A 57,200-nucleotide genomic window follows, 5' to 3' on the forward strand; every position below is an offset into this window, starting at 1 on the left:
AAGGAAGCGCGGAGCTTACACCGGCTTGATGTTAGCCGCTTGCTTACCCTTCGGGCCCGTCTTCACTTCAAACGTGACCTTTTGGTTTTCTTGCAGCGTCTTGAAGCCTTCAGTGCGAATTTCCGAGAAATGCGCGAACAGATCTTCACCGCCGCCGTCCGGAGTGATGAAGCCAAAGCCCTTAGCGTCGTTGAACCACTTGACGGTACCGGTTTCCATATTACTTTTTCCTAAAAATGGTGAATAAGGCCGAAGCCCGGGGTGCATGAAAATCAAGGAAGGGGGTAATGGGACCAACCGGAGTACCGTTGATGGGCGAACTACGAAAGAACCACTTCACTCGCCACTTGAAATCCTGCCCGAACGTTATACGGCGAATTCGGACGAAGGTCAACAGTCTAGACGAAACTTTGCCGGACTGATCCGAAACTTTCTTACAAAGCTTGCGCAGGGGGACAACTTTTTGCTAGGGGGAACCCTTAGTTCGGCTGCGGTTTCGCTGCAGTAACACGGTGCAACCGTTAAACTACGCGCCGCGCGTCGGTTGCACCTATTCCGCATCTGGACGCGCTTACATGCGCGTCACCCCGTCCCCACCGCCACAAGCGATGTCACGCGGTGCCGACATGGTTCTGATTTAGGAGAAGACTTGAAAAGTTCTATACAACGGAACATCGGGCCATTCGCGCTGATGCTGACCGGTCTGGGCTCGATCATCGGTTCGGGTTGGCTGTTCGGCGCGTGGAAGGCTGCAAAAATTGCCGGTCCGGCTGCGATTTGCGCATGGATCATCGGTGCGGTCGTGATTCTCGCGATTGCGCTGACCTACGCGGAACTTGGCGCGATGTTTCCGGAATCTGGCGGGATGGTGCGCTATGCGCGCTACTCGCACGGCGCGCTGGTCGGTTTCATCAGCGCGTGGGCCAACTGGATCGCGATCGTGTCGGTGATCCCGATCGAGGCCGAAGCATCGATCCAATATATGAGTACCTGGCCCTATCCCTGGGCGCATGCGCTGTTCGTCGACGGGTCGTTGACGACCAACGGCCTGCTGTTGTCCGCCGGGCTCGTCATCATCTATTTCCTGCTCAACTACTGGGGCGTCAAGCTGTTCGCGCGCGCCAACTCGGCGATCACGATCTTCAAGTTCCTGATCCCGGGCGCAACGATCGTCGGCCTGATGATGACAGGCGTCCACACCGAGAACTTTGGCCAGACGACCACGTTCGCGCCGTACGGCTGGTCGGCGGTGCTGACCGCAGTCGCGACGAGCGGCATCGTGTTCGCATTCAACGGTTTCCAGAGCCCGATCAACCTGGCCGGTGAAGCGCGAAATCCGGCCAGGAGCGTGCCGTTCGCGGTGATCGGCTCGATCCTGCTCGCGCTCGTGATCTACGTGTTGCTGCAGATCGCATACATCGGTGCCGTGAATCCGGCCGACGTGATGAAGGGCTGGAGCCACTTCAGCTTTGCTTCGCCGTTCGCGGAACTGGCGATTGCGCTGAACCTGAACTGGCTGGCGATCCTGCTGTACGTCGACGCGTTCGTGAGCCCGAGCGGCACCGGTACGACCTACATGGCAACCACCTCGCGCATGATCTACGCGATGGAGCGCAACAACACGATGCCGAAGATGTTCGGTAACGTGCACCCGTTCTATGGCGTTCCGCGCAACGCGATGTGGTTCAACCTGCTCGTCTCGTTCATCTTCCTGTTCTTCTTCCGCGGCTGGAGTTCGCTCGCGGCGGTGATTTCGGTCGCGACCGTGATCTCGTACCTGACCGGCCCGATCAGCCTGATGGCACTGCGCCGCGCGGCAACCGATCTCGAGCGCCCGCTGCACATCGCCGGCATGAAGGTGATCGCGCCGTTCGCGTTCGTCTGCGCGTCGCTGATCCTGTACTGGGCGAGGTGGCCGCTGACCGGCGAAATCATTCTGCTGATGGTCGTCGCGCTGCCGGTGTATTTCTACTTTCAGGCGAAGTCGGGCTTCGAGGGCTGGGGCCGTGACCTGAAGGCTGCCTGGTGGCTGGTCGCGTATCTGCCGATCATGGCGATCCTGTCGCTGATCGGCAGCAAGGAGTTTGGCGGCTTCGGCATTCTGCCGTACGGCTGGGACATGCTCGTCGTGATCGCCTTCTCGTTGGTGTTCTACTTCTGGGGCGTGAACAGCGGCTATCGTTCGGAGTATCTGGACGAGCAGCTCGTGCACGACGAAGTGCTCGAAGTTATCGGCGCGCATTGAGCGCCGGTCGAAACCGAAGATCCGCTCGACGCGGGTCTTTCGGGGCCGATAAAAAGCCCGCCCGATCGATGATCAGGCGGGCTTTTTGTTGACCTTTGTGCGCGACCCCGAGCCGGATCAGGCGGTCACGAACACGTAGTTCGTCATCGCGAGCGAGCGTTGGTAGGTGCCGAGCGACTGGATCGCGAGCGAATACTCGTCGTCGGCGGCACCGAGCGCGGCGAATACCGGCAACAGATGCTCGTCGGTCGGATGCATCAACACCGCGTGCGGCGCCTGGCGGCGATAGTCGAGCAGCGCGTCGGTATCGCGCGCGACGAGCTTGTCCTCGAACCAGTCGGTGAATTCGGCCACGCGCGGATCGGCGTCTTCCGGGCGCGCGGAGAAATCGGCGGCGCGCAGGTTATGGGTGATCTGGCCGGAGCCGATCACCATCACGCCTTCGTCTTTTAGCGCGCGCAGCGCGCGGCCGACGCGGAAATGATGCGCGGCGTCCTTGTGCGGTTGGATCGACAGTTGCGCGATCGGCACGTCCGCTCGCGGAAACATCAGCAGCATCGGCACCCATGCGCCGTGGTCGAGTCCGTGCGGCTGCACGTCCGCGACGATGCCGCTCGCGCCGAGCAGCGCGGCGGCGCTACGCGCGATGTCGGGCGCGCCCGGCGCCGGATATTGGATTTCGTAGAGCTGGCGCGGAAAACCATAAAAATCGTGGATGGTTTCAGGCGCCGTCGCGATGCTCGCGAGTGGCTGCGCGGTGCCCCAGTGCGCCGACAAGATCAGGATTGCCTCAGGACGCGGCAATTGCGTGCCGAGCGCGCTGAACTCGGCGGACGGCATCGACGGATCGATCGGCAACGTGGGTGCGCCGTGAGACAGGAAAAGCGAAGGTAAGCGGTTCATGACAGCAACGCGGCCGTGTAAGCACGGCACGGAGAAATTGGGTTGCTACCAATATAGGTCCGCACGCCAGCTTGATAAATGGGTTCGGCGGGAATTGATTGCGTCGCAGCCGTTGTTAATCCGCGTTGTCGCGGTTAATCCTGCGCGCCCCGCAATCCTTCCCACGCCGGCGACAACGCCGGCCCAAGCGCAAACAGATCGAGCACGCGTGCGACAGTGTGGTCGACCATCTCGTCGATCGAAGCAGGCCGGTTATAGAACGCGGGCAGCGGCGGGAAGATCACTCCGCCCATTTCGGTGACGGCCGTCATATTGCGCAGATGCGCGAGATTGAACGGCGTTTCGCGCACCAGCAGCACGAGACGGCGACGCTCCTTCAGTGTGACGTCGGCGGCGCGGGTGATCAGGTTGTCGGCGAAACCGTGCGCGATGCTCGCGAGTGTTTTCATCGAGCAGGGCGCGACGATCATGCCGTCGGTCGCGAACGAGCCCGACGCGATGCTCGCGCCGACATCGCGCACCGAATGGACGACATCCGCGAGCGGATGCACGTCTTCCTTGCCCAACTCGAGTTCATGCTGGATGTTGAGCCAACCCGCGCTCGAAATCAGCAGGTGGCTCTCGACGCCGCCGAGCCGCCGCAGCGTCTCGAGCAGCCGGATGCCGTAGATCGCGCCGGAGGCGCCGGTGATCGCGACGATCAGCCGGCGAGGCACCGCGGTGCGTGCTTGCTGCATGGCTTGCGGCGCCTGATGAAGCGAACGAAGCGTAGAACGCTCAGGCCGCGGCGAACAGCTGCTGCAGTTCGCCCGATTCGTACATCTCCATCATGATGTCCGAGCCGCCGATGAATTCCCCCTTCACGTAAAGCTGCGGAATGGTCGGCCAGTTCGAGAACACCTTGATGCCCTGACGGATTTCGTCGTCTTCGAGCACGTTGACGGTCTTGATTTCACCGGCACCGCACGCCTTCAGGATCTGGATGGCGCGGCCGGAAAAACCGCACATCGGGAACTGGGCCGTGCCTTTCATGAAGAGAACGACGTTGTTGCCGTCGACGATTTGCTTGATGCGTTGTTGCGTATCCATGACTGACCTTGCGGTTCCGATAAAGGATGGGAATAGGCTGAAATGATAGCGGATTTCGCTACCGGCGGCCGCAGCCACGTCACGCCTGGGGTTTTAGCCTCGGCGACCGCGCTCAGGCCGCAGCGGCGCGCAGCACGCCGCCGCTGATCCGCTCGATGCCGGCGAGATCGCGCGCCGAGCGGACCTCGGCAAAACCGCGTTCGCTCAACAATGCGCGCACGGCTTCGGCCTGGTCGTAGCCATGTTCGATCCAAAGCGTGCCGTCGGCGGCGAGACGCTCGGGGGCGCCGGCGACGATCGCTCGGATCGCGCTGAGGCCGTCGGCCTCGTCGGTGAGCGCGCCGCGCGGCTCGAAGCGCAGATCGCCCTCACGCAGATGCGGGTCGCCGCTCGCGATATACGGTGGATTGCTGACGATCGCATCGAAGCGCAACGCGGCGTCGAGCGAGCCGTACCAGTCGCTGGGCAGGAAAACGACGGCGCCCCCCGGGCGTTTCACGTCGAGCAGGCGCGCGCCGTTGCGCGCGGCGACGGCGAGCGCGTCGGCCGAGCGGTCGAGCGCCCAGACCTGCGCGTCGGGCCGCATCGACGCGATCGCCACCGCGATTGCGCCGGTCCCGGTGCCGAGATCGAGCACACGTGGGCGCGGCCGAGGTTCGATCGCCGCGAGCGCGGTCTCCACCAGCAGCTCGGTCTCAGGACGCGGAATCAGAACATGCGGCGTCACTTCGAATTCGAGCCCGAAGAACTCGCGCGCACCGACGAGCTGCGCGACCGGCTCGCCGGCCATGCGCCGCGCCTCGAGCGTGCGATAACGCTCGACGCTTGCGCGTTCGAGCGGCTCCTCGCCGCGCGTGATCAGCTGCGTGCGCCGCCAACCGAGCACATGCGTGAGCAGAATCCGCGCTTCGAGCGGCGGCAGCGGCGATGCGCGCAATAGCGCCTCGGCCGTGGGGGGCAGAGCGGTGGGGTCGAGCGGAGCCGGGGAGGCGTCGGTCATTGTCGGGGCGTTAGTCCGCGTCGCCGAGCGAAGCCAGCAGTTCGGCCTGATGCTCGCTGACGAGCGCCGCGATCAGTTCTTCGAGATCGCCGTCCATGATCGCGTCGAGGCGATACAGCGTCAGGTTGATGCGGTGATCGGTGAGGCGCCCCTGCGGGAAGTTGTACGTGCGGATGCGCTCCGAACGGTCGCCCGAGCCGATCAGGTTCTTGCGCGTCGCCGCTTCCTTCGCCTGCTGCTCGTGCGCCTGCTTGTCCTTGATGCGCGCGGCGAGCACCTTCAGCGCGCGATCCTTGTTCTTGTGCTGCGAGCGGTCGTCCTGACATTCGACGACGATGCCCGTCGGCAAGTGCGTGACGCGCACCGCCGAGTCGGTCTTGTTGATGTGCTGGCCGCCCGCGCCCGACGCGCGGAACGTGTCGATACGCAGATCGGCCGAATTGATCTCGACTTCGCCGATCTCGTCCGCTTCCGGCATCACCGCGACCGTGCACGCCGAGGTATGTATGCGGCCCTGCGTTTCGGTGGCCGGCACGCGCTGCACGCGATGCCCGCCCGACTCGAACTTCAGCTTCGAATACGCGGCATCGCCGGCAATTCGCACGATCACTTCGCGATAGCCCCCGAGGTCCGATTCGCTCGCCGACATCATCTCGACCTGCCAGCGGTTGCGCTCGGCATAGCGCAGATACATGCGCAGCAGATCGCCCGCGAACAGTGCGGATTCGTCGCCGCCGGTGCCCGCGCGGATTTCGAGGAAAATGTTGCGCTCGTCGTTCGGGTCTTTCGGCAGCAGCATTTTCTGCAGTTCGACGCCGAGCGTCTCCATACGATCGCGTGCTGCGCGGATTTCCTCTTCGGCGAAATCGCGCATCGACGCGTCGGCGAGCAGGTCCTGCGCGGTGGCGGCGTCGTTTTGCGCCTGGCGCCACAGCCCGTAATGCTCGACGACCGGGTCGAGCTCCGCGTGTTCGCGCGTCAGCTTGCGGTACTGGTCGAGGTTGGCGGTGATGTCCTCGCGGCTCAACAGGTCGTTCAGTTCGGCCAGCCGGGTGGTCAGCTGGTCGAGCTTGCGTTGCATGCTCGTTTTCATCGGGCGGGTAGCGGAGCGGACTCCGGAATGGATGCGGCCAGGGGAACGGGCGAATGCCCGGGGCGGAAGCACTTTGCGAGCCACGGCGGTGGCGCGCGGAGGTGCGGCGAGCACTGCGCCGCTAACGCTCGGTAGAGCCGGGGTGTTTGTAGAAGCCGCTCATCAGCTCGATCAGCTTGTCGCGGTTGTCGGTGCTCGCGCGATTCAGCGCGTGCGTAGGACCATGGATCAGCTTGTTGGTGAGCGATTGCGACAGTGCCTCGAGGACTGCGGCCGGATCGTCGCCGCGCGCGAGCATTTTCTGCGCGCGTTCGACCTCTGCGCGGCGCAGCGTGTCGGCCTGCGTGTGCATGTGGCGGATGACCGGCACGATGCTGCGCGCATCAAGCCACTGCATGAAGTTCTGCACGCGCGTTTCGATGATCGCTTCGGCCTGCGCGACCGCGGCCTGGCGCGACGCATTGCCTTCGCGGACGATCGCACCGAGGTCGTCGACGGTGTACAGGAACACGTCTTCGAGCTGGCCGGCTTCGGGTTCGATGTCACGCGGCACCGCGAGGTCGACCATGAAAATCGGCCGGTGACGGCGCGCCTTGACCGCGCGCTCGACTGCGCCAAGACCGATGATCGGCAACGTGGACGCCGTGCACGACACGATGATGTCGAATTCGTGCATCCGCGCGGGGAGCTCGGAGAGCGGAATGGCGCGGCCGTTGAAGCGCTCGGCGAGCCGCATGCCGCGCTCGGCGGTTCGGTTCGCGACGACGAGTTCCCGCGGATGCTGCGCCGCGAAGTGCGTCGCGCAAAGCTCGATCATTTCGCCAGCACCGATGAACAGCACGCGCTGGTTCGCGATCTTATCGAAAATGCGTTGGGCGAGGCGTACCGCGGCGGCGGCCATCGACACCGACTGCGCGCCGATCTCGGTGGTGCTGCGCACTTCCTTCGCGACGGCGAAGGTGCGCTGGAATAGCTGATTCAGGTAGGTGCCGAGGGCGCCGGCTTCGGAGGCGGTGCGCACCGCCTCCTTCATTTGTCCGACGATCTGCGTTTCGCCGAGCACCATCGAATCGAGCCCTGACGCGACGCGGAACGCATGGCGCACGGCTTCGGACTGCGGCAGCGCATAGACGTGCGGCGCGAGTTCATCGATCGGGAGGTTGTGGTACTTCGACAGCCACTGCACCGAGGCTTCGCGCGCGGCGAGGTCGTCGGTCGCGCAGTAGAGTTCAGTGCGGTTGCAGGTGGACAGAATTGCCGCCTCGGGCGCGTTGGGGGCCATGTGGCCCAGCCAGATGCCCTTGAACGTATCCAGAGCGGGCTTTATCTGTTCGAGCGGAAACGCCACGCGTTCGCGCAAGGCGACAGGCGCAGTGTGATGGTTGATTCCGATCGTTAGAAGCTGCATTTGGGGGAGCTATCGTTCAGCCGTATATTATAGCGTTTCCACGATACTCACATTCTGCCCGCCATATATCCCGCATGCGTCAGTTCGCGCCTGTCAGGCTCTCCGGCGGGATCGCGTCGAGCTGGTAACCGTAACCATAGATCGGCGTCAGCGTGTAGCCAAGCTCCGGGCGCAGTTGCAACTTGCTGCGCACGCGCGACGCGTGGGTGTCGATGGTGCGCGAATTTACGTCACGGCGGCGGGCCCACACGGTTTCGAGAATATGCGCGCGCGACACCGGCCGCGCGAGATTGTTGAACAGCACCAGCGCGAGGCGGAATTCCTTCGGCGTCAGGATCACGGTCAGGTCGCGGAATGTCACGGCCAAATTCGCCGCGTCGAACGTATAGCCGCCGATCACGTCGCGTCGACGGTTGGGCGGCCGCCGCAGGCCCGCACGGCGCTGCAGCGCCTCGACACGCGCGAGCATTTCGGGGCCGCGCACTGGCTTGCTGAGACAGTCGTCGGCGCCGGCATGCAGCGCGGCGACGATCTGGCATTCGCGCGGTGCGCTCAGCAGCATCATGACGGGCAGGCCCGGCAGAATGGAGCGCGCGCGCGGGATCACGTCTTCGGCGCAATGATCGCCGGCCCAACTTTCGGTGATCAACAGGTCGAAAAATTCGTCGGTAGCGCGCTGCAGGAAGGTGGCGCTAGTGGTGAAGTGCTGGCACGCGTGGCCGCCGGCGAAAATGAGCCGGTCAACCAGTTTGGCGTGTTGCAGGTCGGGTTCGATAAGGGCGATGCGCATGGCGCTGCGTCAGCCTGGCAACGGGCGAAGCATGAGGCGTTTTCGTCAGACTTACAACTTGCCTAAGCACACCCCGATCCCTAAACTCAACCGCTATGCGGAAAGCGCCGTGCTGAACTTGTATAGTTGAGGAGGCAAAAATGCTAGCGTTGGCGGCTCCTTTCGCCTATGAGACGAATCCGAAATTGATCTTGCCGTGTTTGAGCGCCCAGTCTGGAGTCGACGCCTGATGGGTTGGCCAGGCATTCTCGTACTCGGCGCGGTGATCGGCCTCGCGGGCTGGTGGTTGCATCCGCAGCGCCGCGCGAGCCGCGCCCGCTGGTGGGCCGCGCTGTTGGCCGGTGTGCTCGGCACGAGCGTCGCGCGGATGGCCGGCAACGTGACAAGTCTCTTCCATGACGGCGACATGCTCGAATGGCCGGTATGCACCGCCGTCGCGCTCGTCGCCGTCGCCGTGACGGTCGGCCTCTTGTCGCGTCAATCAACGCGCCGGTCCATCCGTCGATGAATCCTTGCAGGTAACTCCATGAACGCCCGACTTCCCGAAACCTCCTTCATTCCCGAGCGCCTCGCGAACCTGCGCGCCGCGATGGCGCGCGAGGGCATTGCCGCTTACCTCGTGCCGTCGGCGGATCCGCATCTGTCCGAGTATCTGCCAGGGCGCTGGCAAGGCCGCCAGTGGCTGTCGGGCTTCACCGGCTCGGCCGGCACGCTGATCGTCACCGCCGATTTCGCCGGCGTCTGGACCGACAGCCGCTACTGGGAGCAGGCGAGTGCGCAACTCGCCGGCAGCGGTGTCGAGTTGATGAAGATGACCGGCGGCCAGCTCACGACGCCGCATTTCGAATGGCTCGCGCAGAACGTCGCGAGCGGCGGCACGGTCGGTGTGGACGGCGCGGTGCTGGGCGTCGCGGCCGCGCGCGCGTTGAGCGCCGCACTGAACGCGCGCGGCGTGCAATTGCGCACCGACCTCGACCTGTTCGACGCGATCTGGGCGCAGCGCCCGGCGCTGCCCGCCGACGCCGTCTTCGAGCACGCCGCGCCGCAAGCGGGCGTCACACGTGCGGACAAGCTTGCGCAGGTGCGTCGCGCGATGGTCGAGAAAAGCGCGCAGTGGCACTTCATCTCGACGCTCGACGACCTCGCCTGGCTGCTGAATCTGCGCGGCGCCGACGTCAGCTACAACCCGGTGTTCGTCGCGCACGCGCTGATCGGCGTGGATCGGGTGTCGCTATTTATCGCCGACGGCAAGGTGTCGCCGGCGCTCGCCGAAGTGCTCGCGCGCGACGGCATCAGCGTCGAGCCGTACGCGAAAACCGCCGCCGCGCTTGCTGCGCTGCCAGCCGGCAGCACACTGCTGATCGATCCGCGCCGCATCACGCACGGCTCGCTGCAGGCGGTGCCGTCGTCGGTCAAGGTGGTCGAGGCGGTCAATCCGTCCACTTTCCTGAAGTCGTGCAAGACCGCCGCCGATGCCGCGCACGTGCGTGAGACGATGGAGCAGGACGGCGCCGCGCTCGCCGAATTCTTCGCGTGGTTCGAAAGCGCGCTGGGCCGCGAGCGCATCACCGAGCTGACGATCGACGAGCGTCTGACGGCAGCTCGCGCCCGCCGTCCCGGCTTCGTGTCGCTGAGCTTCGCGACGATCGCGGGCTTCAATGCGAACGGCGCGATGCCGCACTATCGCGCGACCGAGGAGTCGCATGCGGTGATCGAAGGCAACGGCCTGCTGCTGATCGATTCGGGCGGCCAGTATCTGAGCGGCACGACCGACATCACACGCGTCGTCCCGGTCGGCACGCCGAGCAGCGAACAGCGCCGCGATTTCACCGTCGTGCTGAAGGGCATGATCGCGCTGTCACGCGCGCAATTCCCGCGCGGCATCCGCTCGCCGATGCTCGACGCGATCGCGCGCGCGCCGATCTGGCAGGCCGGCGCCGACTATGGCCACGGCACCGGTCACGGGGTCGGCTACTTCCTGAACGTGCACGAAGGCCCGCAGGTGATCTCGCACTACGCACCGGCCGAACCGTGGACCGCGATGGAGGAGGGCATGATCACGTCGAACGAGCCGGGTCTGTATCGGTCGGGCAAGTGGGGCGTGCGAATCGAAAACCTCGTGCTGAACGTGGCCGCGGAAAAAACCGAATTCGGCGACTTCCTGAAGTTCGAAACGCTGACGCTGTGCCCGATCGACGCGCGCTGCATCGAGCTGTCGCTGCTGCGCGACGACGAGCGCGCGTGGCTCAACGCGTATCACGAGACGGTGCGCGCGCGCCTCGCGCCGCATGTATCGGGCGACGCGAAAGCGTGGCTGGAACTGCGCACGCAACCCATCTGAGCGTAGCGACGACCTTCCAAAGGAGCGTGGTGCATGGCGATCAAGGCAGTGGTGTTCGATTTCGGCGGTGTGCTGATCGACTGGAGTCCCGAGTACCTGTACCGCGAGCTGATTCCCGACGAAGTCGAGCGCCGCTGGTTCCTCACGCACGTCTGCTCGATGGACTGGGTGATCCGCCAGGATGGCGGTCAGCCGATCGTCGAAGCCACCGACGAGCTGATCGCGCGGTTTCCCGATCACGAACCGCTGATCCGCGCGTTCTATGAGCGCTGGCACCAGATGGTGGCGGGTGTGCTCGACGACGGCATCGCGCTGATGGAAAAGCTCGAAGCGGCCGAGGTGCCGCTCTTCGGGCTGACCAACTGGTCGGCCGAGACGTTTCCGTACGCGTGGGAGCACTATCCGGTGCTGCGGCGGTTTCGCGACGTCGCCGTGTCGGGGCGCGTGAAGCTCGTGAAGCCCGACCCGGCGATCTTCGCGGAGATGCGCCGGCGCATCGAACTGCAAATGCCCGGTGTCGAGCCGGCCGAACTCGCCTTCATCGACGACAACGCGAAGAACGCCGAAGCCGCGAAGGCGCTCGGCTGGCACGGCGTGCATCACACGAGCGCCGCGCAAACGGAAGCCAAGCTGCGCGAGTTGGGCTTGCCGGTTTGAGCTGACCGCCGCCGCTACTGCCCCAGCAGATTCTTCAGCGCATTACCGAGACCCTTGACGGTCTCGCCCGCACCCTTCGCGACGCCTTCGACGCTGACCCCGAGCGCCTGCGCAAACCCCGCGCCGATGCGCGCGAGGATCCCTTCGCGCACCGAGAACTTCGGATCGCGCAGATCGCCGTCGAGCACGAAATGCAGCGTGATATTGCCGTTATGCGTCTTCAGCGCCGCGACGGCGGCGCGGGTCGGAATCGACATGAACGTCTCGAGCGGATTGTCGGATTCGGCGAGCTGCAGATTGTGGACTGTCACCGTGCCGGGCGCATGGAGATGATAATTCCGCACCGTCGATTCGATCGTCAGATCGACGGTGCCGCCCGTCACCTGTGCGCGCGTGCCGGCCTTCTTCAGCAGATACGGATCGAGCATCGCAATATCGACGCCGTGCAGCGTGCTCGTCGTCTGCGAATCGCGGCTGGCGATTTTGATCCAGCCGTCGAACGTCACGGTGCCCGTATGCGCCGGCCCCTTCATCGCGCCGCGAACGCTGACATGGGTCGGTTCGGTAAGCGCCGGCAGATGCAGATGGTCGACGCTCGCGTTGGCGTTGCTGAGCGTGACCTTGAACGGCGGCGGCCCGACAGTCATGTCGTAGAAATGGAAGTTGCCGTGTTCGAAGCGGATATGGTCGACCAGCTTTTCGCGCGGGATCGGCGGCGCCGTGCCGGCGTTGCCCGGCTGATCGCCGCGGTTCAGCGATTCGCGCAGGTTCGGCAGCAGATTCAGCGAGCCGTCCTTCGTGCGTAACACGGCCATGTCGAAGCCGCGCACGACGACCTCGCGGATATGCATGCGCCGCGCGATCAGATCGCGCACGTCGGGGGTGATCGTGATTTCGTCGGCGCGTAGCGGTTCACCCGCTGGCCAGTCAGGCGGCGCTTTTAGCACGACGTGGGTGAGGTGTACCGAGGTGAGGCCGACGTCGATACTGTCGGCGCTGCCGAGCGGCCCGAGCGCCGCGCTGACGCGATTCTTGACTTCCTGTTGCGCGAATTGCATCGCGCCGATCGCGATCAGAACCAACGCCAAAAGCGTTCCGCCCACGATGACGATCCAGCGCCTGCCCTTCGACATCGCCATGCCTGTCTCCTCGTCGCCGCGTCGCGCGGCGCTGTGTTGACCGTCTGTCGCGTGCGCGAGACTTTCACGCGCGCCTCCGTCTAGCGACGATTAGCAACGCGCATGCCCCGCGGCCCGTCCGGCATCGCGCCAGACGGACCGTCGCCCGCCCGCTTCTTAACGCGAGATCGGCTTGTAGCGCAGGCGCTTCGGCCGCGCGCCTTCCTCGCCGAGACGCGCGCGCTTGTCCGCTTCGTATTCCTGGTAGTTGCCGTCGAAGAACGTGACTTGCGAGTCGCCTTCGAACGCGAGGATATGCGTCGCGATGCGATCGAGGAACCAGCGATCGTGCGAAATCACGAGCACCGAGCCCGCGAATTCGAGCAGCGCGTCTTCGAGCGCGCGCAGCGTTTCGACGTCGAGGTCGTTCGACGGTTCGTCGAGCAGCAGTACGTTGCCGCCCGCGATCAGCGTCTTCGCCAGATGCAGACGACCGCGCTCGCCGCCGGACAGATTGCCGACGATCTTCTGCTGGTCGCCGCCCTTGAAATTGAAGCGGCCGATATACGCGCGCGATGGTGTTTCGTACTTCCCGACCGTCAGCACGTCCGCGCCGCCCGAGATTTCCTCGAACACGGTCTTGGTGCCTGCGAGCGCTTCGCGGCTCTGGTCCACGTACGCGAGCTTGACGGTCGGACCCTGCACGATTTCGCCCGAATCCGGTTGCTCGCGGCCGGTCAGCATACGGAACAGCGTCGATTTGCCGGCGCCGTTCGGACCGATGATGCCGACGATCGCGCCGGCCGGGATCTTGAAGCTGACGTTATCGAGCAGCAGCCGGTCGCCGTACGACTTGGTGACGTTCTTGAACTCGATCACTTCATTGCCGAGGCGGTCGCCGACCGGAATGAAGATTTCCTGCGTTTCGTTGCGCTTCTGGTAGTCCTGGCTGTTCAGCTCCTCGAAGCGCGCGATACGCGCCTTCGACTTCGCCTGGCGGCCCTTCGGGTTCTGGCGCACCCACTCGAGTTCCTTCTTGATCGCCTTCTGGCGCGCGGACTCCGACGCTTCTTCCTGCTTCAGACGCTCTTCCTTCTGATCGAGCCAGCTGCTGTAGTTGCCCTTCCACGGAATGCCGTGACCGCGGTCGAGTTCGAGAATCCACTCGGCGGCGTTGTCGAGGAAATAGCGATCATGCGTGACGGCGACCACGGTGCCCGGGAAGCGCGTCAGGAACTGCTCGAGCCATTCGACCGATTCCGCGTCGAGGTGGTTGGTCGGCTCGTCGAGCAGCAGCATGTCGGGCTTTTGCAGCAGCAGCTTGCACAGCGCGACGCGGCGCTTTTCGCCGCCCGACAGATGCTCGATCTTCGCGTCCCATGCCGGCAGGCGCAGTGCGTCGGCGGCGATTTCGATCTGCTGCTCGGCGCTGCCGTCGGTCGTTGCGAGGATCGCTTCGTACTTCGCCTGCTCGGCGGCCAGCGCGTCGAAGTCGGCGTCCGGCTCCGCGTAGGCCGCGTAGACTTCGTCGAGCTTCTTCTGCGCGTTGAACACGTCGCCGAGGCCTTCCTCGACCGCTTCACGCACGGTTTTCTGCGGATCGAGTTGCGGCTCCTGCGGCAGATAGCCGATGTTCAGGTTCGGCATCGGTGTCGCTTCGCCTTCGATCTCCGTGTCCACACCGGCCATGATGCGGATCAGGGTCGACTTGCCCGAGCCGTTCAGGCCGAGCAGGCCGATCTTCGCGCCGGGGAAGAACGATAGCGAAATGTCTTTCAGGATCTGGCGCTTGGGCGGCACGATTTTGCCGACCCGGTTCATGGTGAAAACGTATTGGGCCATTAGCTTGCAGTAGACGTTGACGACGCCGGCCGCGTGCGGGCGGGCAGTCGGGGGTGAATGGGTAATCGGTGTGAGGGCCGGGCGGAACACCCGGCGCCGGCCGGCGCGGCGTCGGATTCGACGACGCTGCCGCGCGCGGCATGTGGTTCAGGTGGCATTGTACTTCGCGGCGAGGGCCGGGCGGCAGGGGGTTCCGGCGGCGGGCCGCCGTCGCGGCGCGCCGCGGGCGTCTCAGTTCGCGCGCCGTCCAGTCGCCGGATCGAAGAAGTGCAGATGCTGCGCGGGCAGCACGACCTGCAGCGCCTCGCCGGCCGCGGGACGATGCGCGTGCGGCAGCCGCGCGGTCACATCGTGCTTGCCCCAGCGGCCGTGCGCGAGATTGTCCGCGCCGAGAATTTCGCAAGAATCGACGCTCAGTGTCGCGAACGGTGCGTTGGCCGTGCCCGGGCTCAGATGCTCGGGGCGAATGCCGAGCGTCCACTCGCGGCCTGTCGCGACTTCGCGGCCGATCGACGGCACGCCCGCGAGCGGCAGCTTCGGGCCGTTGCCCGCAACGTCGAAGGTCGAGCCGTCGTCCGCGACACGGCCTTCGAGCAGGTTCATCCCCGGCGAGCCGATGAAGCTCGCGACGAACACCGTGGCCGGCCGCTCGTAGACTTCGGTCGGCGCGCCGATCTGCTCGGCGTGGCCCTGGTTCATCACGATCACGCGCTGCGCCAGCGTCATCGCTTCGATCTGATCGTGCGTGACGTACAAACTCGTGGTCTTGAGGCGCGCATGCAGGCGCTGGATTTCGAGGCGCATCTGCACGCGCAGACGCGCGTCGAGATTCGACAGCGGCTCGTCGAACAGAAACACCGCCGGCTCGCGTACGATCGCGCGGCCCATCGCGACGCGCTGCCGCTGCCCGCCCGACATCTCGCGCGGCTTGCGCTGCAGCAGCGCGCCGAGCTCGAGAATCTGCGCGGCGGCTTCGACGCGTTTCGCGATCTGCGCACGATCGACGCCCGCGATCTTCAGCGCGTAACCCATGTTCTCGGCCACGCTCATATGCGGATACAGCGCGTAGTTCTGGAACACCATCGCGATGTTGCGATCCTTCGGCTCCAGTTCGTTGACGACCTTGCCGGCGATCGAAATGCTGCCGTCGGAGATGCGCTCGAGCCCGGCGACCATTCGCAGCAAGGTCGATTTGCCGCAGCCGGACGGCCCGACCATGACGACGAATTCGCCGTCGGCGACGTCGACGTCGATGCCGTGCAACACGAACTGTTTGCCGTCGTAGGTTTTCTTAACGCTTTGCAGAGTCAGTGCAGCCATGCCGTTCTAGCCTTTGATTTTGAGTGCTTGTCGCAGTCCGCCATACCGGATCATTTTTCCGAATCCACGAGGCCGCGCACGAACCAGCGCTGCATCGTCAGCACGACGGCGAGCGGCGGCAGCATCGCGAGCAGCGTGGCCGTCATCACCAGATGCCATTCGGTCGCAGTATCGCCCGAGGCGATCATTCCCTTGATGCCGATCACCGCGGTGATCAGCGACTGCTGGCTGGTGATCAGGATCGGCCACAGATACTGGTTCCAGCCGTAGATGAACGTGATCACGAAGAGCGCCGCCATCGTGGTCCGCGACAGCGGCAGCACGACGTCCCAGAAGAAGCGCAGCGCGCCCGCGCCGTCGATGCGCGCGGCTTCCATCAGCTCGTCCGGCAGCGTCTTGAAGAACTGGCGGAACAGGAACGTCGCGGTCGCCGACGCGATCAGCGGCAGCGTCAAACCGGTGTACGTATTGCTCAGATGCATCGACGACACCACCTGCACGGTCGGGAAAATCCGCACTTCGACCGGCAGCATCAGCGTGATGAAGATCAGCCAGAACGCGAGCGTGCGAAACGGAAAGCGGAAGTAGACGATCGCGTACGCGGAGATCATCGACACGGCGATCTTGCCGATCGCGATGACGAGCGCCATCACGAGGCTGTTGACCAGCATGCGATTGAACGGCGCCGCGGCGTTGCCGGTGCCCTGCGTCCAGATCGTGACGATGTTCTCGAACAGATGCGTGCTCGGCACGAGCGACAGCGGCACCGTGAACACCTCGTGCTCGCTCATCGTCGCCGCGCAGAACGCGACGTACACCGGAAACACCACCAGCACGACGCCGATGATCAGCACCGCGTGACAGAACAGGTCGAAACCGCGTCGGTTCTCGATCATGAGTATTGAACCCTGCGTTCGATGAAGCGGAATTGCACGACGGTCAGTGCCACGACGATGATCATCAGCACGACCGACTGCGCGCCCGAACTGCCGATGTCGAGCCCCTGGAAGCCTTCGGCGAAAATCTTGTAGATCAGCGTGCGGGTGGCCTGGCCGGGGCCGCCTCCGGTCGCCGCGTCGATCACGGGAAAGGTGTCGAAGAACGCGTAGGTGATGTTGATCACCAGCAGAAAGAACGTGGTCGGCGACAGCAGCGGCAGGGCGATGCCGAAGAAGCGGCGCACCGGACCGGCGCCGTCGATCGCGGCCGCTTCGATCAGCGAGCGCGGAATCGCCTGCAGGCCCGCATAGAAGAACAGGAAGTTATAGCTGATCTGCTGCCAGACCGACGCGAGCACGACGAGGAACATCGCCTGACCGGGGTTCAGCGCGTGATTCCACACGATGCCGTGTTTCGCGAGCGCATACGTGACGAGGCCGATGCTCGGGTTGAACAGGAACGACCACAGCACCGCGGCGATCGCGGGCGCGACCGCGTACGGCCAGATCAGCAGCGTTTGATAGGCCTTCGCGCCGCGCGTCACGCGATCCGCGCAGACCGCGAGCAGCAGCGAGATCACGAGGCCCGACACGGTGACGAGCGTGCAGAACACGATCGTCGTGTTGAACGACGCCAGATACAGCGGGTCGGCGAACAGCTGTTTGAAGTTCGCGAGTCCGACGAACGCGCTCGACGTACCGAACGCGTCCTGGGTTTGCGTCGATTGCCAGAGCGCGACGCCCGCCGGCCAGAGGAAGAACAGGAGCGTGATGAGCAGCTGCGGCGCGACGAGCAGGTAGGGCAGCACGCTGGTGCCGAAGTAGGAGCGCTTTTCCATCGGAATGTCCAGAGTGTGCTGCAACGACGGGTTCCCGCGCGGGAGCGCCGGAACCCTGCCTGCAGGCGATGCTTAGTTGCTGGCCTTTTCGAAGCGGCGCAGCAGGTCGTCGCCGCGCGCGACGGACGAGTCGAGCGCCTGTTGCGGCGTCTTCTTGTCCGCCCACACCTGCTCGAGTTCTTCGTCGATCACGGTGCGGATCTGCGGCATGTTGCCCAGACGCAGGCCCTTCGTGAACGGCAGCGGCGGCTTGTTCAGCATCTGGCGGATCGCGGTGTCGCTGCCGGGGTTCTTGTCGTAGAAGCCCTGCTGGCGCGTCAGGTCATACGCGGCGGTCGTGACCGGCAGATAGCCGGTGTCCTGATGCCACTTCGCGGCGACTGGCGCCGTGGCCAGATAGGCGAGGAACTTCGCGACGCCCTTGTAGACGGCCGGGTCCTTGCCCGACAGCACCCACAGGCTCGCCCCGCCGATGATCGCGTTCTGCGGCGCGCCCTTCACGCTGTCGTCGTACGGCATCATGCCGGTGCCGAAGTTGAACTTCGCGTATTTCTTGATCGTCGCGAGCGAGCCTGACGAGTTCGTGATGATGCCGCAGTCGCCGCTATAGAACTTCGATACCGGTTCGTCCTTGCGGCCGACATAGGTGAACGTGCCGTCCTTCGCCATGTTCTGCAGGAACTGGATGTGCGCGACCTGCAGCGGCTTGTTGAATTCGAGCTGCGCGTCCATGCCGTCGAAGCCGTTGTTACGCGACGCGAACGGCGCCGCATGCCACGCGCTGTAGTTCTCGAGCTGAATCCAGCTTTGCCAGCCCGACGAGTAGCCGCACGACATGCCCGAGGCCTTCAGCTTCTGCGCATCGGTGTGCAACTCGGCCCAGGTCTTCGGCGGCTGGTTGGGATCGAGGCCAGCCTTCTTGAACGCATCCTTGTTGTAGTACAGCACCGGCGTCGAGCTGTTGAACGGCATCGAGATCAGTTCGCCGGTTTTCGAGTCGCTGTAATAGCTCGCGATGGTCGGCACGAAGGCTTTCTGATCGAGCGGCAGGCCCGCGTCCTTGAATACCTGCGTGACCGGGACGATGGCTTTCTTCGCCTGCATCATCGTCGCGGTGCCGACTTCGTAGACCTGCAGGATGGCCGGCGCATTGCCGCTGCGATAGGCGGCGATGCCGGCGGCGAGGGTCTGATCGTAGGTGCCCTTGAACACGGGCACGATCTTGTAGTCGTTTTGCGATTTGTTGAAGTCGTTCGCGATGTCGTTCAGACGTTCACCCAGTGCGGCTTCCATGGCGTGCCAGAACTGGATTTCGGTCGCGGCGTGAGCCGCCTGGCTGACGCCGATGCTCAATACAGCGGCGACGGAAAGTGAGCGGAACAGCGGCTTGTAATTCATCGATTTGTCTCCGGTTCGGAAGGGGCGCGGACGCGAATCGCGCGATTCTAGTTGTGTTCGATGACATTCCGGCGGCGGCGCGCCGGAAGCCGAAATTTAGCATTGGCTGTCACGGAAAGGAAATAAACGGGAATCTATTCGGAAAGATCACGGGTGATGCAACTCGGGCCACGGCGCGGGCAAAAGCAATCGCCTCATGCAACACGTCCGATCGGTCGGGCCGATACCTGAAGGTTCGTACACGATTGGGTCGCCAAGGCATTCCCATCATGTCGGAGCTTTCGGCATGCCATTGACGCCTAATCCGGGAACGCACACTTTCGGCAGGGACGCCTTCTTCATGCATGGCGACAGCTAGAGTCATCCGGGTAGCCTGGCCATAGGGGCCGACGGCGCGAACGCGGAAGGTTTGGGAATCGCTCTTGCCTATGCGTTGCCGAGAAATCCCACAGCTGTGCTGAAGGTCGTAGACCCTGTCGAAGGCGACAGTCACATTCTCGCGGTATCGCGTGTGTGCGGCATTCCGTTTATTGACGATGCGCCGAAAAACTACAAGGCCAAAGCGTTGCACGGTGTTTCGGCGGTCACGACTGCCAAGGTCCGTTGTCTCGACGCGTTGCGGAGGTCGTAGCGCGCAAACAAAAAAGCCCGCAACCCCTCAGGGTTCGCGGGCCTTAAGCGCGCAGCGCAGTTTGCGCTGCTTCGCGCTTACACGTTGAACAAAAAGTTCATCACGTCGCCATCATGCACGACGTACTCCTTGCCTTCCGCGCGCATCTTGCCGGCTTCCTTCGCGCCTTGTTCACCCTTGTAGGTGATGTAGTCGTCGAAGCTGATCGTCTGCGCGCGGATGAAGCCGCGCTCGAAGTCGGTGTGGATCGCGCCGGCCGCCTTCGGCGCCGTATCGCCGACGTGGATCGTCCACGCGCGCACTTCCTTCACGCCGGCCGTGAAGTAGGTCTGCAGGCCGAGCAGCTTGAAGCCCGCGCGGATCACGCGGTTCAAGCCCGGCTCATGCATGCCCATGTCGGCGAGGAAGACTTCCATGTCGGCTTCGTCGAGGTCGGCGATTTCCGCTTCGACTGCCGCGCACACGGCCACGACCGGCGCGCCTTCAGCAGCCGCGAACTTCGTGATCGCGTCCAGGTGCGGGTTGTTCTCGAAGCCGTTTTCCTTCACGTTGGCGACGTACATCGTCGGCTTGGCGGTGATCAGGCAGAACGGCTTGAGGGTAGCCTTTTCTTCATCGGTCAGATCGAGCGCGCGGACCGGCTTCGCCTGGTCGAGCTGCGCGCGGACCTTCTCCAGCACCGCCGCGTTCTTCGCGGCTTCCTTGTCGTTACCCGACTTGGCCGCCTTGGAATAGCGCGCGAGCGCCTTCTCGACGGTGGCGAGGTCGGCAAGCGCGAGCTCGGTGTTGATCACCTCGATGTCCGACAGCGGATCGATCTTGTTCGCGACGTGAATCACGTTGTCGTCTTCGAAGCAGCGTACAACGTGCGTGATCGCGTCGGTTTCGCGGATGTTCGCGAGGAACTGGTTGCCGAGGCCCTCGCCCTTGCTCGCGCCGGCCACCAGACCGGCGATGTCGACGAACTCGACCACGGCCGGCAGGATGCGCTCTGGCTTGACGATTTCGGCGAGCGCCTTCAGCCGCGCGTCCGGCACCTCGACGATGCCGACGTTCGGCTCGATCGTGCAGAACGGATAGTTTTCGGCGGCGATGCCCGCCTTGGTCAGCGCGTTGAACAGGGTGGACTTGCCGACGTTGGGCAAGCCGACGATGCCGCATTTGAGGCTCATGGAAATCCTTCAGTGAATCAGTAGGTTGCGTGATGCGCTCGACGCTGCGCGCGGATTCGGAAAGCCTTCGCGTAAGGTGGGGCGCGGCAGGCTCAGCGGAGCGGACAAAACACCGAATCGGGGCGTTGGCTCGACGATTGAGTGCGAGTTTTCACGGAAAGCGCAATTGTAACCCGTTCGCCCGCGCGGACCCGCCGGCGCATTGGCCCGAAGCCACTGTAGAATCGTCAGTTCAAAGCCGGCAGAGCTCAATTTCCGGGGGAGCCGCGTGGGAATCATCAGATGGGTTGGGATCGGCGTCGTCGCCGCGGTCGTGGTGGGCTCGGTCGCGACATGGGTCGCGCCGAATTTCGACGAAGCGCAGGCCACCACGGACCGGCAGACCATCGATTGTTTGACGACCCACCTGTCGCACGAAGATCACGCCGACATCGCGCGGTTCGCCGATAAGAACGACTACGACTCGCTATGGCGCGTGTTCGACCGCGTGTTCCCCGACTGCGCGGTACGCAGCGATCAGCGCGATCGCAAGGCGGAGCTCGAGGCGGCCGCGTGGCGCAACCTCTCGTCCAATCGCGACTTCATGCGCATGCGCGAGGCGAACGCGGCGCTCGCGGCAAGCGCCGCGACGCATTAGCACGACGCATCGAGGCCGCGCGGCCACCGGCCCGGGACTCAAATGCGCGTGGCCGCCAACGCATGAAGTGCGGGTTGCGCGAGCGGTCGGCATCAGACTCGCACAGTCCCGGCCGACAACCTCAGGCTCTGCCCCCAGACACCATGTCCGGCACGAGCCCGCGAGACCCCGCGCACAGCGCCCAACGGCGCGCCCGTCGATCCGTCCCCCGCACCCCCCGCGGCTATAATGCGCGCATGAACGCACACCACCAGACCTTTGATGCCGCCGTGATCGGCGGCGGGCTCGTCGGCAAGACCGCGGCGCTCGCGCTCACGCAAGCCGGACTGCGCGTCGCACTGCTCGCGCAGCCTTGCGCGGCGCTGCCCGCCGGTGCTGTCTTCGACTCGCGCGTCTATGCGTTGTCGTCGAGTTCGCAGGCCTTGTTCGAACGGCTGCGGGTCTGGCAGGCGCTCGATCACACACGGCTCGGTCCCGTCTACGACATGCGCGTCTATGGCGACGCGCATGCCGAGCTGCATTTCTCGGCGTTTCAGGCATCGGTGCCGCAGCTTGCGTGGATCGTCGAGTCGTCGGTGATCGAGCGCGCGCTCGATGCCGCGCTGCGCTTCCAGCCGAACCTCACGTGGTTCGACGCGCGCGCGCAGGCGCTCGATTTCTCCGTCGACAACGCGAGCGTCGGCCTCGCGAACGGCAGCGTGCTCGAAGCGGATCTGGTAGTCGGCGCGGACGGCGCGCACTCGTGGGTGCGCGCGCAGATCGGCTCGAAGATGGTGCGCCGCGACTACAGACAGATCGGTGTGGTCGCCAATTTCAAGGCTGCGAAGCCGCACGGCGAAACCGCGTATCAGTGGTTCCGCGACGGCGAGATCATCGCGTTGCTGCCGATGCCGGACGGCCACGTGTCGCTGGTCTGGTCGGCGCGCACCGAACACGCCGAGCAGTTGCTCGCGCTCGATCCCGAGCGGCTCGCCGCCGAAGTCGAGCACGTGAGCGGTGAACAGTTCGGTGCGCTCGACTGCGTGACGCCCGCGCAGGGCTTCCCGCTCGCGTTGCAGACCGTGGACCGGCTCGTCGCCCCGCGTGTCGCGCTGGTTGGCGATGCCGCACATCTGATCCATCCGTTGGCAGGACAGGGCATGAACCTCGGCTTGCGCGACGTCGCCGCGCTCGCGAGCACGATCGGCGACAAGGAGTCGTTCCGCGATCTCGGCGACATGGTGCTGCTGCGTCGCTACGAACGCGCGCGCCGCGAAGACATTCGCGCGCTGATGATCGCCACCGACGGTCTGCAGAAACTGTTCTCGGTGCCCGGTCCGCTCGCGCGCGCCGTGCGCAATACCGGCATGGCGTTCGTCGGCGCGCAGCCATTCATCAAGCGCTGGCTCGTGTCGGCCGCGCTGGGGTAAACCGCGACGAGGCGTCGGGCGAATAGCCGATGGCCGGTCACCGGCGCCCGGGACAGGTATCATGACCGGATCGAAGCGCTGCGATCCGCCCCTTATCCGACCCCCGATCGAACCTGATCGAGCCTGATTGAACAGATAGGCGGCCGAAACTCGCGGCCGGAACGTAAAAAACGCGCAGGTGCGCGACTGACTCCAGGACTCCAGCATGAAAAAGACCTTCCGCATCGCCGCCGCCGCGCTCGCGATCGGTGCCGCTATGCTCGGCTGCTCGGCGCGGGCCGACCAGACCACCGACAAGCTCAAGGCCACCTTGCAAACCCGTCTTTCCGACGTGACGATCAAAAGCGTGTCGAAGACGCCGATCGCGGGCCTGTACGAAGTGAATCTCGGCACGCAGATCGTCTACAGCGATGCGAGCGGCGACTACCTGATGCTCGGCGACATGGTGGACTCGAAGACGCGCAAGAATCTGACCGAGGCACGCCTGTCGGAAACCAACCGCATCGACTTCGCGAGCCTGCCGTTCGGCAACGCGGTGAAGGTCGTGCGCGGCAACGGCGCGCGCAAGATCGCGGTGTTCTCCGATCCGAACTGCCCGTACTGCAAGCAGCTCGAAAAAACGCTGCTGTCGATCGACAACGTGACGGTCTACACGTTCCTGTACCCGGTGCTGTCGCCGGATTCGACGGCCAAGTCGAAGTCGATCTGGTGCTCGGCCGATCGCGCGAAGGCGTGGGAATCGTGGATGCAGGACCGTCAGGCGCCGACCGCCGCCGCCACCTGCGACACCGCCGCGATCGACAAGAACCTCGCGCTCGGCCGTTCGATGAACGTCGAAGGCACGCCGACGGTGTTTCTCGCCGACGGTCGCCGCCTGCCCGGCGCAGTGCCGGCAGATCGGCTCGACAAGGAACTGTCGGCCGTGCACTGAAGAGCGCGCTGGCCACAGCGCCACGCCCGCCCCGGGCGCGCAACAGATGCAACGTTCAAACTGAAGGAGGCGCACGCAGCGCCTCCTTTCGCATCGAGCCCCGAACTTCTCCGCCTCACTCTCCTGACACTCCCAAGCGCCGCCGATGAAGCCGATCCGCTACACCATCGTTCCGGGTAACCCCGCCGCCCACCTGTTCGAAGTCATCGTGACCGTCGCCGATCCCGATCCGGCCGGTCAGCGTTTCATGCTGCCGGTGTGGATTCCGGGCAGCTATATGGTGCGCGAGTTCGCGCGCAACATCGTCACGCTGCGCGCGGTGAACGACGCGGGCCGCAAGGTGCGCGTCGAGAAGATCGACAAGCACACGTGGCAGGCCGCGCCGGTCAAGGGAGCCTTGACGCTGCGCTACGAGGTGTACGCATGGGACCTGTCGGTGCGCGCCGCGCATCTGGACGACACGATCGGCTTTTTCAACGGCACCAGCGTGTTCCTGTCGCCGCTCGGCCATGAGGACGCGCAGTGTGTGGTCGATATCCAGAAGCCGCAGGGCGCCGCGTATCGCGGCTGGCGCGTCGCGACCGCGCTGCCGGAAGCGCGCGGCACGAAGCGCTACGGCTTCGGCGAATACCGCGCGCAGAACTACGACGAACTGATCGACCATCCTGTGACGCTCGGGGAATTCGCGCTCGCGACGTTCAAGGCGCACGGCGTGCCGCACGACGTCGTGATCGGCGGTCGCGTGATCGGGCTCGACATGGAGCGTCTGTGCAAGGATCTGAAGCGCATCTGCGAAGCGCAGATCGCGTTGTTCGAACCGAAGTCGAAGAAGGCGCCGGTCGAGCGCTACGTGTTCATGACGCAGGCTGTCACCGACGGTTACGGCGGGCTCGAGCATCGCGCGTCGACCGCGCTGATCTGCAATCGCACCGATCTGCCGGTGCAGGGCCGCGAGCCGATGAGCGAGGGCTACCGGACCTATCTCGGTCTGTGCAGCCACGAGTATTTCCACACGTGGAATGTGAAGCGGATCAAGCCGGCCGAGTTCGCGCCGTATGACCTCGGCGTCGAAAACTACACGTCGATGCTGTGGCTGTTCGAGGGCTTCACGTCATATTACGACGACCTGATTCTCGTACGCAGCGGCGTGATCTCGCAGGACGACTATTTCGGCCTGCTCGGCAAGGTGATCGGCGGGGTGCAGCGCGGCAGCGGGCGCCTCAAGCAGAGCGTCGCCGAAAGCTCGTTCGATGCGTGGGTCAAGTACTACCGGCAGGACGAGAACGCGCCGAACGCGATCGTCAGCTATTACACGAAGGGCTCGCTGATCGCGCTCGCCTTCGACCTGACGATCCGCGCGCAGACCGGCAACCAGAAATCGCTCGACGACGTGATGCGTCTGCTGTGGAAGCGCTTTGGCCGTGACTTTTATCGAGGCAGGCCGGTCGGCGTCGACGAAAGCGAGATCGAGGCGATTTTCGCGGAAGCGAGCGGCGCGCAACTGGCCGAACTGTTCGCCGAGGGCGTGCGCGGCACGCGCGATCTGCCGCTCGACGCGCTGCTCGCGCCGTTCGGCGTGGCGCTCGCGCCGGACGTCGACAAAAACGGCAAGCCGTCGCTCGGCGTGCGGCTACGCGGCGGCGCGGATTGCGCGCTCGCGACCGTGCACGAGGGCAGCGCCGCGCAGAAGGCGGGCCTCTCCGCTGGCGACGTGCTGATCGCGATCGATGGTCTGCGCGTGACCGGCGGGAATATCGATGCTCTGCTGTCGCGCTATCAGCCGGGCGCGAAAGTCGAGGTGCACGCGTTCCGCCGCGACGAGCTGCGGGTCACGCAGGTGAAGCTCGACGGTCCCGAAGTGGCCCGCTACAAGCTCACGGTCAGCGATCACCGTCCCGCCGCGCGCAAAGCCCTCGAGCGCTGGCTGACGAAGTGATCGGCGTGGTGGTGGGCCGCACCGGGCAGTCCACCGATCGTCGCCTGTCCCGTCGTCAATCGGCGGAGGAGGGCGGTGGATTGTTCTACCCATGCAACAATCCTTCGCCGCCGGACGGCTTTTTCGCCGGCCGGTAAAAAAACACAATGACTTCACTCGCGCAACACTGCGCGCCCCTACTGGAGTCAACCATGACCACGATCCTGCAAATCAACTCGGCAGCCCGTTCGCAAGGCGCGAACTCGACGCTTCTCGTCAACGAGCTGACGGAAAAGCTGCAACAGTCGAATCCGGGCGCGCAAGTCGTCGTCCGTAATCTGCAAGCCGAACCGCTGCCGCACCTCGACGACGCCGTGCTCGGCGCGTTCTTCACGCCGGCCGACCAGCGCACCCCGGAACAGGCCGCGATCGCCGCACGCAGCGAAGCGCTGATCGCCGAACTGCAAGCCGCCGACGTCATCGTGATCGGTGCGCCGATGTACAACTTCGGCATCTCGTCGCAACTGAAGACGTACTTCGACTTCATCGCACGTGCGGGCATCACGTTCCGTTACACCGCGAACGGCCCGGAAGGCCTCGTGACGGGCAAAAAGGTCCACGTCGTGTCGGCGCGCGGCGGCAAGTATCTCGGCACGCCGAACGATAGCCAGACGCCGTACCTGAAGAGCTTCCTCGGCTTCCTCGGCCTAACCGATGTGAACTTCATCTACGCCGAAGGCCTGAACTTGGGCCCGGACGCCGCGAACGCCGCGCTGAGCTCGGCACGCGAAGCGATCGCCGCAATCTAAGCGGGTTTGTCCTGCCGCATTGCGCTGCTTCGATGCGGCGCGAGCGGTGAAAAGAATAACGCCGCGGATGGGTTCACCCTCCGCGGCGTTTTCGTTGTGTATCGCAATCTTCTGACGACGACGCTCTCACGCAAGCATTTGCGCGTCGTCCGGTAGACGCCAGTCGATCGGCTCCCGGCCGTGCTGCAACAGATATTCGTTCGCCTTCGCGAAGTGCCCGCAACCGAGAAAGCCGCGATGCGCGGACAGCGGCGACGGATGCGGCGCCTCCAGCACATAGTGCGACTTGCCGCCGAGTAGCGCGCGCTTCGCCTGCGCATGCGCGCCCCACAGCATGAAGACGAGGTTCTCATGCCGCGTCGCGAGTTCGTGGATCAGCGTGTCGGTACATTTCTCCCAGCCGCGTTTCGCGTGGCTCGCGGCGCTGTCGCGCTCGACGGTCAGCACCGTGTTCAGCAGCAGCACGCCCTGTTTGGCCCAGCTGTCGAGGCAGCCGTGCTGCGGCGTCTGGTGACCGAGACTCGCGGCGATTTCCTTGAAGATGTTGCGCAGCGACGGTGGCGGCCGCACGTGCGGCGCGACCGAAAACGCGAGACCGTGCGCCTGCGGCGTGCCGCGGTCTTCGCCGTGGTACGGATCCTGGCCGAGGATTACGACTTTCACTTCGTCGGGGCTCGTCAGGCGGAGCGCGCGGAACACGTCGGCCGGATAGATCGTTTTGCCGGCGGCACGCTCACCGTCGACGAAGCGGCACAGCGGCGCGTAGGTGTCGCTGTCGATGAAGGGCTTCAGATGCGCGCGCCAGGCCGCGGGTAGCGCGGCGAATTGTGCTTCGAGCGTGGGCGGGGCGGTGGTGGGGGCGGCGGAGGCCGGGGCGGGCGCGACATCGTCGAACAGCGATGCCTGCTGCAAACTGGAGCGGGTGCGGGAAGCGGAGGTCATGGCGGGGAAGTGTCGCAGCAAACGCGGACTAGCTCAAGTTGCGGCAAGCGAGCGCATGAGGTGCGGCGGGTTTCGGGCAACGCGCTCACCCGGCGCGCAACCGATACCCGCGCTGCGCCTTGCTGATGTCATCCGGCGCGAGGCCGGCAATCCGTTTGCCGAGTTCGGCGGCGAGCGTGTGAAGCGCCGCTTCGTCGCCCGATTTCAGTTCGAGCTCGATCTCCGAGATCGGCGCGCGGCGCGCTTCATCGTCGACTTCGGCAAGCACGTCGCCCTGATCGATCGCCGCCTCGATCTGAGCGCCGTCGGAGTCGAGCAGCCATAGCGTGCGCGTGAAATTGGTGTGGAACAGCTCGATCAGCGCAGGCGCGGCCTGTTTCAGCGCATCCGCGGCGGCGGGTTCGTCGCAAGCGCTCAGCAACGATTCGATTTCGAGCTTCGCGCCCGCCACCGGCAATTCCCATTCGTGCCGGCTATGCAAGCCGTTCGTCGCCGTGCCGACCGTCTTGAAGGTCTGCAGCCAGCCGTCCGGGGTCTGCCGTAGACGCAGCGCGCTCTTTGACGACGCCAGCGTCAACTGCGGCGTATCGAAGTAAATGTTCACGAGCTTGATCGCGCGTCCGTTCTTGCCGGCGCGCGCGGCGAACCACTGCGTCGCCGCCTTCACCTGCGAAGCCGGCAGCGCCAGCTTGATTTCGCGTTCCATGCCCATGCTGGGTGTCCTCGTTGCGTGGATTTCTCTGCGGCCCATACGCGGATACGTCGATACGACGCTCAGAAAAACATCCGTGCAAGTTCCACGCCCGGCTCGTCCGCGCGCATGAACGCTTCGCCGACGAGGAAGGTATGCACATTCCGCGCGCGCATGCGCTCGACGTCGTCGCGCGACAGGATGCCCGATTCGGTCACGACGATGCGATCGTCGGGAATCGCGTCGAGCATGCCGAGCGTCGTGTCGAGCGAGGTTTCGAAGGTGCGCAGATTGCGGTTGTTGATGCCGATCAGTGGCGTCTTCAGCGTCAGCGCTTCCTTGAGTTCATCGCTGTCGTGCACTTCGACGAGCACCGCGAGCCCCAGCGAATGCGCGAGCGCTTCGAGGTCCTGCATCTCGGCGGTTTCGAGTGCGGCGGCGATCAGCAGGATCGCGTCGGCCCCCATCGCGCGTGCTTCGACAACCTGATACGGATCGACGATGAAGTCCTTGCGTATCACCGGCAACTGGCACGCGGCGCGCGCTTGCTGCAGATAGGCGACGCTGCCCTGGAAGAACTGCACGTCGGTCAGCACGGACAGACACGCCGCGCCGTGCTTCTCATACGAACGCGCGATGTCGGCCGGCACGAAGTGCTCGCGCAGCACGCCCTTCGACGGGCTCGCCTTCTTCACTTCGGAGATCACCGCGGCGCGACCCGCCGTGTGCTTGGCGCGCAATGCGCCGACGAAGTCGCGGAGATCGCGCGACGACGCTTCGAGCCGCAGTTCTTCGAGCGGCACGCTTTGCTCGGCCGCCCGGACTTCTTCGCGTTTGACCGCGATGATGCGGTCGAGGATGTCGCTCATAAATGTCTCGCTACGTGATTACTGCTTGAATTGCTGGGTGAAGCGCACCAGTTCGTCGACCTTCGCGCGTGCCTTGCCGCTCGCGATCGCTTCGCGCGCGAGCTCGATGCCGTCCGCGATCGTGGCCGCGACGTTCGCCGAATAGAGTGCCGTGCCGGCGTTCAGCGTGACGATTTCCCGCGCGACGCCGGGCTTGTTGCTGAGCGCGTCGAGCAGCATGACCTTCGACTCGCCCGCGTCGGCGACTTTGAGCGTGCGGTTCGACACCATCTGCATGCCGAAGTCTTCCGGATGGATCTCGTACTCGCGGATCTCGCCGTCGCGCAACTCGCCGACCAGCGTGGCGCCGCCGAGCGACACTTCGTCCATGCCGTCCATCCCGTACACGACGAGCACGTGTTTGGCGCCGAGGCGCTGCATCACGCGCACCTGAATGCCGACGAGGTCGGGGTGAAACACGCCCATCAGCTGATTCGGCGCGCCGGCCGGATTGGTGAGGGGCCCGAGGATATTGAAGATCGTGCGGATGCCGAGTTCCCGGCGTACCGGCGCGACGTTTTTCATCGCCGGATGATGGTTCGGCGCGAACATGAAGCCCATGCCCGTTTCCTCAATCGATGCCGCGACCTGCTCCGGCTGCAGATCGATGTTGACGCCGAGCGCTTCGAGCACGTCCGCGCTGCCCGACTTGCTCGATACGCCGCGATTGCCGTGCTTTGCGACCTTCGCGCCCGCCGCGGCCGACACGAACATCGTCGCGGTGGAAATGTTGAACGTGTGCGCGCCGTCGCCGCCGGTGCCGACGATATCGACGAAGTTCGAGTTGTCCTGCACGTCGACGTGCCGGGCAAATTCACGCATCACCGTCGCGGCCGCGGTGATTTCGCCGATGGTCTCTTTTTTGACGCGCAGGCCGGTGATGATCGCCGCCGACATCACGGGCGAGAGTTCGCCGCGCATGATGAGGCGCATCAGGTGCAGCATTTCGTCGTGAAAAATCTCGCGGTGCTCGATGGTCCGCTGCAAGGCTTCCTGGGGCGTAATGGACATGATCTCGTCTCCCTTTGTGTCAGGCATTGCGGGACGCCGCGTGACTCGAGGCCTTGCCGGCGACGGCGAGCTTCGACTGCTTGACGAAGTTTTCGAGCAGCGCGTGGCCGTGTTCGGACAGGATCGATTCCGGGTGGAACTGCACGCCTTCCACGGCCAGTTCCTTGTGGCGCACGGCCATGATTTCGCCGTCTTCAGTCCATGCCGATACTTCGAGGCAGTCGGGCAGCGATTCGCGTTCGATCGCGAGCGAGTGGTAGCGCGTCACCGTGAAATGCTTCGGCAGGTCTTCAAATACGCCCTTGCAGTCGGTTTCGATCGTGCTGACCTTGCCATGCATGATGGTCTGCGCGCGCACGACGCGGCCGCCGAACGCCTCGCCGATCGCCTGATGGCCGAGGCACACGCCGAGAATCGGCGTCTTGCCGGCGAATTCGCGCAGCACGTCGAGCGTGATGCCCGCGTGTTGCGGATTGCTCGGGCCCGGCGACAGGCAGATGCGCTCGGGGTTCAGCCTGGCGATTTCGTCGAGCGTGATTTCGTCGTTGCGATAGGTGCACACGTCTTCGCCGAGTTCGCCGAAGTACTGCACCAGGTTGTAGGTGAACGAGTCGTAGTTGTCGATCATGAGCAGCATGGTGTGTCTCCGGTCAGAAGTCGCTATCGAGGCCGTCCTGGACCTGCTCGGCGGCGCGCATCACCGCGCGTGCCTTGTTCTCGGTCTCCTGCCATTCGGATTCGGGCACCGAATCGGCGACCACGCCCGCGGCCGCCTGCACATACAGATTGCCGTTCGCGATCACGCCGGTGCGGATCGTGATGGCCAGATCCATCTCGCCGGTGAACGACAGATAGCCGACCGCCCCGCCGTACAGGCCGCGCTTGACGGGCTCGAGCTCGTCGATCAGCTCCATCGCGCGGACCTTCGGCGCGCCCGACAGCGTGCCGGCCGGGAAGGTGGCGCGCAGCACGTCGAAATTGGTCATGTCGTTCTTGAGCTTGCCTTCGACCGAGCTGACGATGTGCTGCACGTGCGAGTACTTCTCGATCACCATCTTGTCGGTCACGACCACCGAGCCGATCTGCGCGATGCGGCCGACGTCGTTGCGCGCGAGGTCGATCAGCATCACATGCTCGGCGATTTCCTTCGGATCGTTCAGCAGCTCGGTAGCAAGCGCGGCATCGCGCTCGGGCGTGTTGCCGCGCGCACGGGTGCCGGCCAGCGGGCGGATCGTGACGATACGGTCCTCGCCGCGCTTTTCCTGGCGCACCAGAATCTCCGGCGACGCACCGACCACGTGGAAGTTGCCGAAGTTGTAGTAGTACATGTACGGCGACGGATTCAGCGAGCGCAGCGCGCGATACAGCGACAGCGGATTGTCGCGGTACGGCTTGATCAGGCGCTGGCCGACCTGCACCTGCATCAGTTCGCCGGCGGCGACGTATTCCTTCGCCTTGCGCACGGCCGCCAGGTAATCGTCTTTCGCGAACTCGCGGTAGATCTCGGTGCGTACGCTGGCCGACACGACGGGCGGCTCGACGGTGACGCGCAGCCGCTGGCGCAGTTCGCGCAGACGGTGCTTCGCTTTCGTGTAGGCCTCAGCCTGGGTCGGGTCGGCGTAGACCACCAGATAGAGCTTGCCGGCGAGGTTGTCGATGACGGCGACTTCCTCGGTCAGCAGCAGCTGGATGTCGGGCAGATTGAGGTCGTCTTTCGGCGCGCTGTGCGCGAGCTTCTTCTCGATATAGCGCACGGCGTCATAGCCGAAATAGCCGGCGAGACCGCCCGTGAAGCGCGGCAGCCCCGGGCGTTGCGCGACCTTGAAGCGCGCCTGGAATTGCTGGATGAACGCGAGCGGATCGCCGTCGTGCGTCTCGACGACCTTGCCGTCGCGGACCACTTCCGACACGCCGTTGCGCGTGCGCATAAGAGTCCGCGCCGGCAGGCCGATGAACGAATAACGCCCGAAGCGTTCGCCGCCGACCACCGACTCCAGCAGGAACGAGTTCGCGCCGTTGCGCTCGGTCTGCGCGAGCTTCAGGTACAGCGACAGCGGCGTCTCGAGGTCGGCGAGCGCTTCGGCGATCAGCGGGATGCGGTTGAAACCCTCGTTGGCGAGGGACTGGAATTCGAGTTCGGTCATGTTCCGATCCTGTACGGTGGTCCGGCGGCAGCAAGCGTCGGGCAAAGCGGGGCTAAGCGCCTCCGGTCAGGGCGTGGGTCGACGTTCTCGACACAATGATACCGACCGGCGCGGGTCTTCCATCGGCGCGCGCTAGCGGTGCGGGTGAGCAACGGTACCTTGCGGGTACGCGCAGGCTCAATCAGCCGATGCAGCTGCGCAAAAACAGATCGATGGAAAAAGCGCGTGAGCGCAGCGAAGTAAAAAACGGTTGCCGAAGACGAGCTTCAGCGTACCTCAGGCGAGGTTAGCGCGACCAGCGACGCCAGGGCCAGGCTCCCCGGTCGATGCTAATCAGACTCCGTTTTTTATTCAGAAACATGAGGATGAAGGACTGTTAAGTCGTGGATTGATGCGCTGCGATCGCCCTGGCGGCGTCGAGCAGCGAGGCAACTATACCATCGGATTTTATCGTTTGTATAGCTTGGCCGTGGTTGTACCCGTAGGGCACGGTCAGCGTCGCCATGCCGGCCGCGCGGCCCGCCAGCGCGTCGTTTTCCGAGTCGCCGATCGCCACCGTGGCGCTCGGCTCGACGCCGAGCTGCGCGGCGGCGGTCAGCATCGGAAGCGGGTCCGGTTTCTTTTTCGCGAGACTGTCGCCGCCGAGCACGACGCTGAAATACGGTGCAAGCCGGTACTGCTGCAGCAATTCGAGCGCGAAGCGGTGCGGCTTGTTGGTCACGCAGGCGAGCTTCAGGCCCGCGTCGCGCAGCGCGCGCAGACCGGCCTCGACGTCTGGATAAAGCCGCGTGTGCACGCCGTTGATCTTCGCGTACTCGGCCTGATAGATCGCGAGCGCTTCGTCGAAGCGCTCTTGCGCGTGCTCGGCTTCGAAGCGCGGCGCAAGCACGCTGCGGATCAGATGCTCCGAACCCTTGCCGACGTAGCCGACCACTTCCTCGCGCGTCGTTTCCTCCGCGTCGAGCTGAGCGAGCATACCGTTCAGGCCGGCGGTGAAGTCGTCGGCCGTGTCGATCATCGTGCCGTCGAGGTCGATGATCGCGGCTTCGAGGCGCGCGCCGGTAAACGTCGGGGCGGGATACGAAGTGGTCATGAGGCGCTGGTTTTTAACGCTGGACGGTCGCGAGGGCGGCGCGCATCTTGTCGATCACGACCTTGTGATCGGGCTGGCCAAAGATCGCCGAGCCGGCCACGAACGTGTCCGCGCCGGCCGCCGCGATTTCCGCGATGTTGTCGACCTTCACGCCGCCGTCCACTTCGAGGTGGATGTCGCGGCCGGTGCGCTCGGTGTACGCGTCGATGCGTTTGCGCGCTTCGCGCAACTTGTTGAGCGCCTCGGGGATGAACGACTGGCCGCCGAAGCCCGGGTTCACCGACATGATCAGCACGAGGTCGACCTTGTCCATCACATGATCGAGATAGTTCAGCGACGTCGCCGGATTGAACACGAGGCCGGCCTTGCAGCCGTGGTCGCGGATCAGCGACAGGGTGCGGTCGATGTGATCCGACGCTTCCGGGTGAAAGCTGATCAGGTTCGCGCCGGCTTTCGCGAAGTCCGGCACGATGCGGTCGACGGGACGCACCATCAGGTGCACGTCGATTGGCACGTCCACGTGCGGGCGGATCGCTTCGCATACGAGCGGGCCGATGGTCAGGTTCGGCACGTAGTGGTTGTCCATCACGTCGAAGTGGATCCAGTCGGCGCCGGCGGCGACGACGTTGCGGACTTCCTCGCCCAGGCGGGCGAAGTCGGCGGAGAGAATGCTGGGGGCGATGCGAAATTGCGTCATGACAGGGGCCGATGCAAGCGGGAAAGCGCCATTTTACCGGTTTTGCGCGTGCAGACCGGGGTGCTGGCCGCGCGGTTGGCGTGGCGGAATCGCGCGATGAAACTTCGCAAAGTGCCGGCGCAAAAACGACATGGAGACTGGGCGCGGCAAAGCAGCCGTGTCCCAACGTCTTAGACACTGCTGGCCGAAAGGCGTATCTGGTTGCGGCCATGCCGCGCATCAAGCAGAATGCCATTCCATGAGCGCCGCATCGCCGCTGCACCCGCAGACCATTGGCGTTCGGGCCTTCCACGATTTTTCACAGCCCGTTTGATCAGATCGGAATCAGGATGAGCCAGTACGAATTCAGCGTCTCGGCGCAGGTGCACTACCTGCCCGAAGAATCGGACCCGGAGCGTCGCCAGTACGCCTTTGCCTACACGCTGACCATCCGTAACACCGGCCAGGTGCCCGCACAGTTGATCGCGCGTCACTGGATCATCACCGACAGCGAAAACACCGTCCAGGAAGTCAAAGGCCTGGGCGTGGTCGGTCATCAGCCGCTGCTCAAGCCGGGCGAGCATTTCGAATACACGAGTTGGGCAGTGATCGCGACGCCGGTCGGCACGATGCGCGGCGATTACTTCTGCGTGGCGGAGGATGGTGAGCGCTTCGAGGCGCCGGTGCCGGAGTTCGTGTTGCGCATGCCGCGAACGTTGCATTGAACCGGCGCGGTGTTGCGCGGTCTTTAATGAGTTCGTGTCGGCGCGCGGCGCAGCGGGCAGTTGAGTGGGTGGTTGGATGAGCGCTCAGACGAGCGCTGATGCACGAGGGGTTGCGCGGTTCCGTATGCAACCCGCCGGTCAGGGTCACTGCGGCTTTTGCTGTTGGGACCGTTCCGCCGGCTTGGCACGTCTCGCTTTTTTCTTGCCAGACGACGTCCACACAACGATAAAGACGAGCAGGAACAGCGCGAGCAGCGATTCCAGCGCGAAGATGAGCATCGGGTATTCGTCAAACAAATCAGACATGGCGGTTTCCATCAAGAACGAACATTGTATGCGTTTTGTCCGCCGAGCCGGCGCGTGGGTCGGTGCATTGTCGGTTGCGGTGTTGCTTGCCTCCTGCGGCGGCGGCGGCGCGCTCCGGCCTTCGCCGCCGAGCGGCGCGGCGATCATCCCCGGCCAGATCGCGTCGTCGCGCTTGACCGCGGTTGCGTGGCAGCAGGTGCCGGGCTGGCAGGACGACTCGCTGATCGGCGCGACGGCCGCGTTGCGGCAAAACTGCACGAGGCTCGCGCGTCAGCCGAACTGGTCGCGTGCATGCGCGGCCGCCGCGCAAATCGACGATCTCGACGTCACCGGCGCGCGCGCTTTCTTCGAAGCCTACTTCACGCCGTTCCAGCTCGCGAATAGCGACGGCACGCTCGACGGTCTGGTCACCGGTTACTACGAGCCCCTGCTGCGGGGCTCGCGCACGCGGCATGGGGTATATCAGACCGCGCTGTACCGCTGGCCCGCCGGCTATCGCGCGGGGGCGCCGTTGCCGGCGCGTGCCCAACTCGAACGCTCGGGCGCGCTCAGCGGCAACGAACTCGTGTGGGTCGACGACCCGATCGAAGCATTCTTTTTGCAGGTGCAGGGCTCCGGGCGCATCGTGATGGAAGACGGCAGTGTGATGCGCGTCGGCTTTGGCGGTACCAACGATCAGCCGTACAAGTCGATCGGGCGCTGGCTGCTCGATCATGGCGAGATCACACCCGCGCAGGCGACGATGCAGGGCATCAAGGCATGGGCACGCGCGAATCCGACGCGCGTCGATGGATTGCTCGACACCAATCCGCGCTTCGTGTTTTTTCGCGAGATGCCGTCGGCCGAAAGTATGCCGAGCGGCGGCGCGGACGGCCCGATCGGCGCGCTCGGCGTGCCGCTGACGCCGGAGCGCTCGATTGCGGTCGACCCGAGCGCGATTCCGCTCGGCACGCCGGTGTTCCTGCAGACCACACGGCCGCTGACGAACTCGCCGATGAACCGCCTCGTGTTCGCGCAGGACACGGGCACCGCGATCAAAGGCGGCGTGCGCGCCGACTACTTCTGGGGCCTCGGCGACGGTGCCGGTGATCTGGCTGGCAAGATGAAGCAGGGTGGCCGGATGTGGTTGCTGCTGCCGAATTCGTGAGGCGGTGGGGCGCAGGCGGAAGCGTGACTGCCGTTTGAGTTACAGCGGTTTTCGGGAGGCGGGTTGGAGGCTGCCGCGAAGCCGCTAATAGAAGTCGTGGAAATCGGCGTCACGTTCGGATCAGGATCCGTGCGTGACGCCGTTTTTTGTTGGGCTCTTACGCTGCGCGTTGCCTGACTTAGAGCCCCGAACTGCGCTTGTCGACCACCCGCCGCGCCTTGCCCACCGAGCGCTCGATCCCATTCACGGCCAGCACGTTCACCACCGCGCTTACGCCAATCAGCGCCTTGATGTCGTACGCCAGCGCGTTTTTCGCGGTGGTTAGCGCGGAAATATCCGGCGCGCTTTCGGGGCACGGTTCGACGTTCAGCGTCAACACGTCGAGCGGCCCTTCCTTCGTCAGTACGATCTGATAGTGCGGCGCGAGCGCGTGCTGCTTGAGCAGCAACTCTTCGATCTGCGTCGGGAACACATTGACGCCACGGACGATCATCATGTCGTCCGAGCGGCCCGTGATTTTTTCCATACGCCGCATCGTGCGGGCGCTGCCCGGCAGCAGGCGCGTGAGATCGCGCGTGCGGTAGCGGATGATCGGCAGCGCTTCTTTAGTCAGCGACGTGAACACGAGTTCGCCGAGTTCGCCATCGGGCAGCACCTCCCCCGTTTCGGGGTCGATGATCTCGGGATAGAAATGGTCTTCCCAGATCGTCGGGCCGTCTTTGGTCTCGATGCACTCCGAGGCGACGCCCGGGCCCATCACTTCGGAGAGACCGTAGATGTCGACCGCGTCGATGCCCATGCGTTTTTCGATCGCCTCGCGCATTTCGTTGGTCCACGGCTCAGCGCCGAAGATGCCGATGCGTAATGAGCAGCTAGCCGGGTCGATACCCTGGCGCTCGAGTTCGTCGGCGATCGACAGCATGTAGCTCGGTGTCACCATGATGATGTCCGGCCGGAAGTCCTGGATCAGCTGCACCTGCTTTTCGGTCTGACCACCGCCGAACGGAATCACGGTGAGCCCCGCGCGCTCGGCGCCGTAATGCGCGCCGAGGCCGCCCGTGAAGAGGCCGTAGCCGTAGCTCACGTGCACCTTGTCGCCGCGCTTCGCGCCGGCGGCGCGTATCGAACGGGCGACGAGATTCGCCCACGTGTCGATGTCGCGCGCCGTATAGCCGACGACGGTCGGCTTGCCGGTCGTCCCAGACGATGCATGGATTCGCGAAATCTGCTCCGGCGGCACCGCGAACATGCCGAACGGATAGTTGTCGCGCAAATCCTTCTTCGTCGTGAACGGAAAGCGCGCGAGGTCCGCGAGCGACTTGACATCGCCCGGATGAACACCGGCTTCGTCGAACTTGCGCCGGTACACCGGCGAATCTTCATACGCATGGGTGAGTGACCATTTGAGCCGTTCAAGTTGGAGCGCGGCGAGCTCGTCGCGGCTGGCGGTCTCGATCGGATCGAGCGGAAGAGCGGTGCTCATCGAATGTCTCCTTGCTGCCTCAGTATCTGAGTTTGATATGTAACGCGTTGGCGTCAGAGAGCCACGCAGACAGTTGTCCGCGAGGGCGGCTCTGGCTTGCCGCCGCTCAATGTCAGTCGCCGGTGGGAATCAGGTTGCCCCTGATTTGCGCCGACTTGCCGCGAAACATCGCGACGGTCTCGCCGGCGCGATTCGTGACGCGAATATCGTAGATGCCAGTGCGCCCGCTCGATGTCTGCTCGACCGCTTCGGCGCTCAGAACGTCGCCGCCGTAAACCGGCCGGAGGTATTCGATCGAGCAGCCGGCGGCAACCGTATTGATGTTGTAGGTGTTGCAGGCGAACGCGAAGGTCGAATCGGCGAGCGTGAAGATCAGGCCGCCGTGGCAGATCTGATGGCCGTTCAGGAAGTCGTCGCGCACCGCCATGCGCAGCCGCGCATAGCCGGGGCGCACTTCGAGAATCTCGAGCCCGAGCGCGCGACTGCAGGCGTCGTTTTCGTACATCGCGGCAGCTGTCGCGCGGGCGAGTTCGTCGGCAGTCATCTGGTCGGGGCGGGTGGTTTGCGTGGACATCTCAACGCCCCTCGAAGCGCGGCGCGCGCTTTTCGATAAATGCCTGCACGCCTTCCGCGTAATCGTGCGAGGCGCCTAGTTGGCGCTGCAGATCACGCTCGAGATCGAGCTGCTGGTCGAGCGTTTGCGTTGTGCCGGCACGCATCGCCTGCTTGATCGCGGCGATCGCGCGCGTCGGTTGCTGGGCAAGCTGGGCCGCGAGTTTTGCCGCGGCCGGAGCCAGTTCGGCGTCGTCGAGCGCTTGCCAGATCAAGCCCCAGCTTTCGGCTGTGTCGGCGCTGAGCTTGTCGCCGGTGATCGCGAGGCCGAGCGCGCGTGCCATGCCAACGCGTTGCGGCAGGAACCACGACCCGCCCGAATCCGGCACGAGGCCGATCTTCACGAACGCTTGGATGAAACTCGCGGAGCGAGCTGCGAGCACCAGGTCGCAGGCCAACGCGAGATTGGCGCCCGCGCCGGCGGCCGTGCCGTTGACCGCGGCGATCACCGGAAACGGTAGCGCTTGCAGACGGCGGATCAACGGATTGAAGTATTCATCGATGACGGCGCCGAGGTCGGTCATCGCGCCGGGCGTGAAATCGAGGTCGGCGAGATCCTGGCCGGCGCAGAAGCCGCGTCCCGCGCCGGTGAGCACGAGCGCACGTGCGCCGGACTTTTCGACCTGGTCGAGTGCCGCGCCGAGTTCCTGATGCATCGCGCGCGTGAAGCTGTTGAGCTTGTCCGGGCGGTTCAGCGTGATGGTGGCGACGTGGCTCGATGAGTCGATGTCCAGCCGGATCGCTTCATATGACATGGGGTGTCTCCTCAAACTCTCTTTGGCCGATGGGCACGGTCGCTCGACTAGCGTCGGCGCGTGATGCCGATCCGATGTCTGATGTTCGACAGAGCGCACGACTCGGTCCATCCGCCGAACGGCATAGGACGAAGTCGTGCGTTGTGCTGAAGCCTTCTTATGCCGTTCAGCCAGCTACCGCGGGCGCCGCTTTCGGTTCAACATGAACGCGGCTTTGAACGACGCGGAAGCGGTTGGCGACGAAAGCGGCATCGGCAAGCGCGGCATTCGCGGCCGGGTTGGCGCCGGTGCCGTGAAAGTCCGAAAAAGCCGCGGACTGGTTGACGAACACGCCACCGGTCAGGTTGATCGACAGTGCGACGCCGCCGCGAATCGACGCTTCGTGCGCGGCGTCGAGCACGGCGTCGTCCGTGCTGTAGACCGCCAGCGTTAGCGCGCCGTGCTCGGCAGCAATGTCGCCAGCGAGGTCGAGTGACTGCGCGGTCGAGTCCGTCGCGATGACGAACGAGATCGGCCCGAACCATTCTCTCGTGAACTGGGCGCGGTCGGTCGAGGCGTCGAGTTGCAATACGAGCGGTGTGCGCACGCGAGCGCCCGGAAAGGACGGATGGTCGAGCGTCTGGCTCGCGACGAGAACGCGGCCGAGCCCGGCGGCTTCGTCGATGCGCTGCGCGACGCCTTCGTTCTGGATCGCGCCGAGCAGTTCGACGGCGCGGGCCGGATCGGCGACGAGCTTTTGCACCGCGCCGGCAAGCGCCTGGGAGACATCGTCAAAGCTGAGCGTGCCTTCCGCGGTGCGAATGCCGTCTCGCGGTACGTAGATATTTTGCGGCGCGGTGCACATCTGGCCTGAGTACAGCGCCAGCGAGAACGCGATGTTGCGCGCGGCCGCCTTGATGTCGTCGACCGAGTCGATGACGATCTGATTGACGCCAGCTTTTTCGGTGTAGACCTGCGCCTGGTGCGCGTTGCGCTCGAGCCAGGTGCCGTTCTGGGTGCTGCCCGTGAAGTCGATCAGTTTGATCTCGGGGCGCTGGGCCAGTTGCTGGACGAGGGCGCCGTCGTTCGGGGCGGTGGCCAGCAGCGTGACGACGTTCGGATCGAAGCCCGCTTCGCGCAACACGTCACGCGCGATGCGCACGGTCAGCGCGAGCGGCAGGATCGCGCCCGGATGCGGCTTGACGATCACCGTGTTGCCGGTGGCCAGATCGGCGAACAGGCCCGGATAGCCGTTCCACGTCGGGAATGTGCAGCAGCCGAGCACGAGGCCGATGCCGCGCGGCACGACGGTGTAGCGCTTGTGCATCGCGAGCGGCGGGTTTTTGCCTTGCGGCTTTTCCCAGTGCGCGTCGGCGGGAATACGGCGCAGTTGATCCCAGGCATACGCGACCGCTTCGAGCGCGCGATCCTGCGCGTGTGGGCCCCCTGCCTGGAAGGCCATCATGAACGCCTGACCGGTCGTGTGCATCACGCTGTAGCCGAGCTCGAAGCTGGCGCGATTCAGGCGCGCGAGGATTTCGAGGCTCACGCCGATCCATGCCTGCGGGCCGGCGGCGCGCCAATCGCGTTGCGCCGCGGCAGATGCGGCGATGAGCGCGCTCGGGTCGGCTTTCGGGTAACGCACGCCGAGCTGGAAGCCGAACGGCGAAACCTCTGCGCCGACGGTCTCTCCCGTCGACGGTTGGTCCAGGTCGAACGTTTTGTCTAGAAGCGCCTTGAACGCGGCTTCGCCGTCCGCGTTGGCTGTTTCCCCGTACACTTTCGGACTGGGCATCTCGACGAACGGGCTCCAGTAGCCGCGCGTTTCGAGCGCGGCGAGCGCTTTGTGCAGCGTGTCTTCGTGCTTGGTGAATAGCGGATGTGTCATGGCAAAGAGGCTCGGCTGTACGTTGGGGAAATACCTGTCGAATAATTGACCGACCGGTTGGTTGGGGAATGGTAGCATCACCACAGACGATGCGCGAAGCGTTTTTCGCGTGCGATTAACCCTTATGGAGGCGGCATGGCTTACGAAAACATTCTGGTTGAGACGCGGGGACGGGTCGGACTGATTACGCTCAACCGTCCGAAGGCTCTGAATGCACTGAACGACGCGCTGATGGACGAACTAGGCGCAGCGTTGCGCGAGTTCGACGGCGACGAGTCGATTGGCGCAATCGTCGTGACGGGCAGCGAGAAAGCGTTCGCGGCCGGTGCGGACATCGGGATGATGGCGTCGTACTCCTATATGGATGTCTACAAGGGCGACTACATCACGCGCAATTGGGAAACGGTTCGCTCGATCCGTAAGCCGATCATTGCCGCGGTGGCGGGCTTCGCGCTCGGCGGCGGCTGCGAACTGGCGATGATGTGCGACATCATTTTTGCCGCCGACACGGCGAAGTTCGGTCAACCGGAAATCAAGCTCGGGATCATGCCGGGCGCGGGCGGCACGCAGCGCTTGCCGCGGGCGGTGTCAAAAGCGAAGGCGATGGACCTCTGTTTGACCGCCCGTTTCATGGATGCCGCCGAAGCGGAGCGCGCCGGACTGGTTTCGCGCGTGATCCCGGCGGCATCGCTGCTTGACGAAGCGGTCGGCGCGGCCGCCACCATTGCGGAATTCCCGCTGCCGGCGGTGCTGATGGTCAAGGAGTCGGTCAACCGAGCCTTTGAAACGACGCTCGCGGAGGGCGTGCATTTCGAGCGCCGCCTGTTCCATTCGCTCTTCGCCACCGAAGACCAGAAAGAGGGCATGGCCGCGTTCGTGGAGAAGCGCAAACCGGTTTTCAAGCACCGTTAATACGCTTGTCAAAATATCGCTTGCAAGTCCCGATGTCGGCGACTAGAATTCCGCACTTTCGCGCTCCGGACGCCGGGGTGCGGAGAAGCGGGAAGCCTTTGATGGCGTGGGCTTCGGCGGCGTGGGCAGGTTAGGCGAGTGATAAAAACCTGTTGACGATCCGGTGGAAGTTCTCCATAATTCCGCTTCTCTGCTGCAGACGCAGCGACGCAAACGAAGCGGTGCCGGGTAGTGGTGGTTCAGGCGCGGCGGGTTTGGCGGACCGATCTTTAAAAACTAACAGTCGATAAGTGTGGGCGCTTGATGCGGAATGCGGCGGCGGATTCTCCGGAGTCTGCTGTCAGGCAGAAGTATCAGAAGCCTCACACAGTATTAGAGGAAGGTTTGTCTGTCGAAAGACGGATCAATCATCGTCAGTACGTTGAGTGAGCGACCGGGTTCGAGAGAGCCCGAACACAGTAACAGGTTTGAACTGAAGAGTTTGATCCTGGCTCAGATTGAACGCTGGCGGCATGCCTTACACATGCAAGTCGAACGGCAGCACGGACTTCGGTCTGGTGGCGAGTGGCGAACGGGTGAGTAATACATCGGAACGTGTCCTGGAGTGGGGGATAGCCCGGCGAAAGCCGGATTAATACCGCATACGCTCGGGAGAGGAAAGCGGGGGATCTTTCGGGACCTCGCGCTCAAGGGGCGGCCGATGGCAGATTAGGTAGTTGGTGGGGTAAAGGCCTACCAAGCCGACGATCTGTAGCTGGTCTGAGAGGACGACCAGCCACACTGGGACTGAGACACGGCCCAGACTCCTACGGGAGGCAGCAGTGGGGAATTTTGGACAATGGGCGCAAGCCTGATCCAGCAATGCCGCGTGTGTGAAGAAGGCCTTCGGGTTGTAAAGCACTTTTGTCCGGAAAGAAAACCTCGTGGCTAATATCCGAGAGGGATGACGGTACCGGAAGAATAAGCACCGGCTAACTACGTGCCAGCAGCCGCGGTAATACGTAGGGTGCGAGCGTTAATCGGAATTACTGGGCGTAAAGCGTGCGCAGGCGGTGCTGTAAGACCGATGTGAAATCCCCGGGCTTAACCTGGGAACTGCATTGGTGACTGCAGCGCTGGAGTATGGCAGAGGGGGGTGGAATTCCACGTGTAGCAGTGAAATGCGTAGAGATGTGGAGGAACACCGATGGCGAAGGCAGCCCCCTGGGCCAATACTGACGCTCATGCACGAAAGCGTGGGGAGCAAACAGGATTAGATACCCTGGTAGTCCACGCCCTAAACGATGTCAACTGGTTGTCGGGCCTTCATTGGCTTGGTAACGTAGCTAACGCGTGAAGTTGACCGCCTGGGGAGTACGGTCGCAAGATTAAAACTCAAAGGAATTGACGGGGACCCGCACAAGCGGTGGATGATGTGGATTAATTCGATGCAACGCGAAAAACCTTACCTACCCTTGACATGTATGGAATCCTGCCGAGAGGCGGGAGTGCCCGAAAGGGAGCCATAACACAGGTGCTGCATGGCTGTCGTCAGCTCGTGTCGTGAGATGTTGGGTTAAGTCCCGCAACGAGCGCAACCCTTGTCCCTAGTTGCTACGCAAGAGCACTCCAGGGAGACTGCCGGTGACAAACCGGAGGAAGGTGGGGATGACGTCAAGTCCTCATGGCCCTTATGGGTAGGGCTTCACACGTCATACAATGGTCGGAACAGAGGGTTGCCAAGCCGCGAGGTGGAGCCAATCCCAGAAAACCGATCGTAGTCCGGATCGCACTCTGCAACTCGGGTGCGTGAAGCTGGAATCGCTAGTAATCGCGGATCAGCATGCCGCGGTGAATACGTTCCCGGGTCTTGTACACACCGCCCGTCACACCATGGGAGTGGGTTTTACCAGAAGTGGCTAGTCTAACCGCAAGGAGGACGGTCACCACGGTAGGATTCATGACTGGGGTGAAGTCGTAACAAGGTAGCCGTATCGGAAGGTGCGGCTGGATCACCTCCTTTCCAGAGCTGTGCATTCATTGCACTCAAGTGCTCACGCTTATCGGCTGTGGTTAGAAGAAACGCAGGCAGGCTCAGGGGTCTGTAGCTCAGCCGGTTAGAGCACCGTCTTGATAAGGCGGGGGTCGATGGTTCGAATCCATCCAGACCCACCAGTGTCTTGTCTGGTGAGCTGAAGGGCTGGGGCCGCTGGAGTATCTGTGAGACTGGGGGATTAGCTCAGCTGGGAGAGCACCTGCTTTGCAAGCAGGGGGTCGTCGGTTCGATCCCGTCATCCTCCACCAATCCTCAATGCCAAGGGTTCAGCACGAAGTGATGCTGAGTACTTTGCATTGGCGATTGAGCCAGTCAGAGCGGTATGAGGCACAGGCTTCATACCGGCTGCCGTTCTTTAACAATCAGGAAGAAGTAGTAAAGAGATTCACGAAAGGCACCTGGAGATGGGTGCGGAGTAGGTGAATCAGGGTTGTGATTGTATCGATGTATTTTAAAGGTGATCGAAAGATTGCTTTGGAATACGGCGCAACACGAATACTCAACCTGTAGCGAGTGCGTCTATCCCCTGCGGGGATGGGACCCACGTAAGCGCTAAAGCGCTAGCGTGGGTCGACACAGAGACACACCCGTTATAGGGTCAAGCGAACAAGTGCATGTGGTGGATGCCTTGGCGATCACAGGCGATGAAGGACGCGGTAGCCTGCGAAAAGCTCCGGGGAGCTGGCAAACGAGCATTGATCCGGAGATGTCCGAATGGGGAAACCCACTCCTAATGGAGTATCCGTAGCTGAATCCATAGGCTACGTGAGGCGAACGCGGTGAACTGAAACATCTAAGTAACCGCAGGAAAAGAAATCAACCGAGATTCCCAGAGTAGTGGCGAGCGAAATGGGATCAGCCGGTACACGTTATCTGTATTGTTAGTCGAACGCTCTGGAAAGTGCGGCCATAGCAGGTGATAGCCCTGTAGACGAAAACAGCATGGAAGAACTGGGTGTACGAGAAGTAGGGCGGGACACGTGAAATCCTGTCTGAAGATGGGGGGACCATCCTCCAAGGCTAAATACTCGTGATCGACCGATAGTGAACCAGTACCGTGAGGGAAAGGCGAAAAGAACCCCGGGAGGGGAGTGAAACAGATCCTGAAACCGCATGCATACAAACAGTCGGAGCCTCTGCGAAGGGGTGACGGCGTACCTTTTGTATAATGGGTCAGCGACTTACATTCAGTGGCGAGCTTAACCGATTAGGGCAGGCGTAGCGAAAGCGAGTCCGAACAGGGCGTCCAGTCGCTGGGTGTAGACCCGAAACCAGGTGATCTATCCATGGCCAGGTTGAAGGCACGGTAACACGTGCTGGAGGACCGAACCCACTAACGTTGAAAAGTTAGGGGATGAGCTGTGGATAGGGGTGAAAGGCTAAACAAACCTGGAAATAGCTGGTTCTCTCCGAAAACTATTTAGGTAGTGCCTCGTGTATCACCTTCGGGGGTAGAGCACTGTCATGGTTGTGGGGTCCATTGCGGATTACTACGCCATAGCAAACTCCGAATACCGAAGAGTGCAATCACGGGAGACAGACATCGGGTGCTAACGTCCGGTGTCAAGAGGGAAACAACCCAGACCGCCAGCTAAGGTCCCCAAATATGGCTAAGTGGGAAACGAAGTGGGAAGGCTAAAACAGTCAGGAGGTTGGCTTAGAAGCAGCCACCCTTTAAAGAAAGCGTAATAGCTCACTGATCGAGTCGTCCTGCGCGGAAGATGTAACGGGGCTAAGCCATATACCGAAGCTGCGGATGCACAGTAATGTGCATGGTAGGAGAGCGTTCCGTAAGCCTGCGAAGGTGCACTGGAAAGTGTGCTGGAGGTATCGGAAGTGCGAATGCTGACATGAGTAGCGATAAAGGGGGTGAAAGGCCCCCTCGCCGTAAGCCCAAGGTTTCCTACGCAACGTTCATCGGCGTAGGGTGAGTCGGCCCCTAAGGCGAGGCAGAAATGCGTAGCTGATGGGAAGCAGATTAATATTTCTGCACCATTGTGAAATGCGATGGGGGGACGGATCGCGGAAGGTTGTCCGGGTGTTGGAAGTCCCGGTCCTTGCATTGGAGAAGGCGCTTTGGCAAATCCGGGCGCAGAATTCAAGGGTGCGAGGCGAGCCACTTCGGTGGCGAAGCAACTGGAAGGGGTTCCAGGAAAAGCCTCTAAGCTTCAGTTTCACAGTGACCGTACCGCAAACCGACACAGGTGGGCGAGATGAGTATTCTAAGGCGCTTGAGAGAACTCGGGAGAAGGAACTCGGCAAATTGGTACCGTAACTTCGGGATAAGGTACGCCCTCATAGCCTGACTGGCCTGCGCCAGAAGGGTGAAAGGGTTGCAATAAACTGGTGGCTGCGACTGTTTAATAAAAACACAGCACTCTGCAAACACGAAAGTGGACGTATAGGGTGTGACGCCTGCCCGGTGCCGGAAGATTAAATGATGGGGTGCAAGCTCCTGATTGAAGTCCCGGTAAACGGCGGCCGTAACTATAACGGTCCTAAGGTAGCGAAATTCCTTGTCGGGTAAGTTCCGACCTGCACGAATGGCGTAACGATGGCCACACTGTCTCCTCCCGAGACTCAGCGAAGTTGAAGTGTTTGTGATGATGCAATCTCCCCGCGGCTAGACGGAAAGACCCCATGAACCTTTACTGTAGCTTTGCATTGGACTTTGAACCGGTCTGTGTAGGATAGGTGGGAGGCTATGAAGTTGGGACGCCAGTCTCAATGGAGCCGTCCTTGAAATACCACCCTGATCTGTTTGAGGTTCTAACCTTGGCCCGTGATCCGGGTCGGGGACAGTGCATGGTAGGCAGTTTGACTGGGGCGGTCTCCTCCCAAAGTGTAACGGAGGAGTACGAAGGTACGCTAGGTACGGTCGGAAATCGTGCTGATAGTGCAATGGCATAAGCGTGCTTGACTGTGAGACTGACAAGTCGAACAGGTGCGAAAGCAGGTCATAGTGATCCGGTGGTTCTGTATGGAAGGGCCATCGCTCAACGGATAAAAGGTACTCTGGGGATAACAGGCTGATACCGCCCAAGAGTTCATATCGACGGCGGTGTTTGGCACCTCGATGTCGGCTCATCTCATCCTGGGGCTGTAGCCGGTCCCAAGGGTATGGCTGTTCGCCATTTAAAGAGGTACGTGAGCTGGGTTTAAAACGTCGTGAGACAGTTTGGTCCCTATCTGCCGTGGGCGCTGGATATTTGAAGGGGGCTGCTCCTAGTACGAGAGGACCGGAGTGGACGAACCTCTGGTGTACCGGTTGTCACGCCAGTGGCATCGCCGGGTAGCTATGTTCGGAAGAGATAACCGCTGAAAGCATCTAAGCGGGAAACTCGCCTTAAGATGAGATATCCCCGGGGCTTCGAGCCCCTTGAAGGGTCGTTCAAGACCAGGACGTTGATAGGTCAGGTGTGCACGTACAGTAATGTACTGAGCTAACTGATACTAATTGCCCGTAAGGCTTGATCCTATAACAGGTGTGTCTCGACCCGCGTGAGTGCTTCAGCACTTACGCGGGTCCGATCCCCGAAGGGGATTTGTGTGACCTCCCGCGGGAGCTCACAGAAACGCACGGTTGGGATTCAGTGTTGTGCCAGAAACAACACAACCCCCCACACTCGAATCCTTTACGCTTCTTCCCGATTGGCTGTGGCGCAACCGGTTGACTCCAGCCCTGCGACGCAGCAACCCGTCATGCCTGATGACCATAGCGAGTCGGTCCCACCCCTTCCCATCCCGAACAGGACCGTGAAACGACTCCACGCCGATGATAGTGCGGATTGCCCGTGTGAAAGTAGGTAATCGTCAGGCTCCCCTCCAGTCAGAAACCCCACCCGCCGCGGTGGGGTTTTTGCGTTTACGCGGCCAAAATTAACAAACAGCATTGAAGCAAGCGACGCCTCCGCCCGCCTCAACGCTTTTCAACTGGTTCTCCCGCTGCCGACGCAATATACCCCAGACCCGGCGATAACCATAGCTCGGCAGGTCAGTGACGGTCAGCCGTATTTCTTCGACCAGCCCGGCATCGTCCGTCTTCCTGGCGCTGCGTCCATCCTGCCAGTCGGCTGGACGTGCAAGCCTTGACGCCAGGTTTGAGCGCGCTACACCGAGAACGTCGCAGACCTGCTTCACTGCTCGTCCCCCGGCAATGAGGTTGAGCGCGCAATCCATTTTCGCGACTTCGCCACCTCCACCGCCTCACGGAGAATCTCGTTCTCCATTGTCTTTTTGCCGAGCAGTTGCTGGAGTTCCATGATTTGCTTCAGCGCATCCCTCAGCTCCGACGCATCAACTCTCTACTTCCCTTGCGCCAGAAACTTCTGCGCCAGTCGGACCCAATACGTCGATCCCACCGGCAACAACTCGTCGTTAAAGTCATAACTCGCGTTGTGCAGCATACAAGGGCCCGCGCCGTGGCCCGCCTCGCGGTGGCCGCCATCGCCGTTGCCCAAAAACGCATAGCAACCCGGTTTCGCCAACAGCATGAACGAAAAATCTTCGGCACCCATGGTCGGTTCAACCGCGTCATCGATATTTTCCGCGCCAACGATCTCTTTCATGACCGACGCCGCAAAACGCGCTTCCTCGCTGCTGTTGATCGTCGGGGGATAGTTCCGGTGGAATTGGACCTGAACGGAGCAATCGTATGCTTCGGCCGTACTGTGCGCGATCTTGCGCATGCGTGACTCGATCAGGTCGAGCGTTTCTGTAGTGAAGGTCCGAACGGTCCCCGCGATCCAAGCGTCGTCCGGTACCACATTGACCGCATCGCCCGCATGTATCTGCGTTATCGACAATACCGCAGTATCCAGCGGCTTTTTGTTTCGCGTGATGATGCTTTGCAGCCCGTTGGCAATTTGCACCGCCGCAAAGACCGGATCACGGCCATTGTGCGGTAGCGCTGCATGCGAGCCGACGCCCTTGATTTCGATGCGAAATTCATTGCTCGACGCCATGATCGGGCCTTCGGTTACGCCGAAGTGGCCCGCCGGCATGCCCGGCCAGTTGTGAATGCCAAACACGGCGTCCACGGGGAATTTGTTGAACAAGCCGTCGTCGATCATAGCCTTCGCGCCGGCGCCGCCCTCTTCAGCCGGCTGGAAAATGAACACGATCGTGCCGTCGAAAGCACCATGTTTGGCCAGGTAGTGCGCGGCACCGAGCAGCATCGCCGTATGCCCGTCGTGCCCGCACGCATGCATCTTGCCGTCGTTCGTCGACCGATGATCGAAGCTGTTGAGCTCCTGGATCGGCAGCGCGTCCATGTCGGCTCGCAGACCAATCGCGCGCGAGCCGTTACCTCGTTTCGATACGCCGACCACGCCCGTCTTGCCGAAACCACGGTGGGTCTCGATGCCCCAGGACTCGAGCGAACGCGCGACGAGATCAGCAGTCGCCGTCTCTTCGTAGCGCAGCTCCGGGTGGGCATGGATGGTTCGTCGAAGGGTCTGGATTTCGCCACGAGCGGCCTGAATTTCGGGGATGAGTTTCATAATTGAGTGATTATGCGTTTGTGCTTGACGAGCATGAGATCGCCGCGGACCACGTCGGCCCGGGCACTGCGGATAATTCATTCTACGCCGAAGGCATTTTTGGTGGCGCCACCGAGGTCGGCGGCCTATAGACGTAATAAAATTCCACTTTGCGCGACCGCTTACTGCTCGCCAGGACACATTGCCGATGAACGCCCCGACCGAATTCGCGCGCGCCGTGTGCCCGCACGATTGCCCCGACACCTGCGCGATGCGCGTGACCATCGACAATGGACGGGCGATCAAGGTCGCCGGCGATCCCGACCATCCGCCGACTCAGGGCGTGCTGTGCACAAAGGTCAGTCGTTACGCGGAGCGTGTATACCATCCGAACCGATTGACGACGCCCATGAAGCGTGTCGGCCGCAAGGGCGAGGGCCGTTTCGAGCCAATCAACTGGGACGAAGCGTTCGACCTTGCCGCAAGCCGCCTCGGCGAGATTGTCCGTCGCGCGCCGGAAGCGATTCTGCCTTACAGCTACGCGGGCACGATGGGCCTGGTGCAGGGCGATAGCATCGCGCAACGCTTTTTCCACAAGCTCGGCGCCTCGCAGCTGGATCGCGCGATTTGCGCGGCGGCCGGCGCTGCCGGCCTCAAATACACGTACGGCGCCGGCATCGGTATGCACACCGAGTTTTTCGCCGAGAGCGAGGTGATCCTGATCTGGGGAGCGAATCCGATCGCATCGAATCTGCATTTCTGGACGCGCGCGCAGGAAGCCAAACGTCGCGGCGCCCAGCTGATCGCAATCGATCCGTATCGCTCGCTGACCGCGGAGAAATGCCATCAACACATCGCGCTAAAGCCAGGCACAGACGGCGCTCTCGCGCTCGGCATCATGAATGTCCTGATTACCGAGAATCTGCTCGACTACGAGTACATCGCGGCGCACACGCTGGGCTTCGCCGACTTGAAGGTGCGTGCGCTCAGCTATCCATTGTCTCGGGTTAGTGAAATCTGTGGTGTCGAAGAAGAGGAAATCGCCGATCTTGCGCGACTTTACGCCAGCACGAAGAAAGCCGCGATCCGCTTGAACTACGGGCTGCAGCGGGTGCGTGGCGGCGGCAATGCGGTGCGCGCAATCGCGTGTCTACCGTCGCTGACCGGCGCATGGCTTGAGCGCGCGGGGGGGGCGCTGCTGTCGTCGAGCGGTTGGGCACCGGTCGACTCGCACGCGTTGCAGCGTCCCGACCTGATGCCGGGTTGGCCGTCGAAGCCGAGTCGCGTGATCAATATGAATGCGATCGGCGACGCGTTGCTGCATCCGGGCGACGCGACGTTCGGCCCCAAGGTCGAGGCGATCGTGGTCTACAACTCGAATCCGGTCGCGGTCGCACCGGACTCCGAACGCGTCGCGGCGGGTTTTGGGCGCGAGGATCTGTTCACGATCGTGCTCGAGCATTTCCAGACCGACACCGCGGATTATGCCGACCTGCTGTTGCCTGCCACGACGCAGCTCGAGCATCTCGACGTGCACAAGTCGTACGGTCACACGCACGTGATGGTCAACCTGCCCGCCATCGCGCCGTTCGGCGACGCACGGCCGAATACCGAGATCTTCCGCAGCCTCGCGCGCCGCATGGGCATGACGGAACCGGCGCTCTTCGACAGCGACGAAGCCGTCGCGCAAGCCGCATTTCGCTGGGACGACAAGACGCTGGACGGTGTCGACTGGCCGATGCTGAAGCAAGCCGGCTGGGCCCGTCTCAATGTGCCTGACGCGCCATTTGCCGACGGTGGTTTTCGCACGCCATCCGGCAAGTGCGAGTTCTACAGCGAGCGCCTTGCGCAACAGGGCCTCGACCCGCTGCCGGACTACCTGCCGCCCTACGAATCGGCCGACGGCGCGCCCGAACTGGCGGTCCGCTATCCGCTCGCGATGATTTCACCGCCCGCGCGCAACTTCCTGAACAGCACCTTCGTGAACATCGAGAGTCTGCGCGCGACGGAAGGCGAGCCGCATCTGGACATCCACCCTGCCGACGCGCACGCGCGCGGCATCGGCGACGGCGATCAGGTGCGCATCTTCAACGACCGCGGCTCGATGCAAGCGCGTGCCCGCGTGACCGACCGGGCGCGCGAAGGCCTGGTCGTCGGGTTGTCGATCTGGTGGAAGAAGCTCGCGCCGGACGGCCGCAACGCGAACCAGTTGACGAGCCAGGCACTCACCGATTTCGGCGGTTCGGCGACGTTTTACGACTGTCTCGTCGAAGTCGAGCGGGCCTGAAAGCCGCGCCGCACATTGAAGCTGGCGCCCAGCCTCGCAAGTTCGAGGCTGCCGTCTAACCTCATCGCTTTGCCCATTGGCCGCAATATGCCCATGCTACGATGCGTTTTTAGCACGACCATTCGAAAATAATTCAGGAGACGCTGCATGGAGAAAATCTGGCTGAAATCTTATCCGCCCGGCGTTCCAGCAGAGATCGACCCGACACGCTATTCGTCGGTGGCCGAGTTGCTCGAGGAAGCCTTTCGCGAACACCGCGCAAAGCCGGCGTTCGTGTGCATGGGCAAGCAGATCAGCTACGGTGAACTCGACGAACTTTCGCGCAATCTTGCAGCGTGGCTGCAGTCGAAAGGGCTCACGCGCGGCTCGCGTGTCGCGATCATGATGCCGAACGTGCTGCAGTATCCAGTCGCGCTCGCCGCGATTCTGCGCGCGGGCTATGTGGTCGTGAATGTGAATCCGCTGTACACGCCGCGCGAACTCGAGCACCAACTGAAGGACAGCGGCACTGAGGCGATCATTCTGCTCGAGAATTTCGCGGGGACCTTGCAGGCAATCGTGCGCAATACGGCGGTCAAGCATGTGGTCGTCGCGGCGATGGGCGACCTGATGGGCATCAAAGGCCCGCTCGTGAACTTCGTCGTGCGCAAGGTCAAGAAGATGGTGCCGGCGTGGAGCCTGGCTGGGCACGTCAAGTTCAACGACACGCTCTCGGAGGGCGCACGTCTGACGTTCAAGCCGGTCCGGCAGGGGCCCGACGATATCGCGTTCCTGCAATACACTGGCGGCACCACCGGCGTGGCCAAGGGCGCGACGCTGCTGCACCGGAACCTGATCGCGAACGTGCTGCAGTCGGAGGTCTGGCTCAATCCGGTGCGCGCGAACCGCACGGATATCGATCAGTTCATTACGGTCGTCGCGTTGCCGCTGTATCACGTGTTCGCGCTGACCGTGTGCGGGCTGCTGACGATCCGCACCGGCGGTCTCGGCGTGCTGATTCCGAATCCGCGCGATATCCCCGGCATGATCAAGTCGCTCGAGGGGTATGCGATCACGACGATTCCCGCGGTCAACACGCTCTACAACGCGATGTTGAACAGCCCCGACTTCCATAAGCTCGACTTCTCGAAGCTGCTGACCGCGAACGGCGGCGGCATGGCGGTGCAGGAGGCGGTCGCGAAGCGCTGGTTCGAGCTGACGCGCACGCCGATCGTCGAGGGCTACGGGCTGTCGGAAACGTCGCCGTGCGTGACCTGCAATCCGGTCACCGCCACCGAATACAACGGCACGATCGGCCTGCCACTGCCGTCGACCGAAGTCTCGATCCGCGACGACGAAGGCAACGAAGTGCCGCCCGGCCAGTCCGGCGAGATCTGCATCCGCGGCCCGCAGGTGATGGCGGGCTACTGGAACAGGCCCGACGAAACCGCCAAGGTGATGACGGCGGACGGCTTCTTTAAATCAGGCGACGTCGGCATCATGGGCGCGGACGGCTTTGTGAAGATCGTCGATCGCAAGAAGGACATGATTCTGGTGTCCGGCTTCAACGTGTATCCGAATGAAGTCGAGGACGTCGTCGCAAAGCTGCCGGGTGTGTTCGAAGTCGCGGCGGTGGGCGTACCGGATCAGCATTCCGGCGAGGCAGTGAAGCTGTTCGTCGTGAAAAAGGATCCATCGCTGACCGACGAACAGATCTTCGCGTACTGCAAAACGCAACTGACCGGCTACAAGCGGCCGAAGGTCGTCGAATTCCGCACCGAGTTGCCGAAGAGCAATGTCGGCAAGATCCTGCGCCGCGAGTTGCGCGACGGCAGGGCTTAAGCGAGCGAAAAACAAAAGCCCGGCGCACGAAAGTGCGCCGGGCTTTTTGTTGCCCGTACAAAATCCGCGCATAAAAAAAGGCGCCCGAAGGCGCCTTTGAGACAAACTGCGTTTTTTTACGACTTATTAGAACTTGTGACGGATACCGATGCGAGCCGTGAACTGGTTGCTGCTCGTCGAACCGGTCAGGCCGTTGATGCCTGCCGTTGCTGCGACCACCTGACCCGTTGCGTTGACCGTGTCGCCCAAAGCGTGCTGGTACACGCCGACCAGGTACACGTCGGTACGCTTGGACAGGAAGTAGTCCACGCCCAGCGCGCCTTGGTGGTACTGAGCACGCGAGTTGCCTTCGATCTGCTCGCCGCGCGTGTAGTCATACGCTGCGCCGACCAGCAGTGCCGGGGTCAACTGATACTTGAAGTTGATTTCGCCGTTGTTGAACGTTGCCTTCTGGCCAGCGAACGGCGACGCGAACGTCTTGCCGAGGTTGCCGAACTGGATGTTCGAATACGTCAGGCCGATGGTTGCCGCGCCGAACGTGTATGCACCGCCCGCGCCGACGACCTGGTACGTGTTGGCCGATGCGAAGCCTGCGTAGATCGGGGTCGTGACTGCGAAGTTAGCTGCAGTAGTACCCACGGCCGGCGTATTCGTTGCGATCGTGCCGCCGTTGTTGAACAGACCGCCCGAAGCTGCCGGCGTACGCGCGTTCAAATAACCCAAGCCCAATTGCAGCGGACCGTTGTTATAGCCAGCACCCAACGACCAGATCTGGTTGTGCGTGAAGTCACCGGCGACGCCGCCGAAGCTATACGTGCCGCCGAACGTCAGGCCGTTGTAGTTTTTGCTGGTGTACTTGACCGTGTTGTTGGTGCGATACGCGTTGTTGAAGTTGTCGATATCGCCCGGGTGAGCGGCGATGTAGCCGCCCCACTGATCACCCGATTCGAACGGACCCACGTAGTCGACGACGGAGTCGTACTGACGACCCAGCGTGACCGTGCCGAACTGGCTCGACAGACCGACATATGCCTGACGACCGAACATCAGGCCGCCTTGACCGAGCTTGCCGTTGGTCACGTCAAAGCCGTTTTCCAACACGAACAGGGCCTTCAGACCGCCGCCCAGATCTTCAGTGCCACGCAGGCCGAAACGCGAGCCTTGCAGGACGCCGCTGGACATGTTGTACAGATGCTTACCGCCCGAGTTGGTGTTCATGTTGATACCAACGTCTACGATGCCGTACAGGGTCACGCTGCTCTGCGCATGAGCGACGCCTGCGAATGCGCCCAGTGCTGCGAGAGCGAGAAGCGACTTTTTCATCGAATGATCTCCAAGGAATACGAATCTTTTGTACAAGGCGAAATATTTAGTTAGTGCTGAAGGCCTTGCTGTCCAACTTCGCGAGAAGTTGCCACGTAATGTAACAAAAGGCATACATGGAACAAAGAAAAAGGAGTCGCTCCGGAAGGCCGCTGTTTCGTTTACGCAACATGGTCTAGAATCGCAAATTAACCGCCCATTGCATGCGGATTGGTGCCTGTCGGGCCACCGGTTTCGCGTCGCGAGGCCTTGTCGCACGGACCTTCCGGAACGATGCGGCGGTATCGAATCAGGGAGCGCTTTATGTTGCTGGACGAGTTGATTGGCGAGTTTGATCGGGGTTTACGCTCACTGACGGGGGTCTCGCGGATGAGCCGTCCGCTGCCGCTTCCGCAGGCTTCCGCGGCGACGGCCGAAGCTCCCGAACTCTCGCCCGCGGAGCGCGCGCATGCGGCGGGTTTGATGCGAGTGAACCACGTCGGCGAAGTGTGCGCGCAGGCGCTTTACCAGGCGCAGAAACTCGCCACCGACTCACCTTCATTGCGCGCCATGTTCGATCACGCCGCGTCGGAAGAAGAGGATCATCTGGCGTGGACCGCCAAACGCCTCCAGGCGCTCGACTCGCGTCCGAGTCTGCTCAATCCGCTGTGGTACACCGGCGCGCTCGCGATCGGTCTCGCCGCGGGGCGTCTCGGCGATCGAGTGAGTCTTGGCTTCATGGCCGAAACGGAGCGCCAGGTCGAGCAGCATCTCGACAGTCATCTCGACCAGCTCCCCGCCGCGGACCATGAATCGCGCGCGATCGTCGAGCAGATGCGCGTCGATGAAGCGCAGCACGGCAAGGCCGCGATGGACGCGGGCGGCATCGAGTTGCCGTTTCCTGCACGCGCGTTGATGCGTGTGATGTCGAAGGTGATGACGCGCACCGCCTATTACATATGAGCGTTTCACCCGCTTCGCTTCGCTAACCGGAGCACCGCACGTATCGCCTCAGCCATCGCTGAACGCATTTCCGCAAGCGAGACGGCGCCGCGCGCCCCGTTCGTCGTCGGTCCGGGCGACGCCGCCTGTTCCCTTTCAGAATCCCTTGACGATCTCTTTCAATTCGCGCTGTTTCCTCGCACTTTTCACGTATCACCTTCACAAGTTGCACTAGCCCATTCATTTATAACGGTTTTCCGTTTTTATGCGGGACGTGAAGGAGTCGCCCTAAGTCCTTGTTCTAGCAAACAAAATCCGCTCGAAAAGCGCGCCGCTCCCTTGACCCGTGTTTAGCGTTCCTCTAAAGTGGGAGACAGTGTGAGAAAGTGTATTTTTGTGTGTTCCCGGCATCACTTTCGGGTAGATTTTCACGGACCGGGCGGGCGGCGCAAACAGCGCCGCAATAGGGGAGAGCGAAGTGTTCCAAGGGGCGTCGGCGCTGACGCTCGATGCGAAAGGGCGGATGTCGATTCCCTCTCGTTATCGGGATGCGCTGCAAACACAGGCAGAGGGCCGGGTGACGATCACCAAGCACCCGGACGGCTGCCTGTTGCTCTTTCCGCGCCCCGAATGGGAAATCTTCCGTGACAAGGTTGACAAGCTGCCCATGAACGCCGCCTGGTGGAAACGCATTTTTCTCGGCAATGCAATGGATGTGGATATGGACGGCGCAGGCCGTGTGCTCGTGTCGCCGGAGTTGCGAGCGGCTGGCTCGCTGGAGAAAGAAGTGACCTTGCTCGGCATGGGCCGCCATTTCGAGCTGTGGGATGCACAGATCTACGCCGCGAAGGAACAGGCGGCGATCGCCGAGGGCATGCCCGAAGCGTTGAAAGATTTCACGTTCTGATCGCGGCTTATTTATATGGCTTCTGCGATGGGAAACGAATTGCAGCATCGCACGGTGCTGTTGAACGAAGCGGTCGATGCGCTGGTCACGCGCGCCGACGGCACGTATGTGGACGGCACGTTCGGCCGTGGCGGCCATAGCCGCCTCGTGCTGGAACGGCTCGGTGAAGCAGGGCGGCTGATCGCGTTCGATAAAGATCCGCTCGCGATCGCGACGGCGCAGAAGATCGCCGATCCGCGCTTTGCCATCGTCCACGAGAGTTTTGCTTCACTGCGCGCCGCGATGGCGGAGCGCGGGGTAGGGCGTGTGTCGGGGGTGTTGCTGGATCTGGGCGTGTCGTCGCCGCAAGTCGACGATCCGGAGCGGGGCTTCAGCTTCCGCGCCGACGGCCCGCTCGACATGCGGATGGACCCGACGCGCGGCGAGTCCGCCGCTGACTGGCTCGCGCGGGCCACGGTGCAGGAATTGACGGAGGTGATACGAGATTATGGGGAAGAACGGTTTGCTTTTCAGATTGCAAAGGCGCTTGTTGCTCGCCGGGCAGAGTCCGACCGTCTTGGGCCTCTCGTCAGCACGGGCGAGCTTGCCCAAATCGTGGCTAACGTCGTCAAAACCCGTGAGAAGGGCAAGGACCCGGCAACCCGCACCTTTCAGGCTATACGGATTCAC

At 63.0% G+C, this 57,200-nt stretch carries 47 protein-coding genes, 2 tRNA genes, 3 rRNA genes and 1 pseudogene (1 of these 53 cut by a window edge); 22 read left to right on the forward strand and 31 right to left on the reverse strand.

Annotation, left to right across the window (positions count from 1 at the left end):
* Positions 1-15 precede the first annotated feature (15 nt).
* Entirely contained in the window at positions 16-219 is a 204-nt protein-coding gene (locus OKW39_RS14065) for a cold-shock protein (protein ID WP_007180251.1), read from the reverse strand.
* A 430-nt stretch (positions 220-649) separates the two neighbouring features.
* Between OKW39_RS14065 and OKW39_RS14070 the strand changes: the two genes are divergently transcribed.
* Complete coding sequence (locus OKW39_RS14070; protein WP_429335379.1) at positions 650-2,245, forward strand: APC family permease; 1,596 nt, start codon at positions 650-652, stop codon at positions 2,243-2,245.
* 117 nt (positions 2,246-2,362) lie between these two features.
* On the opposite strand, the gene OKW39_RS14075 is transcribed toward OKW39_RS14070, so the two are convergent.
* From OKW39_RS14075 to OKW39_RS14105, 7 genes are all read right to left on the reverse strand, one after another.
* Positions 2,363-3,148, reverse strand: a complete 786-nt coding sequence (locus OKW39_RS14075; RefSeq protein WP_429562893.1) for a DODA-type extradiol aromatic ring-opening family dioxygenase — start codon at positions 3,146-3,148, stop codon at positions 2,363-2,365.
* 134 nt (positions 3,149-3,282) lie between these two features.
* Positions 3,283-3,885: a UbiX family flavin prenyltransferase gene (locus tag OKW39_RS14080; protein ID WP_090802052.1), complete on the reverse strand. Its 603-nt coding sequence runs from the start codon at positions 3,883-3,885 to the stop codon at positions 3,283-3,285.
* Positions 3,886-3,925: 40 nt separating this feature from the next.
* Positions 3,926-4,237: a Grx4 family monothiol glutaredoxin gene (grxD, locus tag OKW39_RS14085; protein ID WP_018420101.1), complete on the reverse strand. Its 312-nt coding sequence runs from the start codon at positions 4,235-4,237 to the stop codon at positions 3,926-3,928.
* 112 nt (positions 4,238-4,349) lie between these two features.
* Complete coding sequence (gene prmC, locus OKW39_RS14090) at positions 4,350-5,237, reverse strand: peptide chain release factor N(5)-glutamine methyltransferase (RefSeq protein ID WP_184035904.1); 888 nt, start codon at positions 5,235-5,237, stop codon at positions 4,350-4,352.
* A 10-nt stretch (positions 5,238-5,247) separates the two neighbouring features.
* A complete protein-coding gene (prfA, locus tag OKW39_RS14095; protein ID WP_429335376.1) occupies positions 5,248-6,330 on the reverse strand; it encodes a peptide chain release factor 1 in 1,083 nt (360 codons plus the stop codon).
* A gap of 121 nt (positions 6,331-6,451) precedes the next feature.
* Positions 6,452-7,738: a glutamyl-tRNA reductase gene (gene hemA / locus OKW39_RS14100; RefSeq protein WP_429362851.1), complete on the reverse strand. Its 1,287-nt coding sequence runs from the start codon at positions 7,736-7,738 to the stop codon at positions 6,452-6,454.
* Positions 7,739-7,817: 79 nt separating this feature from the next.
* Complete coding sequence (locus tag OKW39_RS14105) at positions 7,818-8,528, reverse strand: response regulator transcription factor (RefSeq protein WP_090802046.1); 711 nt, start codon at positions 8,526-8,528, stop codon at positions 7,818-7,820.
* Positions 8,529-8,757: 229 nt separating this feature from the next.
* Here OKW39_RS14105 and OKW39_RS14110 point away from each other — a divergent pair, with 229 nt between their 5' ends.
* The 3 genes from OKW39_RS14110 to OKW39_RS14120 are packed head-to-tail and all read left to right on the forward strand — an operon-like array spanning position 8,758 to position 11,526.
* The gene (locus tag OKW39_RS14110) at positions 8,758-9,036 is read left to right on the forward strand and encodes a hypothetical protein (protein WP_429335374.1); all 279 of its coding nucleotides are present in this window, start codon (positions 8,758-8,760) and stop codon (positions 9,034-9,036) included.
* An 18-nt stretch (positions 9,037-9,054) separates the two neighbouring features.
* On the forward strand, positions 9,055-10,869 hold the full coding sequence (locus OKW39_RS14115) for an aminopeptidase P family protein (RefSeq protein ID WP_429562894.1): 1,815 nt from the start codon (positions 9,055-9,057) through the stop codon (positions 10,867-10,869).
* 33 nt (positions 10,870-10,902) lie between these two features.
* Positions 10,903-11,526: an HAD family hydrolase gene (locus OKW39_RS14120; RefSeq protein ID WP_429562895.1), complete on the forward strand. Its 624-nt coding sequence runs from the start codon at positions 10,903-10,905 to the stop codon at positions 11,524-11,526.
* Positions 11,527-11,540: 14 nt separating this feature from the next.
* Here OKW39_RS14120 and OKW39_RS14125 read toward each other — a convergent pair whose 3' ends face one another.
* The 7 genes from OKW39_RS14125 to ychF form a co-directional block, all read right to left on the reverse strand.
* Positions 11,541-12,665 (reverse strand): DUF748 domain-containing protein, encoded by a 1,125-nt coding sequence (locus OKW39_RS14125; protein WP_429335372.1) that lies wholly within the window; start codon positions 12,663-12,665, stop codon positions 11,541-11,543.
* 156 nt (positions 12,666-12,821) lie between these two features.
* Positions 12,822-14,486 (reverse strand): energy-dependent translational throttle protein EttA, encoded by a 1,665-nt coding sequence (ettA, locus tag OKW39_RS14130; protein WP_429562896.1) that lies wholly within the window; start codon positions 14,484-14,486, stop codon positions 12,822-12,824.
* Positions 14,487-14,717: 231 nt separating this feature from the next.
* Complete coding sequence (locus tag OKW39_RS14135; protein WP_429562897.1) at positions 14,718-15,806, reverse strand: sn-glycerol-3-phosphate import ATP-binding protein UgpC; 1,089 nt, start codon at positions 15,804-15,806, stop codon at positions 14,718-14,720.
* A gap of 50 nt (positions 15,807-15,856) precedes the next feature.
* Positions 15,857-16,702: a sn-glycerol-3-phosphate ABC transporter permease UgpE gene (ugpE, locus tag OKW39_RS14140; protein ID WP_429362858.1), complete on the reverse strand. Its 846-nt coding sequence runs from the start codon at positions 16,700-16,702 to the stop codon at positions 15,857-15,859.
* On the reverse strand, positions 16,699-17,583 hold the full coding sequence (ugpA, locus tag OKW39_RS14145; RefSeq protein WP_429562898.1) for a sn-glycerol-3-phosphate ABC transporter permease UgpA: 885 nt from the start codon (positions 17,581-17,583) through the stop codon (positions 16,699-16,701). Before ugpA ends, ugpE begins: the two co-directional genes overlap by 4 nt.
* 72 nt (positions 17,584-17,655) lie before the next feature.
* Positions 17,656-18,981, reverse strand: a complete 1,326-nt coding sequence (ugpB, locus tag OKW39_RS14150) for a sn-glycerol-3-phosphate ABC transporter substrate-binding protein UgpB (RefSeq protein ID WP_429562899.1) — start codon at positions 18,979-18,981, stop codon at positions 17,656-17,658.
* 708 nt (positions 18,982-19,689) lie between these two features.
* Positions 19,690-20,784, reverse strand: a complete 1,095-nt coding sequence (gene ychF, locus OKW39_RS14155; RefSeq protein WP_184009123.1) for a redox-regulated ATPase YchF — start codon at positions 20,782-20,784, stop codon at positions 19,690-19,692.
* A 268-nt stretch (positions 20,785-21,052) separates the two neighbouring features.
* Here ychF and OKW39_RS14160 point away from each other — a divergent pair, with 268 nt between their 5' ends.
* From OKW39_RS14160 to OKW39_RS14180, 5 genes are all read left to right on the forward strand, one after another.
* Positions 21,053-21,421 carry a hypothetical protein gene (locus OKW39_RS14160; protein ID WP_429293998.1) on the forward strand — a complete coding sequence of 123 codons (369 nt, stop codon included), beginning with the start codon at positions 21,053-21,055 and terminating at the stop codon, positions 21,419-21,421.
* Between the two features lie 236 nt (positions 21,422-21,657).
* Positions 21,658-22,830 carry a UbiH/UbiF family hydroxylase gene (locus OKW39_RS14165; RefSeq protein WP_429362890.1) on the forward strand — a complete coding sequence of 391 codons (1,173 nt, stop codon included), beginning with the start codon at positions 21,658-21,660 and terminating at the stop codon, positions 22,828-22,830.
* A gap of 205 nt (positions 22,831-23,035) precedes the next feature.
* Complete coding sequence (locus OKW39_RS14170) at positions 23,036-23,761, forward strand: DsbC family protein (RefSeq protein WP_429562900.1); 726 nt, start codon at positions 23,036-23,038, stop codon at positions 23,759-23,761.
* Between the two features lie 145 nt (positions 23,762-23,906).
* Positions 23,907-25,697, forward strand: coding sequence for a M61 family metallopeptidase (locus tag OKW39_RS14175; RefSeq protein ID WP_429562901.1), 1,791 nt, complete (start codon positions 23,907-23,909; stop codon positions 25,695-25,697).
* 191 nt (positions 25,698-25,888) lie between these two features.
* Positions 25,889-26,485 carry an FMN-dependent NADH-azoreductase gene (locus OKW39_RS14180; RefSeq protein ID WP_429562902.1) on the forward strand — a complete coding sequence of 199 codons (597 nt, stop codon included), beginning with the start codon at positions 25,889-25,891 and terminating at the stop codon, positions 26,483-26,485.
* Positions 26,486-26,611: 126 nt separating this feature from the next.
* Here the strand turns inward: OKW39_RS14180 and OKW39_RS14185 are convergent, their stop codons facing one another.
* The 8 genes from OKW39_RS14185 to rpe all read right to left on the reverse strand — a co-directional run bounded on the left by OKW39_RS14185 (position 26,612) and on the right by rpe (position 33,971).
* Positions 26,612-27,427 carry a uracil-DNA glycosylase gene (locus tag OKW39_RS14185; protein WP_429562903.1) on the reverse strand — a complete coding sequence of 272 codons (816 nt, stop codon included), beginning with the start codon at positions 27,425-27,427 and terminating at the stop codon, positions 26,612-26,614.
* A gap of 85 nt (positions 27,428-27,512) precedes the next feature.
* Positions 27,513-28,139 (reverse strand): CYTH domain-containing protein, encoded by a 627-nt coding sequence (locus tag OKW39_RS14190; RefSeq protein WP_429562904.1) that lies wholly within the window; start codon positions 28,137-28,139, stop codon positions 27,513-27,515.
* 62 nt (positions 28,140-28,201) lie between these two features.
* Positions 28,202-28,987, reverse strand: a complete 786-nt coding sequence (gene trpC, locus OKW39_RS14195; RefSeq protein WP_429362893.1) for an indole-3-glycerol phosphate synthase TrpC — start codon at positions 28,985-28,987, stop codon at positions 28,202-28,204.
* An 18-nt stretch (positions 28,988-29,005) separates the two neighbouring features.
* Positions 29,006-30,037 (reverse strand): anthranilate phosphoribosyltransferase, encoded by a 1,032-nt coding sequence (trpD, locus tag OKW39_RS14200; protein WP_429362895.1) that lies wholly within the window; start codon positions 30,035-30,037, stop codon positions 29,006-29,008.
* A gap of 19 nt (positions 30,038-30,056) precedes the next feature.
* A complete protein-coding gene (locus tag OKW39_RS14205) occupies positions 30,057-30,674 on the reverse strand; it encodes an aminodeoxychorismate/anthranilate synthase component II (RefSeq protein ID WP_429562905.1) in 618 nt (205 codons plus the stop codon).
* A 13-nt stretch (positions 30,675-30,687) separates the two neighbouring features.
* Entirely contained in the window at positions 30,688-32,181 is a 1,494-nt protein-coding gene (gene trpE / locus OKW39_RS14210; RefSeq protein WP_429362897.1) for an anthranilate synthase component I, read from the reverse strand.
* A 376-nt stretch (positions 32,182-32,557) separates the two neighbouring features.
* Entirely contained in the window at positions 32,558-33,274 is a 717-nt protein-coding gene (locus OKW39_RS14215) for a phosphoglycolate phosphatase (RefSeq protein WP_184065695.1), read from the reverse strand.
* Between the two features lie 13 nt (positions 33,275-33,287).
* Entirely contained in the window at positions 33,288-33,971 is a 684-nt protein-coding gene (gene rpe / locus OKW39_RS14220) for a ribulose-phosphate 3-epimerase (RefSeq protein ID WP_018420129.1), read from the reverse strand.
* A gap of 329 nt (positions 33,972-34,300) precedes the next feature.
* Between rpe and apaG the strand changes: the two genes are divergently transcribed.
* The gene (apaG, locus tag OKW39_RS14225) at positions 34,301-34,675 is read left to right on the forward strand and encodes a Co2+/Mg2+ efflux protein ApaG (RefSeq protein WP_184009102.1); all 375 of its coding nucleotides are present in this window, start codon (positions 34,301-34,303) and stop codon (positions 34,673-34,675) included.
* A gap of 144 nt (positions 34,676-34,819) precedes the next feature.
* On the opposite strand, the gene OKW39_RS14230 is transcribed toward apaG, so the two are convergent.
* Positions 34,820-34,993 (reverse strand): hypothetical protein, encoded by a 174-nt coding sequence (locus OKW39_RS14230; protein WP_167368587.1) that lies wholly within the window; start codon positions 34,991-34,993, stop codon positions 34,820-34,822.
* Between the two features lie 16 nt (positions 34,994-35,009).
* Here OKW39_RS14230 and mltA point away from each other — a divergent pair, with 16 nt between their 5' ends.
* Positions 35,010-36,128 (forward strand): murein transglycosylase A, encoded by a 1,119-nt coding sequence (mltA, locus tag OKW39_RS14235; RefSeq protein ID WP_429335361.1) that lies wholly within the window; start codon positions 35,010-35,012, stop codon positions 36,126-36,128.
* A gap of 178 nt (positions 36,129-36,306) precedes the next feature.
* Here mltA and paaK read toward each other — a convergent pair whose 3' ends face one another.
* The 4 genes from paaK to paaN all read right to left on the reverse strand — a co-directional run bounded on the left by paaK (position 36,307) and on the right by paaN (position 40,845).
* The gene (gene paaK / locus OKW39_RS14240) at positions 36,307-37,611 is read right to left on the reverse strand and encodes a phenylacetate--CoA ligase PaaK (RefSeq protein WP_090802009.1); all 1,305 of its coding nucleotides are present in this window, start codon (positions 37,609-37,611) and stop codon (positions 36,307-36,309) included.
* A gap of 112 nt (positions 37,612-37,723) precedes the next feature.
* A complete protein-coding gene (gene paaI, locus OKW39_RS14245) occupies positions 37,724-38,185 on the reverse strand; it encodes a hydroxyphenylacetyl-CoA thioesterase PaaI (RefSeq protein ID WP_090802007.1) in 462 nt (153 codons plus the stop codon).
* 1 nt (position 38,186) lies between these two features.
* On the reverse strand, positions 38,187-38,978 hold the full coding sequence (gene paaG / locus OKW39_RS14250) for a 2-(1,2-epoxy-1,2-dihydrophenyl)acetyl-CoA isomerase PaaG (protein ID WP_429362898.1): 792 nt from the start codon (positions 38,976-38,978) through the stop codon (positions 38,187-38,189).
* 166 nt (positions 38,979-39,144) lie between these two features.
* Entirely contained in the window at positions 39,145-40,845 is a 1,701-nt protein-coding gene (paaN, locus tag OKW39_RS14255) for a phenylacetic acid degradation protein PaaN (RefSeq protein WP_429335358.1), read from the reverse strand.
* Between the two features lie 135 nt (positions 40,846-40,980).
* On the opposite strand from paaN, the gene OKW39_RS14260 reads away from it, so the two are divergent.
* The 6 genes from OKW39_RS14260 to rrf all read left to right on the forward strand — a co-directional run bounded on the left by OKW39_RS14260 (position 40,981) and on the right by rrf (position 47,611).
* A complete protein-coding gene (locus OKW39_RS14260) occupies positions 40,981-41,757 on the forward strand; it encodes an enoyl-CoA hydratase (protein ID WP_184036005.1) in 777 nt (258 codons plus the stop codon).
* Between the two features lie 469 nt (positions 41,758-42,226).
* Positions 42,227-43,759 (forward strand): 16S ribosomal RNA (locus OKW39_RS14265).
* Between the two features lie 75 nt (positions 43,760-43,834).
* Positions 43,835-43,911: transfer RNA gene (locus OKW39_RS14270), tRNA-Ile, on the forward strand.
* Positions 43,912-43,964: 53 nt separating this feature from the next.
* Positions 43,965-44,040, forward strand: a tRNA-Ala gene (locus tag OKW39_RS14275).
* Between the two features lie 348 nt (positions 44,041-44,388).
* Positions 44,389-47,270 (forward strand): 23S ribosomal RNA (locus OKW39_RS14280).
* Positions 47,271-47,497: 227 nt separating this feature from the next.
* Positions 47,498-47,611: ribosomal RNA gene (gene rrf, locus OKW39_RS14285) — 5S ribosomal RNA — on the forward strand.
* Together the 16S, 23S and 5S rRNA genes with 2 tRNA genes alongside form the textbook arrangement of a ribosomal RNA operon.
* 123 nt (positions 47,612-47,734) lie before the next feature.
* Here rrf and OKW39_RS14290 read toward each other — a convergent pair.
* Both OKW39_RS14290 and OKW39_RS14295 read right to left on the reverse strand, forming a co-directional pair.
* Positions 47,735-48,093 (reverse strand): annotated as a pseudogene (locus OKW39_RS14290) (IS3 family transposase); the annotation flags it as partial.
* Between the two features lie 3 nt (positions 48,094-48,096).
* Positions 48,097-49,293: a M20 aminoacylase family protein gene (locus OKW39_RS14295; RefSeq protein WP_429562906.1), complete on the reverse strand. Its 1,197-nt coding sequence runs from the start codon at positions 49,291-49,293 to the stop codon at positions 48,097-48,099.
* Positions 49,294-49,480: 187 nt separating this feature from the next.
* On the opposite strand from OKW39_RS14295, the gene OKW39_RS14300 reads away from it, so the two are divergent.
* Entirely contained in the window at positions 49,481-51,559 is a 2,079-nt protein-coding gene (locus tag OKW39_RS14300) for a molybdopterin-containing oxidoreductase family protein (protein WP_429562907.1), read from the forward strand.
* A gap of 147 nt (positions 51,560-51,706) precedes the next feature.
* The gene (locus OKW39_RS14305; protein WP_090801981.1) at positions 51,707-53,380 is read left to right on the forward strand and encodes a long-chain fatty acid--CoA ligase; all 1,674 of its coding nucleotides are present in this window, start codon (positions 51,707-51,709) and stop codon (positions 53,378-53,380) included.
* 126 nt (positions 53,381-53,506) lie between these two features.
* Here OKW39_RS14305 and OKW39_RS14310 read toward each other — a convergent pair whose 3' ends face one another.
* Positions 53,507-54,703 carry a porin gene (locus OKW39_RS14310; RefSeq protein WP_090801980.1) on the reverse strand — a complete coding sequence of 399 codons (1,197 nt, stop codon included), beginning with the start codon at positions 54,701-54,703 and terminating at the stop codon, positions 53,507-53,509.
* Between the two features lie 303 nt (positions 54,704-55,006).
* Between OKW39_RS14310 and coq7 the strand changes: the two genes are divergently transcribed.
* The 3 genes from coq7 to rsmH all read left to right on the forward strand — a co-directional run.
* Positions 55,007-55,645, forward strand: coding sequence for a 2-polyprenyl-3-methyl-6-methoxy-1,4-benzoquinone monooxygenase (gene coq7 / locus OKW39_RS14315; protein WP_429562908.1), 639 nt, complete (start codon positions 55,007-55,009; stop codon positions 55,643-55,645).
* A 457-nt stretch (positions 55,646-56,102) separates the two neighbouring features.
* On the forward strand, positions 56,103-56,531 hold the full coding sequence (gene mraZ / locus OKW39_RS14320) for a division/cell wall cluster transcriptional repressor MraZ (RefSeq protein WP_429562909.1): 429 nt from the start codon (positions 56,103-56,105) through the stop codon (positions 56,529-56,531).
* Positions 56,532-56,546: 15 nt separating this feature from the next.
* Positions 56,547-57,200 carry the 5' portion of a 16S rRNA (cytosine(1402)-N(4))-methyltransferase RsmH gene (gene rsmH / locus OKW39_RS14325; protein ID WP_090801977.1) on the forward strand. Its footprint extends 300 nt past the window's final position, so the window shows 654 of its 954 coding nt (coding positions 1-654); the start codon lies at positions 56,547-56,549; its stop codon lies off the right edge, out of view.

Origin of the sequence: Paraburkholderia sp. MM6662-R1 (assembly GCF_050436245.1) — a bacterium.
Lineage (GTDB): Bacteria > Pseudomonadota > Gammaproteobacteria > Burkholderiales > Burkholderiaceae > Paraburkholderia > Paraburkholderia tuberum.

Bases quoted from the DNA above. Each gene is read 5' to 3' on its own strand.
- OKW39_RS14065 (WP_007180251.1), bottom strand. From the start codon at position 219: ATGGAAACCGGTACCGTCAAGTGGTTCAACGACGCTAAGGGCTTTGGC.
- OKW39_RS14075 (WP_429562893.1), bottom strand. From the start codon at position 3,148: ATGAACCGCTTACCTTCGCTTTTCCTGTCTCACGGCGCACCCACGTTG.
- OKW39_RS14080 (WP_090802052.1), bottom strand. From the start codon at position 3,885: ATGCAGCAAGCACGCACCGCGGTGCCTCGCCGGCTGATCGTCGCGATC.
- grxD (WP_018420101.1), bottom strand. From the start codon at position 4,237: ATGGATACGCAACAACGCATCAAGCAAATCGTCGACGGCAACAACGTC.
- prmC (WP_184035904.1), bottom strand. From the start codon at position 5,237: ATGACCGACGCCTCCCCGGCTCCGCTCGACCCCACCGCTCTGCCCCCC.
- prfA (WP_429335376.1), bottom strand. From the start codon at position 6,330: ATGAAAACGAGCATGCAACGCAAGCTCGACCAGCTGACCACCCGGCTG.
- hemA (WP_429362851.1), bottom strand. From the start codon at position 7,738: ATGCAGCTTCTAACGATCGGAATCAACCATCACACTGCGCCTGTCGCC.
- OKW39_RS14105 (WP_090802046.1), bottom strand. From the start codon at position 8,528: ATGCGCATCGCCCTTATCGAACCCGACCTGCAACACGCCAAACTGGTT.
- OKW39_RS14110 (WP_429335374.1), top strand. From the start codon at position 8,758: ATGGGTTGGCCAGGCATTCTCGTACTCGGCGCGGTGATCGGCCTCGCG.
- OKW39_RS14115 (WP_429562894.1), top strand. From the start codon at position 9,055: ATGAACGCCCGACTTCCCGAAACCTCCTTCATTCCCGAGCGCCTCGCG.
- OKW39_RS14120 (WP_429562895.1), top strand. From the start codon at position 10,903: ATGGCGATCAAGGCAGTGGTGTTCGATTTCGGCGGTGTGCTGATCGAC.
- OKW39_RS14125 (WP_429335372.1), bottom strand. From the start codon at position 12,665: ATGGCGATGTCGAAGGGCAGGCGCTGGATCGTCATCGTGGGCGGAACG.
- ettA (WP_429562896.1), bottom strand. From the start codon at position 14,486: ATGGCCCAATACGTTTTCACCATGAACCGGGTCGGCAAAATCGTGCCG.
- OKW39_RS14135 (WP_429562897.1), bottom strand. From the start codon at position 15,806: ATGGCTGCACTGACTCTGCAAAGCGTTAAGAAAACCTACGACGGCAAA.
- ugpE (WP_429362858.1), bottom strand. From the start codon at position 16,702: ATGATCGAGAACCGACGCGGTTTCGACCTGTTCTGTCACGCGGTGCTG.
- ugpA (WP_429562898.1), bottom strand. From the start codon at position 17,583: ATGGAAAAGCGCTCCTACTTCGGCACCAGCGTGCTGCCCTACCTGCTC.
- ugpB (WP_429562899.1), bottom strand. From the start codon at position 18,981: ATGAATTACAAGCCGCTGTTCCGCTCACTTTCCGTCGCCGCTGTATTG.
- ychF (WP_184009123.1), bottom strand. From the start codon at position 20,784: ATGAGCCTCAAATGCGGCATCGTCGGCTTGCCCAACGTCGGCAAGTCC.
- OKW39_RS14165 (WP_429362890.1), top strand. From the start codon at position 21,658: ATGAACGCACACCACCAGACCTTTGATGCCGCCGTGATCGGCGGCGGG.
- OKW39_RS14170 (WP_429562900.1), top strand. From the start codon at position 23,036: ATGAAAAAGACCTTCCGCATCGCCGCCGCCGCGCTCGCGATCGGTGCC.
- OKW39_RS14175 (WP_429562901.1), top strand. From the start codon at position 23,907: ATGAAGCCGATCCGCTACACCATCGTTCCGGGTAACCCCGCCGCCCAC.
- OKW39_RS14180 (WP_429562902.1), top strand. From the start codon at position 25,889: ATGACCACGATCCTGCAAATCAACTCGGCAGCCCGTTCGCAAGGCGCG.
- OKW39_RS14185 (WP_429562903.1), bottom strand. From the start codon at position 27,427: ATGACCTCCGCTTCCCGCACCCGCTCCAGTTTGCAGCAGGCATCGCTG.
- OKW39_RS14190 (WP_429562904.1), bottom strand. From the start codon at position 28,139: ATGGGCATGGAACGCGAAATCAAGCTGGCGCTGCCGGCTTCGCAGGTG.
- trpC (WP_429362893.1), bottom strand. From the start codon at position 28,987: ATGAGCGACATCCTCGACCGCATCATCGCGGTCAAACGCGAAGAAGTC.
- trpD (WP_429362895.1), bottom strand. From the start codon at position 30,037: ATGTCCATTACGCCCCAGGAAGCCTTGCAGCGGACCATCGAGCACCGC.
- OKW39_RS14205 (WP_429562905.1), bottom strand. From the start codon at position 30,674: ATGCTGCTCATGATCGACAACTACGACTCGTTCACCTACAACCTGGTG.
- trpE (WP_429362897.1), bottom strand. From the start codon at position 32,181: ATGACCGAACTCGAATTCCAGTCCCTCGCCAACGAGGGTTTCAACCGC.
- OKW39_RS14215 (WP_184065695.1), bottom strand. From the start codon at position 33,274: ATGACCACTTCGTATCCCGCCCCGACGTTTACCGGCGCGCGCCTCGAA.
- rpe (WP_018420129.1), bottom strand. From the start codon at position 33,971: ATGACGCAATTTCGCATCGCCCCCAGCATTCTCTCCGCCGACTTCGCC.
- apaG (WP_184009102.1), top strand. From the start codon at position 34,301: ATGAGCCAGTACGAATTCAGCGTCTCGGCGCAGGTGCACTACCTGCCC.
- OKW39_RS14230 (WP_167368587.1), bottom strand. From the start codon at position 34,993: ATGGAAACCGCCATGTCTGATTTGTTTGACGAATACCCGATGCTCATC.
- mltA (WP_429335361.1), top strand. From the start codon at position 35,010: ATGCGTTTTGTCCGCCGAGCCGGCGCGTGGGTCGGTGCATTGTCGGTT.
- paaK (WP_090802009.1), bottom strand. From the start codon at position 37,611: ATGAGCACCGCTCTTCCGCTCGATCCGATCGAGACCGCCAGCCGCGAC.
- paaI (WP_090802007.1), bottom strand. From the start codon at position 38,185: ATGTCCACGCAAACCACCCGCCCCGACCAGATGACTGCCGACGAACTC.
- paaG (WP_429362898.1), bottom strand. From the start codon at position 38,978: ATGTCATATGAAGCGATCCGGCTGGACATCGACTCATCGAGCCACGTC.
- paaN (WP_429335358.1), bottom strand. From the start codon at position 40,845: ATGACACATCCGCTATTCACCAAGCACGAAGACACGCTGCACAAAGCG.
- OKW39_RS14260 (WP_184036005.1), top strand. From the start codon at position 40,981: ATGGCTTACGAAAACATTCTGGTTGAGACGCGGGGACGGGTCGGACTG.
- OKW39_RS14295 (WP_429562906.1), bottom strand. From the start codon at position 49,293: ATGAAACTCATCCCCGAAATTCAGGCCGCTCGTGGCGAAATCCAGACC.
- OKW39_RS14300 (WP_429562907.1), top strand. From the start codon at position 49,481: ATGAACGCCCCGACCGAATTCGCGCGCGCCGTGTGCCCGCACGATTGC.
- OKW39_RS14305 (WP_090801981.1), top strand. From the start codon at position 51,707: ATGGAGAAAATCTGGCTGAAATCTTATCCGCCCGGCGTTCCAGCAGAG.
- OKW39_RS14310 (WP_090801980.1), bottom strand. From the start codon at position 54,703: ATGAAAAAGTCGCTTCTCGCTCTCGCAGCACTGGGCGCATTCGCAGGC.
- coq7 (WP_429562908.1), top strand. From the start codon at position 55,007: ATGTTGCTGGACGAGTTGATTGGCGAGTTTGATCGGGGTTTACGCTCA.